Below are 57,671 nucleotides of genomic sequence, written 5' to 3' on the forward strand. Positions count from 1 at the left end.
TCTTTATGATTTACCGTGCGCGTTCTGTTCAAATGAAAACCATTGGTAAATTAACATTAGCACCAGCCTTCTTCAATATCAATGAGCCTGTACTCTTTGGTATGCCGATTGTCTTAAACCCAATCTTGGCTTTCCCATTCTTGATTGCCCCTCTCGTTTCAGGATTTGGAACTTATGCAGCTATTGCGCTGGGAATTATCCCACCGTTTAATGGTATCTTCGTCCCATGGACAACACCGCCAATCCTTTCAGGTTTGATTGTCGGAGGTTGGCAAGGTGCAGCATGGCAAGCCTTGATGATTTTTGTGACAGGTGCCATATACTGGCCATTTGCTAAAAAATATGATGCGATTCTTGTACAACAAGAAAAAGAAGCATATGAAGCAGAGCAAGCTGAACAAGCATAATAGTGAGATGAGATTAAGCATTGACTTAATCTCTCTTCTATAAATGTAAACTCATCAAGAGCTGGGAGAGTTTACATTTATAGAGGGGAACTGAGCGTCTAAAAAAGGGGAGGATGTTAAGAACTGAAGTATACGCAAGTTCAAACCTTGTAAAAGATTTAAAGTTAAATCAACAGAATTAGAGGAAAGAGAGAAGAAAAATGACTTTAAGAAAAGATTTCCTATGGGGCGGTGCAGTTGCTGCTCATCAACTTGAAGGCGGCTGGAATGCAGGAGGCAAAGGGGTTTCTGTGGCCGACGTTATGACTGCTGGAGCAAATGGTGTTGAGCGCCGGATTACAGATGGTGTCTTACCCGGTGAAAATTATCCAAACCATGAAGCCATTGACTTCTACCATCGCTATAAAGATGATGTCAGACTTTTTGCAGAGTTAGGTGTGAACTGTTTCCGTACATCCATTGCTTGGACACGTATTTTTCCAAATGGAGATGAAAGTGAGCCTAATGAAGAAGGTCTTCAATTTTACGATGATTTATTTGATGAATGTTTGAAAAACGGTATTGAGCCAGTCATCACGCTTTCCCACTTTGAAATGCCTTATCACTTGGTTACCGAGTATGGTGGCTGGCGTAATCGCCGCTTGATTGACTTTTTTGTAAGATTTGCTGAAGTAGTAATGACCCGCTATAAAGATAAAGTTAAATACTGGATGACATTTAACGAGATAAATAATCAAGCAAATTTTGATCTGGATTTTGCACCATTCACTAACTCTGGTTTGAAGTTCGTGGAAGGCGAGAACCGTGAAAAGATTATGTACCAAGCAGCCCACTATGAATTAGTGGCTTCTGCTAAAGTTGTAGATCTAGGACATAAGATTAACCCTGATTTCCAAATTGGTTGCATGATTGCGATGTGTCCTATTTATCCTGCAACATGTAAACCCGAAGATATGATGGCAGCACAGGTTGCCATGCAACGGCGTTTATGGTTTACCGATGTCCATGCGCGTGGACACTATCCAAGCTATATGCTCAAATATTTTGAACGTAAAGCCTTTGATTTGGACATTACTCCGGAAGATATTGAAGATTTATCCAAAGGCGAAGTAGATTATATCGGCTTTAGTTATTATATGAGTTTTGCTATTAAAGATCAGGCTGAAAAGATTGATCCAAGTCTTAAGCTAAATTATATGCCAAGTACAGCTGAAAAAATGGAGAATCAAGAGAATCTGGGAGCGCCAACCTTTGATTATATCGAAAACCGAGATTTGGTAAAAAATCAATATGTCGAAGCATCAGAATGGGGTTGGCAAATTGATCCATTAGGTCTGCGTTATAGCATGAATTGGTTCAATGAGCGTTATGAAAAACCACTCTTTATTGTAGAAAATGGTTTTGGTGCTGTGGATAAAGTAGAAGAAGATGGCAGTATTCATGATCCATACCGTGTGGAATATCTAAAAGCACACATTGAAGCGATGAAAGATGCTGTCGAGTACGATGGCGTAGACTTAATGGGTTATACACCATGGGGCTTTATTGATCTTGTTTCTGCAGGAACTGGAGAGATGAAAAAACGCTATGGTTTTATCTATGTAGATAAAGACAATGAAGGAAATGGCAGCTTGGAACGCTCGAAGAAAGATTCCTTTGAGTGGTACAGTCAAGTCATAGCCTCAAATGGAGAAAAATTATAATGGAACATACAAAACTAAAAGCTTTCCCCGATAACTTTTTATGGGGCTCGGCCTCGGCAGCTTATCAGGTTGAAGGTGCGCATGACGAAGACGGAAAAGGTCCATCAGTTTGGGATAATTTTGTCCGCATACCAGGAAAAACTTTTAAGGAGACAACAGGAGACATTGCTGTTGATCACTACCATCGCTACAAAGAAGATGTAGCACTTATGGCTGAAATGGGGTTAAAATCCTATCGTTTTTCAATTGCTTGGACACGTATTTTTCCTGAAGGTCGGGGCGAAATTAATCAACAAGGCTTACAATTTTATATGGATTTGGTTGATGAATTGATTGCTAATCATATCGAACCGGTAGTTACGCTCTATCACTGGGATTTACCGCAAGCTCTTGAAGAAGAATATCAAGGTTGGGAAAATCGCCAGATTATTGAGGATTTTGTGCATTATGCGCAAACACTATTTACAGCTTTTAAAGGAAAAGTGAAGTATTGGGTATCCTTGAATGAACAAAACATCTTTACACAACATGGTTGGATATTGGCAACGCACCCACCTGGAAAGGTAGATATGAAGCTGTTCTATCAAGTCAATCACCATGCAAATTTGGCTAATGCAGCTGTAATCAATGCTTTTCATGAAATGGATATGCCCGGTCAAATCGGTCCTTCCTTTGCTTATACACCAAACTACGCGCTCGATTCTAATCCCCTTAATATCTTGGCAGCTGAAAATGCAGAAGAAATGTTTGCTCATTTTTGGATGGATGTCTATTGCTATGGCGAATATCCTATTGTGGCTTTGAATTATCTTAAAGAAAATGATCTGATGTTTGAAACCGAGGAGGGTGATTTTGAACTCTTAAAATCAGCCCGACCAGACTTTTTAGGGATTAATTATTATCAAACTGCTGCCAATGCTTGGAATCCGCGCGAAGGTGGAGTCACACTTGGTAAAATGAATACTACCGGAGTTAAGGGCTCAGGAGGCGACCAAGGCATTCCGGGCTTGTACAAACGTGTAACTAATCCTGCTGTTGAACGTACAAACTGGGATTGGGAAATTGATCCAATGGGATTGCGTATCGCCTTACGTCGAATTACCAGTCGCTACCGCATACCTGTGATGATTACAGAAAATGGTTTAGGAGAGTATGACAAGCTTGAGGCAGGGCAAATTCATGATGATTACCGCATTAGATATCTGGAAAGTCATGTTAAAGCTATAAAAGAAGCCTTAACCGATGGTGTTCAAGTGATTGGCTATCATACATGGTCTTACACTGACTTACTCAGTTGGTTGAACGGTTATCAGAAACGCTATGGCTTTGTCTATGTGGATCAGGACGAAAGTATGGAAGGTAGTCTCAAGCGAATACCCAAGGATTCTTACTATTGGTATCAAGCGCTCATTAAAGAGAATGGGGACAGTATCTAAAGTCATACTCTGTCATTATGAAAACACTTGCAAAAAATCAATGAAAGCGGTATACTTAAGACTATAAAAAGAAAAAGAAGGAAAAATAATTATGGCTGATAAAATAATCGCTTTAGCTTGCGCAGCAGGCATGTCAACATCACTTTTAGTTTCTAAAATGCAAAAAGCAGCAGCAGATAAAGGATTGGACTACGAAATTTTCGCAAAATCAACAGCAGATATCGATAACATGCTTGCTGCTACCCCTAAACCTGATGTCCTTCTCTTAGGACCTCAAGTAGGCTTCATGAAAGCAGAGGTACAAAAGAAAGCACAAGCTGCTGATGTACCAATGGATGTGATCAAAATGCAAGACTACGGTATGATGCGTGGCGATAAAGTCCTTGAAGCAGCAGAAGCTTTAATGAAGTAAAAGAACTCAAGACGACGAAATAAAAGGGGATGTAATGAACGAAGAAAGAATGGAAATTGTGATGGGAATCATCATGCATGGTGGAAATGCCAAAGGCTTAGCCTTTCAAGCAATCCAACAAGCAAAAGAAGGAGATTTTGAAGCAGCAGAAAAATCACTTCAGGAGTCGAACCAAGAGTTGCTCCAAGCCCATGATGTTCAAACAGATATGCTGACAAAAGAAGCACAAGGTATTCATACAGAAATCGATCTCTATATGGTACATGCGCAAGACCATCTGATGAACTCAATTACCTTCAAAGATTTGGCTACAGAAATTATTAGCCAGGAAAAACGTATTCAAGCTTTAGAAAAAGCGGCAAATTAATATCGATAACACTTTGAGAAAAAAGAAAAGTTCTAAGAGAAATTGCTTAGGGCTTTTTCTTAACCCTTGAGGGGTGAAATTTGAGAAGCTGTAAAAGTTCTTGCTTTTATCCTTAAATTTCGATATAATGATTAATGTTGTGGCGGCATAGCCAAGTGGTAAGGCATGGCTCTGCAAAAGCTTGATCGTCGGTTCAAATCCGTCTGCCGCCTTTCGCAATAGATTGTATAATATAAAAAACTGCTGAATTCAGCAGTTTTTTTGTTTTTACCTGAAACAATTTAAAATTAGGGCTTACAATTATAAATGTGATCGGCAATAAAGCAAAACTTGGTCGCCATCTTCAAGCAGAAAAATTAGCTTTATAGAGGTTGGTTTTCCAATCTGGAATAAATGAAAATTCGGTCATATAATTAAATCAGGCTTCAAAATGGCAAGTCTATAAGAGACGGTTGGTTCGATTCCAACTTGAAGTCATTCCTAAAAAATGCAGCTGTATGTTAGGTAGAACAATCGGTAAGTCGACGGGTTTATTAGAATTGTATAAAAAAAGGAGGAAAATAAACTGGGACAACAAGAAACAGCAAAACAAATCTGGGACTATCTTACGTCACGCGGATGGACAAAACAGTCAGTATCTGCTCTCCTAGGTAATATGCAGAGTGAGAGCGGTATTATTGCCGATCGCTGGGAAAGTGATAGAGTTGGTAATATGAATGGTGGTTATGGCCTTGTTCAATGGACACCAGCGACAAAATATATTGACTGGGCAAAATCAAAAGGTTTAGCTTATCAAGATGTTTTCTCTCAATGCAAGCGTATTGAGTGGGAAGTTGCAAACAATCAACAGTTTTATCACCCAAGTATGACTTTTGCACAATTTACTAAGAGTACGGCATCTCCTGAAACATTGGCGGATATTTTTATTCGATATTATGAACGGCCGTTAAATCCAAATCAACCTGCTCGAGGTACACAGGCACGTTATTGGTATAACCTTTTCCAAGGTTCAACTTCAAGTAATCGTAGAAAAGTAGTTGATTGGTTCAATACACATCGTAATCAAATCACCTACTCCATGACAGGCTCTCGTATTGGTACAGATGGAACAGCAGACTGTTCAGGTAGTATTGTTATAGCCCTTAAAGAAGCGACAGGAGTTGCTTATGATTATGTTTATAATACCGTAACCTTAGGTGGTTATCTCTCAAAATGTGGCTATACGAGAATTCTAACAGGAAATATGTCAGGTTCTAATCTGAATCAAATGCAGGATGAAGATATTATTCTACTATCTGCTGGAAATTCAATGGCAGAATCAGGAGGCGCAGGAGGCCATACAGGTGTAATTACTGGAGGTGGCAAAATTATTACCTCGACTTGCTATTATACTAATGGTCAAGCTAATACAGCAATACAAGATTTACCAATTAATAGTACATATTTAAGTAGCAACAGTTTTAAGTACTATGAAGTATGGCGCAAAGCCGGTGAATCAGAAACAGATGAAGGAGAAGAAGACGAAATGATTTTATATAAAGTAAACGACAAAAATTCTAAAATGAATGGGTCAATCTGGATGTTCAATGGTGAACAACTCACACGCTTAGATGGTGTATCAGCAGCGAAATTTGCAAAAAACTTTAAAACTACAGATGTCAATCAAGCCGAAATGAGTTCATTTAAAAATATTGGATTCCGTACTGTAGGTGAATTTAAATATTAAAAATTATTCCAACCTTATGGGTTGGTTTTTTATCCCAAAATAATTAGTTTTATTGTTGACAAAACTAATTAAAAGTTTTATAATCAATTTTGTTAGTTTTACGAAAATAAAAACTAAGTAATTGAAGGAGATAAAAATGGAAAAAGAAATAAAAGCCAATAAAATAAAAAGTAAGGATTTTTTGAAACTCATTGCCAAGAGTAAACCAAAATACTCCTATTTTGCCATTGGGATGTTGTCAGGGATTGTGGGAGCGGTATTACAGCTCATTGTACCTCAAATGATACAGCCACTTATTTCAGGATTTGCACAAGGGATTAATTATGGTCTTTTAGGAAATGTAGTTCTTGTTTACATCCTTTCGGCCTTACTTGGTGCAATTGGTGCCTCAGTGCTTGGATTTTTTGGAGAAAATGTAGTAAAAAGATTACGTTTAACAGTGTGGAATAAGATGGTTCACCTGCCTGTAAAGTACTTTGATGAAGTCAAAACAGGAGAAATTGGAAGCCGCTTGGTCAATGATACAACCCAAGTGAAAGATCTTTTAGCTAATACTGTACCTCAAACCTTAACAAGCCTTTTGCTTCTTGTGGGTTCAATTTTTATGATGTTTCGTATGGATTGGCAGATGACTGTAGCAATGGTGATAGCTGTTCCTATTGCGACATTGATTATTATGCCCTTGGCCACTTTTGGCCAAAAATTTGGAATCCAGCGTCAAGATGCTCTTGCAGGATTTTCTGGCACAGCAAGTGAAGTGCTTAGCGAAATTCGTTTGGTCAAGTCTTCCAATGCGGAGGTACAAGCGACACATTCAGCTGAAAAAAACATCAATAAGCTTTATAAAATCGGGCTTCGTGAAGCAATTTTTGATGGTTCCATGCAACCAATTATGATGTTGTTAATGATGTCAACAATCTTTGGATTGCTGCTTTATGGAATTCATCGTGTTGCCGTAGGAGCAATGACGATGGCCACTTTGATGAGCTTCTTGATGTATCTTATGAACATGATTGGTTCTGTTCCTACTCTAGCGCTTTTCTTTACCGCAAGTTCTAAAGCCTCAGGAGCCACAGCCCGTCTGAATGAAGTTTTAGAAGAAGAACAAGAGCAGTTAAGTCTTGGAGAAAACCTAGATATTGAAGGCCAAGTTTTACGTGCAGAAAATATTAGTTTTTCATATGATGACTCTGAAGAAATATTGAAAAATATTACTTTCGAAGCGAAACCAAATACTATTGTTGCCTTTGCAGGTCCTTCTGGAGGCGGAAAATCAACTATTTTCTCTATTTTGGAACGCTTCTACAAACCAACAGGAGGAAAACTAACAATGGGGAATCATGATATTGAAAACTTAGCCCTCAAAGATTGGCGTAGCCAAATTGGGTTTGTTTCACAAGATTCAGCGATTATGGCAGGAACAATTCGTGACAACTTGACTTATGGTTTAGACGGTACATACAGTGATGCACAATTATGGGAAGTGCTAGACTTAGCCTTTGCACGCGGTTTTGTCGAAAATATGCCCGACAAATTGGATACACAAGTAGGGGAACGTGGAGTGAAGATATCAGGTGGGCAACGTCAGCGTTTAGCTATTGCACGTGCCTTCTTGCGTAATCCGAAAATTCTCATGCTCGATGAAGCCACAGCTAGTCTAGATTCAGAGTCAGAAGCAATGGTTCAAAAAGCTTTGGATAGCCTGATGAAAGGTAGAACAACATTAGTCATTGCTCATCGTTTATCCACAATTGTTGATGCAGATAACATTTACTTTATTGAAAAGGGAGCAATTACAGGAGCAGGTAAACACAGTGATCTTGTAAAATCACACCCACTTTATGCACAGTATGTTCAAGAACAACTGACCGTTGCATCATAAATAAAAAAGCTGCTTGCAAGCAGCTTTTTTATTATAAAGAACTTAGTTCTTAGCACCATATACGGAGTCAGCATCTAAGAGCTTGTCTTGACGGTGCATTTGATAAAATTCTTCTAAACCGGGAGTAACACTTGGAGCAACAGCATCAAAGGCTTTAGCTTGCTGGATAGCTTGGGTCGTTGGTGGCTCAGTGAGCTGGGGCAGCTCTGGTAAGAGAGGTTCATGGGACATCGCTGTGCCTGAGTAACTAAATGGCGGCACATTTCTGCCTTGATTCATATATCTGATGGTGTTGTTCAAAAGATAGACACGCATATTGTTTTCTTGTTCAATAGGCGCAGCTGGCACATAATATTTTCCACTCATATCTGGGCTTCCGACCCATACAGCGGTTGAAACACCTGTAGAGGTAGCAGCCATCCAAGCATCAGGAGCACCTTGACTACGGGCCGGTTCTGTGGCAGTATCGGGGAAATTAGAGAGCCCGGACTTAGTGGCGAAAGCATTCGGCCATTGCGGCTGAGCAGCTAAAGGCTCGGAACCATTAGGTTGTGTAACATTTTGCATGAGATTAACAAGCGAACGAGCTGTTGAAGAACTCATGGCGCGTTGTGATTCAGGCTGAGTAAGTGGCAGTTCTTGACCATTTACCGTGACAGAAGCCACAGCAGTAGGGGTAACGCGAACGCCATCATTACCAATCGCAGAATATGCAGATGCAGACTGTAAAGGAGACAAATTATAGTCAATAGACATGGATTCTTGGTCATATTTGACAGAAGCAATACCAAGTGGCTGCATAATACTGTTTTTTTGCTCATTATTGGTCATGTTAAAGGTTTGCAGGGCTGCAGAGTTCAAAGAGTTACCAAGGGCAAAACCGACAGGAACAGGGCCATAATTATTCCCACCGTAATTCATCAGCGGTGTGCCATCAGCGTAAGTTGTAGCATTACCATTCAAGGTACTGTTTTCATTGATATAGCCATATTCAAGAGCGGGCGCATAATCGAGTAATGGTTTAATCGTTGAACCTGAAGAACGGCCAGAGGAAATTGGCAATTGTGGATTGTCCGAATTTGTATTTAAAGCTAAGATATGACCTGTTTGGGTATCAACCACAGATATTGCAGTTAAAGTACCTTCTGGCAGATTATTACGTGGAATATTTGAGACATCAGGTGCGGTATGATTTGCAACGCTCTCTAGATAATCCAAGTGTGCTTTCGTAGCATATGTTTTGACAACAACCTTAGTGTTTCTTGGTAAAGCAATCTGGCCAAGCTCTTTTTGTACTTGTGCAATATAGGCTTGATAAGCATGGGGGATGCCTTGTGTATAACTTGGCTTAAGTGCGAGTTCTTTTTTCACAGCTTCGGCGCTGTCTTTGTATTCTTGGTCAGAGATAATTTTGTTGGACTTCATCACCGAAAGAACAGTCAAGGCGCGTTGTTTCCCTGCGCCTTCAAAATCTTGAACATAGGTTGAAGGTGCTTGACCCAGCCCCGCTAAATAAGCAATTTGAGCAATATAGAGTGGTGTTTTCTCTGAGGTAATCATCGGTGTAGAGAAAAGATTGTTCCAAGCAGCCCCAGGGCCAATGGTTTCAGGTGTCAAACGCAAGGTGTCGAGATAACTGGTGAGAATTTCTTCTCGAGAATAGCGTTCAGCAAGGCTATGCGCATCAATCAATTCGACGATTTTGCGGGACAATGATTTATCGGCAGTAAAACCTCCATGCGCAAGATTTTTTGCTAATTGTTGATCAAGGGTTGAGCCACCACGTGCACCGTTTGCGAGATGTAATTTCGTAAGTACTTCTGATAAGACGGCATTAGTTACCCCTTTGATAGAATAACCTTTAGTTTTACGGGAATAGAAGTCACTATCCTCAACTGCGACTAAAGCTTTTGTGTATAGTTCAGGAATATTTTTATCTTTGCCTGAGAGCTGTGCTGGAATGTACTTATAGATATTTGAGGAATCCTGAAGTGCTTTTCCATTAATATCCGTAATAGTAAAGGATTGGGAGATGGCTTGTGGGGAAGGCTTAAGCTCGATCGTATGTGCTTGGTGTGATTCTTTATCCAGGAGATAGACGGCACCAACAGCACCAACAGCGCCTACAAACAAGAAGAGCAGAAAAAGAACGGCAAGGGTGCGGAGAATTATTTTTTTAGCCATTATTCATCTCCTTTCTTTTTAGCTTTAGTGTCCTCTTTTTTGGAGGCTTCTGTTTTTTCTTTGTCTTTTTTAGCAGAAACAGAAGAAGTTTTCTTTTCTTCAACTTTTTTCTGTGTTTGAACCGTAATTGTTTGACCTTTTAGAATACGAGTATACTGAGAGGGCTCAGGTTTTTGTTGAGTTACAATCGCTGTATCTTTGTCCTCATAGTTTGGCTCCACTTCAATTTTATAATCGATGCCTGCTTGTTTTCTTATGGCCGCAAGTGTTTGACCTTTGAGATTAGGCATTTCTATGCTTGAACTTTTTAACTGTTCTGATTTTTCGACTTTTTGTTGGAAATCTGTTAACTCTTTGATACGAGCTTCTACGGTTTCCTTCTGGCTGAGATAAGCATTTACCTTGTTAAATACAGGGAGAAAGTCTGCCATGAGTGAATTATTTGTAGAAATTTTATCAAATTGAAGTTGTGTGATAGCTGTGTAATTATTGGTATAGTTTACAAACTGTGTAAAGTTACTAAGGAGAGAGTTTGCATCATTGAGGGCTTGAACCGAAACAGAAATCGTCGATTTAGAAACAGCATTATTATCTTCAATATAAGATTGAATACTCTTCTCAGTCTGTTGTGCCAATTGGTTTGCATCTTGAATAAACTGAGACAACTGCTCAGCTTTTAAAGTTTTTGTTTCTGCTTGGAGCTGATCAATGGAACGATTAAGGCGGGCATTCTCATAAGTTTGAGCAAGTTGCGTCATTTGCTCATCGCTTGCGCCCAGCGCTTGTTGTAATTCGTCCTGATTTTGTGAAAACTGTTGTTCGGGAAGTTCGCCATTGACAATACTGTTGACGCGTTTTTCGTTCTCCTCTAACTTTTCCGCGAGTTCACTGGAAGCATTACTCAGATAGACGTCAAGCGCATTATTTTTTAATTTTTTGATATAGTCGTTATCCTCAGGTAGGATATTCGTTGCTTCGACAATCTCTTTTTGGGACATTGACTGGAAAACAGGATAATCACGAAAAAGTATCTGTCGACCAAGAATACCAGCTGTTATGATGATGATACTGAGCAAGGCCGCCAGTATAATCACAATCTTATTAAAAATCTTTTTCTTCATTAAAAACCTCATAAAAATTAAGCTTAACATAAGCTATTGAACTTCTCCATTATAACAACTTTCTTACTCCGAGGAAACCGAAAAATATGATAAAATTATTAGTATGAATATCGAGTCAAAGATCAAAGATTTAACGGAGTTATTAAATAAGTACGCTCACGAATACTATACCTTGGATATGCCATCGGTTGAAGATGCGGAGTATGATCGCCTTTATCGTGAGTTAGAAACTCTAGAACACGATAACCCACATTTGATACGCGCTGATTCACCGACCCATCGTACAGGCGATGTTGTGCTATCAGGATTTGAAAAATATACTCATGAATACAATCTCTACAGCCTAGCAGATGCTTTTTCACGTGAAGAGCTGGAAGACTTTGATGAACGTGTACGTAAAATCATTCCAAAGCCTGAATACATTTGTGAGTTAAAGATTGATGGTCTCTCACTTTCTCTTAAATATACAGCAGGTAAACTTGTCGTAGCTGCGACACGTGGAGATGGCAGTGTAGGGGAAAACATTACAGAAAATGTTAAACGCATCAAAGACGTCCCACTGGTATTAAAAGAACCTATTGACATTGTGGTGCGAGGTGAAGCTTATTTGCCACGCAAAAATTTCGTCAAACTCAATAAGGAACGCGAACTTGAAGGTAAACCTTCCTTTGCCAACCCGCGTAATGCAGCAGCCGGAACTTTACGACAGTTAGATACGAAAGAGGTGACCAAGCGTGGCTTGGCAACCTTCCTTTATCAAGAAGCGAGTCCTGCGACAAATGACACTCAAGAAGAAGTTTTGGAGTACTTAGAAAAGCTTGGACTTGTCGTCAACAAAGAACGTGTTTTTGCGCGAAATATTGATGAAGTCTGGGCCTTCATTGAGCGCGTGGCTTCTCTTCGGGATGACTTAGACTATGATATTGATGGTGTTGTCATCAAAGTTAATAATCTAGCTGAACAAGAAGAGTTAGGCTTTACAGTCAAGGCTCCACGTTGGGCCATCGCTTATAAATTTCCAGCTGAGCTGGCAGAAACGGAAATTCTGTCTGTGGATTGGACAGTAGGGCGTACAGGGGTCGTTACACCAACAGCAAATATGGTTCCTGTGACCTTAGCGCAGACGACAGTATCACGCGCCACACTGCATAATGTTGACTACATTAAGGAGAAGGATATCCGTCTTAAAGACAAAGTCATGATCTATAAGGCAGGGGATATCATTCCAGCAGTTCAACGTGTTTTGTTTGAGAAACGTCCAGCAGATTCTGTAGAAATGGCAATCCCTCAATATTGTCCGGAATGTTCATCTGAACTTTTGCATTTCGAAGATGAAGTAGCCTTACGCTGTATCAATCCGCTTTGTCCAGCACAAAATCGTGAAAAACTTATTCACTTTGCCAGTCGTGGTGCAATGAATATTTCTGGTTTGGGGCAATCGATAGTTACGCAACTTTTCAAAAATAACTTAATCAAAGATGTGGCAGATATCTATAAGTTGCAGCTTGACGAATTAGTGGCACTGGATAAGATTCAAGAAAAATCAGCAACCAAGTTATTAAATGCCATTGAAGCCTCAAAAGAAAACTCCGCAGAAAAGCTCCTTTTTGGCTTGGGTATTCGTCATGTAGGATCGAAAGCTGCCAAACTATTAATGGAGCGTTTTGGTAATCTTCGGGCCTTGTCGCAAGCAAGCTTAGAAGAAATTGCTGAAATTCCAAGCTTAGGTTCAGTTATTGCCAAAGCTGTAACCAGCTACTTTGCCACAGAAGGTGCGCAAGTCTTGCTTCAAGAATTGGCAGAAGCGGGAGTCAACTTCGACTATCTTGGTCTTAAGCCCAAGACAGACAGTGTGTTATCAGGGAAAACCGTTGTTTTAACAGGGAAATTAACAGCTATGACACGAACTGAGGTAAAAGAAAAATTAGAAGCTTTAGGTGCAAATGTCTCAGGCTCAGTTTCTAAAAAGACAGATTTAGTTATAGCTGGAGCAGATGCTGGGTCAAAACTGGCTAAAGCACAGGATTTGGGCATTGAAGTTTGGTCAGAAGAGGAGTTGCTGAAATTATGAAAGCAAGATTGATTTACAACCCAAGTAGTGGGCAAGAAATCATTAAAAAAAATGTCGCGGATATTTTGGATAAGTTAGAAAGTTTCGGCTATGAAGCCTCTGCTTTTCAGACAACACCAGAACCACAGTCTGCTCAAAAAGAAGCTGCACGTGCCACTGAAGCAGGGTTTGATCTTATTGTAGCAGCTGGCGGTGATGGCACTATCAACGAAATAGTAAGTGGAATGTCTCCATTTGATAAAAGGCCGAAGTTAGCCATTATCCCCACAGGGACAACTAATGATTTTGCGCGTGCACTTAAAATCCCACGCAATAAGCCCTTAGCAGCTGTTGAAATGATTGGGAAAAATCAGACTTTGAATATTGATGTGGGTCAAGTGAATGATGCCGAGTATTTTATCAATATTGCTGCTGGTGGAAGCTTAACAGAGCTGACTTATAGTGTACCAAGTCGTTTGAAAACAGCTTTTGGCTACTTGGCTTATCTTGCCAAAGGTGTTGATTTACTGCCCCAAATTCGTAAACGCAAAGTCAAGGTTACGCATGACGATGGCGTGTTTGAAGGTGAGATTTCCATGTTTTTTGCGGCCTTAACCAACTCTGTTGGAGGATTTGAAAAAATCGCACCAGATGCCAAACTAGATGATGGTCTGTTTACTCTTATCTTGGTGAAGACAGATAATTTATTCGAGTTACTGGCTTTGATTTCCATGGTGATTAAAGGTAGTCACGTGGATGATGTCAATATTGAATACCTAAAATCAAGCCAAATCAAAGTCGAGCCCCTCACAGATAAAAAAATGATGATTAATGTGGATGGCGAGTATGGAGGCGATGCACCAGTAACTTTCAGAAATCTCCATGGTCACATCGAAATTTTTGTCAACCTCGATGAAATCAATAATGACCATTATCTGGGAGATGAGGAAGAAGAAGATCTCGAAGCCGTTGCTCAGAAATTTGCTGAGGAAGCCGAACAACTCAAAGAAGAAGTAAAATAAATGCTAGAACATCTCTAAAGTTCTAAAATCGTAAAAATACCTCTATTGGCTAACAGCCAATAGAGGTATTTTTATAATGTGGATATTACTTTGAAATGAATAAGAAAAATATTACAATATAGTTAAATAAATGTAAAATAAATTACTTGAAGTTAACAAAAAAACTTGAAGAAGGAGCACCTATGTTGTATAATCCTTTAGCAGAGCAGAGCATTATTATTGCCCAATTGTAAGCTTGCCTTATCTTAAGGGGGTGAACCAATGATCCAAGAAAAGAAACGTAAACTGCGGAATATTGCACTCTTGCTCATTTTTGGTTTAATCGGAGGCACATTCGCCTTTACAGCATTCAACCAACAAGCCATCAATGACCGAGAATTCGAAAACCGTGCTGACGTTGGCGGACGTGTACATGACTATTTTGATGGTGATGAAAATAAAGATGTCTTTGTCGAAAACTTTGGTCAAAAACCTATCCTTGTAAGGCTTCAACTTTCTGAGTTCGGGGAGTTTCAAGAGCGTGGAAGTGATGTTTGGCAACCGATAATATCTGGAGAACGTGAAGATTTAGACAGCTGGACGACCTACATTCCAGAAGCAACCGATGTTTCACAGCGTAGAAATGACAGTCTTTCAGCTGCCTTTAATGAGCTATCTAACCTAACATTTGGTTATAGCCGTGGAGACGTAAGCCCACCATGGTACTTACCAACTTTTAATACAGCATATAATAGCCCTATCACCGCGGCAGCAGGACACGCCCGTGACCTGAGCTACCGAGGAGAGGATGGAGAACTCTATCAAAGAGCGACGCATCCCGGAGCCGGTACTGCTAATTTCTGGAGTCAAGGTGATACTTATACTAACACTGGCCAATGGCCGGGACAAACCATCACGCGTGAAACAGCGCAAAACCTGTATCAAGACCGGGCACCGATAACACTCCATCAGTGGAATGAACGTTATACTGCTTTTCGAGAGGGAAACTCTGATGGTGATGATTTACTTGGCAATTACTGGGTGATGGATGAAGCGAACGGATGGGCCTACTATGCACGAGCCCTTCAAGCAGGGGAAGCTACATCTTATCTCCTAGATGCCTCTCATATGACAGAGGTCGTCCATAACTTTCAAGGTTCTTATTATTATGGTGTGCATGTGAAGAGTGAGTTGATTGGTATGCCGCCACCTATGGAACAGGTGAATACTCTAAGCCCTGATATACCACGTTTTCAGGATGAACCAGCATACATTGGTTTTAGTGATGTATTAGGAGACTTCCTTCATCTTATCAGAGGAGGAGAAATTTTGGATCCTGATGCAAACATTCCTGACTCTGAACTTGATAGCCTCTTACCCTCATTAAGACCAGGTAATCGCTTCACAACAGCGGGGGAGCAATTCCTCTATCTTGGAGAAGTAGGAGACCATGAACATATGATTATCCGTAATCGCACAATTAAAGGCCCTTCATGGAATGAGCAACCTACGGTATTAGCGAGTTGGTATGCAGGGCTAAATCTTGACTTTAAAGAACGTGTTCAGCCAGTAGTCATACCTGCACGAGATGATGTACCAGTGACTGTGGCTCCGAATTATATTGAATGGGGAGGGATTGAAGGTTGGGCTCCGCGTAATCTTGAGGGTCCGGTAGCCCAAGATTTGACGCGTGTTAATCCACAGGGAATACCGCAAGCCTTTGCCTTATCTATGGCGGATGTGCTATACTTTTCAGCACAGAGTCCAGGAGGGGGTGGAAATGTACCATTCCGAACTTGGCAAAATCGTGTAGCTGGTGATGGGGAGTGGTGGTTTACACGTACAGGTGCTGAAAATGTACCCCAATGGCACCCTTGGCATGAGCTTGGGCCTACGGCTTGGGGGATACATAGGGAGACCACCGAGGATGGCATTCCTTTGGGAGCCCTTTTGCCTGGCCCGCGTGCCGAATCGGGGACTACCGGTGGTGTGCGCCCTGCTCTTATCGTTCAAGCTGGGGTTGTAAAAATGCGCTGAAAGATTAATAGTTTGAGCCTCATAACAAAGAAATAAAGCTGTGCATTTTGTACAGTTTTTTTGTGCATCTTAGATATTGTTTAAAGGAAGCGTTTGCATTAGAATGAAGATAGCTTAAATACAACAAGATGAAGGAGAAGCAATGACAACACTTAAATTAGACAAGGTTTATAAAAAATATCCGAATGCTACACAATATTCGGTGGAAGATTTTAATTTAGATGTCAAAGATAAAGAATTTATCGTCTTTGTTGGACCATCAGGTTGTGGGAAATCAACAACTTTGCGTATGATTGCAGGTCTAGAAGATATTACAGAAGGCGAATTTACTATCGATGGTAAACTGATGAATGACGTTGCACCTAAAGATCGTGATATAGCCATGGTTTTCCAAAACTATGCCCTATATCCTCATATGACGGTTTTTGACAATATGGCTTTTGGACTTAAACTGCGTAAGCATAAAAAAGATGATATCAAGCAACGTGTAGAAAATGCAGCGAAGATTCTTGGACTGACTGATCTACTTGATCGTAAACCTGCCGATATGTCTGGTGGACAACGTCAACGTGTAGCTATGGGACGTGCCATTGTTCGTGATGCTAAAGTTTTCCTTATGGATGAGCCTTTGTCAAACTTGGATGCCAAGCTTCGTGTTTCTATGCGTACAGAAATCGCTAAAATTCACCGTCGCATTGGAGCTACAACCATTTATGTCACTCATGACCAAACTGAAGCGATGACTCTCGCAGATCGTATTGTCATTATGAGTTCAACACCGAACGCGGACAAATCAGGTACTGTCGGACGCATTGAGCAGATCGGCACACCTCAAGAACTTTATAATGAACCAGCGACAAAATTCGTTGCTGGCTTCATCGGTAGCCCAGCGATGAACTTCTTAAGTCTCAAAATTGAAGGCAACAAACTCATCGGTGAAGGCATCAGCTTAACGCTTCCAGAAGGCCAACACAAGCTCCTTAAAGAAAAAGGTTATTCTTCAAAAGAAGTCATCATGGGGATACGTCCAGAAGATATCTCCGCCTCAATTCTTGCAGAGGAAGCTTATCCTGAAGCACAAATTGAAGCTGAAGTCACTGTCTCAGAACTTTTGGGTGCTGAAACAATGCTCTATCTGAAGGCAGGAGATGCAGAACTCGTGTCTCGTGTAGAAGCAAGAGACTTCCGTCAGCCTGGCGAAAAAATCACTGTCACACTTAATCTTAATAAAGCACATTTCTTTGATAAAGATACCGAAGTACGTATTAAGGAAGGTTAAATCAAATTTATTTACAAGAAGTAAAAGCTTAGAATGCCTAGAGATAGGCATTTTTCTTGTCAAATAAAAAAACGTTTTAGTTCTTGATAGTACGTATGAAAAATGCTATGATGAAAACAGTTTGTACGAGGAGAAAGATGAAAAAAATAACTATTAAAGATGTGGCAAAAGCTGCAGGTGTGTCCATTAGTGCTGTTTCTCGTGTCTTTAATGGCTACGAGGACATCAGTGAAGAAACTCAGAAAAAAGTTTTTGCTGCGGCTGAGAAACTAGAGTACACTCCTAATAGTGCAGCGCGACACTTATCCACCAAAAAAAAGAAAATCATTGCCCTCGTTTTGAATGAAATAAATGTAACACGCGGTGTTGCGATGCCTCTCGAAATATTAGGTGGAGTCATTGATAGTGTTGACCAAACCGATTATGAATTTATGTTTATTCCAACAGACCGTAAAAAGCAGGAAAAAAAGTCGCTCTTGCAGCTGGCTCGAGAATATGATCTTTCAGGAATCATCATCCAAGGCTTACGGACATCAGATCCTTATTATGAAGAATTGTCGGGCTTATCCTTGCCAATCGTAGGAATCGATCTGGCCCTGGATGATTTGAATATCGGATCGGTAGCTGTCGACAACTATGGGGCTTCGATTGAAGTGACAGAGCGCTTAATTCATGCGGGCTATAAGAAGATTCTTTTTGTAAATGGCTCTAAAGAAGCAGTCGTTTCGCAAACACGTGAAGCCGGATATCGAAAAGGCTTAGGGCAATGTGAGCCACATGTTCTTTATGCTGATTATCAAGAACAAAAAGCATTTGATTTAATTCGGGAATATCCTAATGTGGCACAATTTGACGCTATTTATGCAGCCAGTGATTTGATGGCAATTGGGATTATTAAAGCATTAATTCAACGCCAGATGATAAATGAGATTGCTGTTGTGGGTTTTGATGACATCACTTTGGCCTCATACATTACCCCAACTTTAAGTACGGTAAGACAGAATATTAGTGAAATTACAAAAAATGCCGTTTCGGATGTGATTGAGCAGATAGAAGAAGGACGCGTACGAAAACGACTGATTCCATATGAAATTATTGTGAGAGAAAGTGCACGATTTTAGTGAGTGCACTTTTTTGTGATATAAAATAAAAGTAAAAAAAATATCAGAAGCACTTGACAAATGATAACGATTACATTATACTATAACTAGCTAAAACGTTTTAGGAGATTGAAATGAAATTCTTACTAATGATTCAACGTCTTTTAGCCAGTATGATTGACCTCATCGTTGTCTATTTACCAGTCTTACTGATAAGCAGTAGCTTATTTCCAAGGCTGGGGAGTTTTAATCAACTTATAGCAGCTTTTCTCTTCATTGCTTACAATGCTCTAGCAGTGGCGAGTTTTGAGGGCAAAACCATTGGTAAATATTTTGCCAAGCTACGTGTAGAAGCTTTTTCAAAAAATTTAGCAGATGTCGCACAAAGGGAGGGAATTAAGATTTTATATTTAATACCACTCGCTGGTTGGTTCTTTATTGGTGTGAGTCTTGTCACCTATGGTTTAAGAGGTCAATTTTTGCACGACTGGCTCGGGAAAGGAAAGGTAATTATAGATGGTAGATAACTTATCCACTTGGTCTTTACTTTCACCCTTGGTCATGACAGTATTGGTAAGCTATGCTATTGCATGGTATTATCGTGAAAATTATGATCCGAAGTACTATTTAAGAGCTTATATAGTTTATACGATTGCGTTTTTAATAACGAGTCCGGTATGGCATATTCCTCTTATCCTGAGTTTAGGTATCATCCTTTTAGGAGCAGTCGTACTTATTTTCAGAAACCAACACTATTTTGATAAATAATTTTTTTAACTAAAACTAAAACGTTTTAGTGATAAGGAGTAATAAATAAATGAGCGCAAGAATGAGTTATGGAGATTGGACAATTAGTCAAGAAGGATTTGATGTCCGTTATCTTGGAAAAACAGAAAGTGTGATGAGCTTAGGGAACGGGTATATCGGCTCACGCGCGGCAGAAGAAGAATCTTATATCGGTCAAAGCAGAGATACATTTGTTTCAGGAACCTTCAACTATTTTGATGTAAATGAAGTCACTGAGTTGCCAAATGTCCCCGATGTTTGGGGCATGGATTTTCAAATTAATGGTCAGCCATTTTCTCTTTTGACAGGAAAAATTGAAACTTACAAAAAAACGCTTAACTTAAAAAGTGGACTCCTCACGCGAGAAGTGAGGTGGTCTAAAGACGATGTGTCCCTAAAAATGACTTTTAAACGTTTTATCTCCAAAAAACGGCGGCATATTATGGCTGCGCAAGTTCATATCGAAAATCTTGGTTCTCCTGTTTCCATTGGCATTAAAACAGGTATCAATGGCCAAGTCTCAAATGTGGGAAGTCAGCATTTTACGGAAGGTGAAAAGGGCCTCATTGATGGTAAGATTTTACAAATGTGTCCACAAACCACACACCGTAAACTGGATTTTGTTATTTCAGCTTGCCATGAGTTGAAAAAGGTTCAAGCCACATCCCGTCCGGAAATTGGGCGGCGCAGTTTCTCTATGAACTTTGATTTTAAATTTGCAGAAAATGAGCAGGTCACCTTAGAAAAGCGTGCTTCTGTTTATACCAGTATTGATAATGATATCAACGATTCCAGTATTCAAAACATGCGCCATGTGGCAGTAAGTGAACTTCAGGACTTGGAAAGTCAAAGTTTTGAAGAGCTGCTTGCTGAATCTACTCAGGCTTGGGCGGAGATCTGGCAAAAGCATCCTATAAAGATAAAATCTGAAGATCCACGTGACCAACTGGCGATTCGTTTTGCTAAATATCATTTACATAGCATGGTACCTGCCCACGATGAGAGAATGAATATCGGAGCTAAAGGCTTATCTGGCCAAGGTTATAAAGGCCATACCTTTTGGGATACAGAAGTTTTCATGTTGCCTTATTTTACTTTTACGCATCCAGAAATTGCCGAGAAATTGTTGACTTACCGTTATTTAGGATTAGCTGGTGCACACAAGAAGGCCATTGACAATGGCTATGAAGGTGCGCAGTATCCTTGGGAAGCCGCTTGGCCTACAGATGGTGAGGTGACACCGGTCTGGGGAGCAGCGGATATCGTAACAGGAAAGGCAATGAAAATCTTGTCTGGCTTTATTGAACAACATATCACCTCGGATGTAGCTTTTGGGGTAAAACAATATCTCGATGTCACAGGAAATCAAGCTTTCGCAAATGAAAAAGCTTATGAAATATTAGTAGATACTGCTAAATTCTGGGCTTCCAGATTAGAATTTGATACCTCTAGTGCTCAATATGTTATTACAAATGTTATGGGACCCGATGAATATAAAGAAGAAATTAACAATAATGCTTATACGAACTACACGGCACACTGGAACATTTCTTATGTTATTGATTTGATTGAACATTTGAAAGCTAAAAAACCAGAAGTGTACGCTAGATTAGATGAGAAATTTAACTTAGAGGCGCTACAGGCTGATCTTAAAGCGAAGGTTGATAAAATTTTCTTGCCTCAACCTACAAATGCTGGCATTATTCCGCAAGATGATAGCTATTTAAGCAAGCCTGAACTTGATTTGACCAAGTATAAATCAGCAGATGGCGTTGATGGCCTCTTCCATGACTATAATTTGCACCAAGTAAATGGTTTCCAAGTGACGAAACAAGCTGACGTATTGTTACTCATGCTGTTGTTTGAAGGATTGTTTGAAAAGGAATTAAAACTTAAAAACTTTGATTACTATGAGCCAAAAACGACACACGATAGCTCACTGTCGCTCTCGACGCACGCTATTTTATCTGCAGACTTAGGTAAGCTCAATCAATCCTATGACTTTTTTAAGCAAGCTATGAATATTGATATGGGAGAATACATGAAATCTTCTGATCCTGGCATTCATGCGGCATCTTTAGGAGGAATATGGCAAATGGTGGTATTTGGTTATGGTGGCGTACGTATGATTGAAGGTAAGCTCCGCATTGAACCCAATCTACCTCAAGCTTGGTCTCATTTATCGTATGGTTTCGACTACCAAGGACAAGCTATTTCTGTTGAAATTGGTAAAGGAAAAATGGTTCTGACAAAAGCAGAAGGTCCTGCTCTACAATTTATCCATAAAGATCAAATCATGAATCTTGAAGACACATTAACAATTACGCTATAAATTGGGCATTTCTGCCTCTAAAATAAAGGAGTTTTTCAAATGAAAAATTGGAAAAAAGTAACAATTTTCGGCACAGCAGCCTTGGCTGCTTTAACATTGGCGGCTTGTGGTCAGGGAACGTCCTCTGCAGAAGATGGTAAAAAGCTAACTATTGGTTATTGGAAAGGGTCTGATACCGAAAATGCAACCCTTGATAAAATGATTAAACAATTTGAAGAAGAAAATGATGTGGATGTTGTCCCTAAAGTTTATACAGATATCACCACACAGTTACCAACAGATCTGTCGGGCGGTACAGCACCGGATGCTTTCTATATTGACTCGGCGTTCTTTCCCTACTTACAGGAGCAAGGTGTGTTGAATGATCTGTCAGACGTTATTAATCAAGAGGATTTCTATCCAACGATTTCAAGTGCTTTTGAAGCAGATGGAAAGCCTTATGCTGCAGCAAAAGATGTTTCTACACTGGCAATTTATATTAATAAAGACATTTTTGAAAAAGCAGGGATTGATCAAGCCAGCATTCCAAAATCCTATGAAGAACTGGTCAAATGGGCACCTGAAGCTCAGGCTAAGATTGATGCAGCATATGGCAAAGGCAAGGTTTATCTGATTAACCAAAATGCTGATTTGGCACGTACATGGCCGTTCCAAATGGCAAGAGGAACGTCACCAATTACGGAGGAGGGTAAGTCTGATCTGGCTAATCCAGATTCGATAGCAGGTCTTAAAACGATTGTTGACTTGTTTAATGCGGGTGCAGCAGCAACACCACAACAGGTTGGTGCTGGCGATGAAGGTGCAGGCTTTGCGACAGGAAAATTTGCAATGACTCTGACCGGAAACTGGAATTATAAGGTTTATTTGGATGAATATAAAGACTTGAACTTTGATATCATCCCTAACCTGACATATCAAGGGAAGCCGATGACCATGCAATTTACTGTCGGGTGGGGCGAGTATAAGAATACTAAATCAAAAGACTTAGCAGATAAATGGATTAAGTTTGTAACCGGTAAGGAAGGAATGACAACATGGACAAATGGTGTGGGTACCTTAGCAACTCGTCCAGATGTAGCTGAAGGATCAGCATTCTTGAAAGAAAATCCGCGCTTGCAAGTTCATCAAGATTCGATTAAATTTGCGACATCATGGCAGTCCGGTACTAACTTAACAACCGTTCAGAATGCTTTTGGAAACTTTATACCAACAGCTTTTAAACAAGGTGCAACTGCAGATGATTTAAAAGCAGCAATGGAAAAAGCAGATAAAGAAGCCAACAGTAAAATTGGAAATTAATTAATATTTGGACAGTCAGTAAAAAATTTGAGAGTATCAGAGTTCTGGTACTTTCATAAGAGTTACTGACTGGAGGAAAAACTATGGAAAAACAAAAACGTACCAAGAGCCAGATTTCAGAAATGATTCAAGGCTATGGATTCATCACACCTGCATTGTTAATCATTTTAGTCTTCTTTGTTTTAGCGATTCTTTTCGCTGTATATTTATCCTTCAATGATGTTAATCTCATCATGCATACTTACGAGTGGAATGGATTTAGAAATTATCAAAATTTATTTCAAGACAAGCAGCTACTTCGTGCCTTGCAAAACACGGGTTTCTTTGCTCTTGTTGTTGTGCCTGTGCAAACGATTATCGCCTTAGTCATTGCTTACATTTTAGCTTCCAAGGGGATTAAAGCTAAGAAAATGTTTCGACTCATTTATTTCTTACCCACTTTGACTTCAAGTGCCGCTTTGACATTGATTTTCATGTTTGTCTTTAACCTTAATGGCCCAATCAATGGCTTTCTTGAAAGTATCCATTTGATTGATGGACCGATTAACTTTATCAATGATACAGACTGGACGTTGAAAGTAATTATGGTGATGAATATTTGGTCTACTGTGCCTTACTTTATGACCATCTACCTTGCTTCGTTGGTTGATTTACCAGATGCCATGTATGAAGCAGCTGAAATCGATGGGGCGAATGCTTTTCAAAAATTGCGTTATATCACGATTCCTTATTTGCGTCCGATTACAACCTTTGTTTTGCTCACAGGTATTATTGGGACATTCCAAATGTTTGACCAAGCCTATATCTTTTCTGGAGGAACGGGAGGACCTGAAAATTCAACCTTGACAGTCAGTCTCTTGATTTTCCAATATGCTTTTGGTCAACAAAATCAAATGGGGTATGCAGCGGTCATTGCGATTATGCTTGCGATAATCATCTTCGTAGTCTCACGCATTGCTGAAAAATTGAATGGAGGAAATGGGCATGAGAAAAACTAAAAAGCAAAAAGCCTTGAAAATCTTACTTTATACTATCCTGATCATCTATGCTTTTGTCACTTTCTATCCTTTCATGTGGGCAGTAGCAGCATCATTTAAACCCTTAGCCGAAATTACATCAGGAAATTTATCGCTCTGGTCTGATAACTTTACCTTGGAACAATACCGCTATCTCTTTGATCCTGTTTCAGGCTCTCTTTTCCCACAGTGGTTGATGAACTCTATTATTATTTCTGTCATTGGTACAACTGTGAATATTTTCTTAAATACAATGGCTGGTTATGCCTTAGCTCGTCTCCAGTTTCCTGGACGTCAACGCATTTATTATGGCATTTTAGCGATGATGATGGTTCCCACTCAGGTTCTTCTCATCCCCAACTATTTGATTATCCAAAACTTGGGCATGATGGATTCCTTTGCTGCATTGATTTTACCTATGGCAATCAACATTTCAAATATTTTTATGATGCGTCAATTTTTCTTAAACTTCCCTAAGGACGTTGAGGAAGCCGCACGTATTGATGGCTTATCACGGGTAGGAACCTTCTTTCGTATTGTGATGCCCTTGGCTAAACCATCCATTGCAACACAGGGTGTTTTCGTCTTCATGGGCTTTTGGAATAATTTCCTCTCGCCCATGCTTTATTTGAAAACACAGAGTAAATTTACGCTGACTGTAGGTCTTCAAATGTTGCAATCAGCTGACCAAGGAGGACAGATGTGGAACCGCGTGATGGCAGCTTCAATCCTCACGATCTTACCTATCATCGTTCTCTACATCATCTTTAACCGTTACTTCTTACAAGGTGTACGTATGGATGGAGAGAAATAAAAACGAGGATGAATAAATAATGAAAAATTTTGAATTACGACTTGAGGACATAGGCAACCATTCTTCAGGAAATATTGAAACTCTCTTTGCCCAAGCTAATGGTTTTATGGGGATACGTGCCAGTGAGCCAATAGCCACAGCACAAGCTACGCCGGGTGTATTTGTAAATGGATTTTATGAAAAACATGAAATTATTTATGGAGAAAATGCTTATGGTTATGCGAAACATCATGAGACAATGATAAAACTGTTTGATTTACGACGAATCGATATCGAAATAGATGGTGAAGCGCTGGAAGTTTTAAAAAATCAAGAGCGCTGTCTAGATATGCAAACAGGTTTACTTCATGAAACGTTTGTTTATGAAACAGTTTCAGGGAAACAAATTATGCTGAGTTTAGAATCCTTTGCAAGTCATGCAGATCGGCAAGTGTATGCCCAATACTGGACAATATCAGCACTGAATTTCTCTGGTCAAGCTAAGATTACGAAAAAGGCACGATTAATTCAGCCGCAAGCTGAGAAAGCATTTGACCCACGGGTGCGTGAAGCCAGCACACAAATGCACCAAGAAGGAAATTGCTACCAAACTTTAAATAGTCAGTTGAAAATTTATGTTAAGTTCGATGCTTTTGAAGGGACAATTGATTTGAGAGAAGGTCAGGATGTTAGCCTGACACAGCTTTACCAAATATCGAAGGCCAATCATTTTGAGACACATTCTTATGAAGCATTGAAAAAGCAACAAATTGATATTTTTAAGGCCTTCTGGGAGAGTTCCGATATCGAAATCAACGGGGATGATGTGCTGCAAAAAGGTATTCGAGTAAATCTTTTTCATCTGTTCAACTCTGCTGGTCGAGATGGAAAGACGAACTTTGGAGCGAAAGGTCTGACAGGTGAGGGATACGAAGGACATTATTTCTGGGATACTGAAATGTACTTATTACCTTTCTTTATTCACACGCAGCCAGAACTGGCTAAGCAACTCCTAACCTATCGTATACATATTTTACCTGCCGCACAAGCGCGAGCAGCAGAGCTTGATTTTAAAGGTGCTTTATATCCTTGGCGGACAATTTCAGGCCAAGAAACCTCAGCCTACTTTCCAGCAGGCACAGGACAAGTTCATATCAATGCAGACATTGCACATGCTTTTAGACTTTATCATAAAGTCACGGGTGATGATGCCTTTATGGAAAGAGCCAAATCAGTTATTTATGAAACGGCCAATTTTTGGTTATCTTACGGTTTCTTTTCAAAACGAGGTTTTGAGATTCACGAAGTCACTGGACCAGATGAGTATACAGCTTTGGTTAATAATAATTACTATACGAATAAAATGGCCCAACAAAACTTGAAATACGCTGCCGAACTTGCTCAACAATTTGGTGATAAAGATGAGAAGAGTAAATTATGGGCTGAAGCGGCTCAGAAAATGTATTTTGTACCTGTCAATGAAGCTGGTATTACGCCGCAAGATGAATCTTTCTTGACGAAAGAAGTCTGGCATTTTGAAGATACACCTTCAGAAAATTATCCCTTACTGCTTAATTATCATCCCATGAAAATTTATAAACATCAGGTTTTAAAGCAAGCGGATACTTTACTTGGGCATATGATTTTCGCCGGTGAAACAAAGCGTGAACAAATAGGGCGGGACTTTGATTATTATGAACCAATGACCACCCATGACAGTAGCTTGTCACGTGCGGTTTATGGTGTTGTCGCGAGTCATTTAGGACGTCATGATTTAGCTTATGAATTCTTTAAAGATGCGGCTACAATGGACCTGACTGACCTGCAAGGGAATGCCAGCCATGGTATTCACGCGGCCAATATGGGAGGCTCTTGGCTAGGATTAATCTACGGCTTTGCAGGTTTACATCTTACAGCTGATGGCTTTGCTGTCAAAAATAATCTCCCAAAGGAGATAAAAGGGCTTAGATTTAAGATTAAGTTCAAAGGACAAACTAAAATATTTGAAATTGGAGAAATTGAGCATGTTTAAAGCAGTTTTATTTGATCTTGACGGGGTGATTGCAGATACCGCAGAATACCATTATCAGGCGTGGCGAATTTTAGCAGAGGAACTAGGAATTGAGGGAGTCGATCGTACATTTAATGAGCAACTCAAAGGCGTTTCACGAGAGGATTCTTTGAGGAAAATATTATCTTTAGGAAACCGAGAAAATGATTTTTCTATGGAAGAATTTGCCACACTAACAAAACGGAAAAATGACAATTATTTACAGATGATTCAAAAAGTCAGTCCAGCAGACGTTTATCCAGGGATTTTAGAGTTGCTGCAAGAATTAAAGGACTGTGATATTAAAATTGCTTTGGCTTCAGCTTCTAAAAATGGTCCGATACTTTTGGAGCGTATGGCATTAACCCCTTATTTTGATTTTATAGCAAATCCAGAAAAGGTTGCAGCCTCAAAACCAGCACCAGATATTTTCCAAGCGGCAGCAGCAGGAGTTGGTATTTCTCTAGAAGAAGCCATTGGAATTGAAGATGCACAGGCAGGAATTACAGCTATTAAAGCTGCGGGAAGTTTACCTGTTGGAGTAGGGTGTGCGGAAGACTTGGGCTCCGACATTACTTTAGTGCCTCAGACGGACTGCCTAACTTTAAATTATTTGACAGAAATTTGGGAGAAAAATAAAGGTGCTTATTAAAAGTACCTTTTTATTATTATGTGTTGGCTTTTACCTATGAAAATGAGGCTAGGAAAGTTGTGGTTTACTTACAGTGAACACTCTTTTTGTCAAAAGTGTTTGACACTCATCACTCATGGAGCCTATAATTAAAAGTGCTAAAATAGAAGTAGTCAAAAATTTAAGCGTAAGAGCTCTTGGATTTTCAGGAATATTTCCACAGAAAAAACAAATGACACCGTTTTTTCTGATGAAAAACCAAATAAATGCTTTTACATAAGGACTTTATCATGAAAAAAACTATGGATGGGAATATGGCAGCCGCACATGTTGCGTATGCTTTCTCTGAAATTGCAATGATTTACCCCATTACGCCAAGTTCACCAATGGCTGATTATACAGATGCTTGGTCGATTTCGGGCCGCAAAAATATTTGGGGACAACCTGTTAAACTGAGCGAGATGCAATCAGAAGCAGGTGCTGCTGGAGCTTTGCATGGTGCCATAAAAGCTGGAGCTCTAGCAACAACATTTACCTCGTCTCAGGGGCTTTTACTGATGTTGCCCAATATGTATAAGATGGCAGGCGAACTTCTTCCTGGGGTTATCCACGTGGCAGCACGTGCTATTGCAACAGGTGCACTGAATATCTCAGGCGATCATTCGGATGTTATGGCAGCGCGTTCCACAGGTTTTGCCATGTTAGCAGCATCTAGCGTCCAAGAAGTTATGGACTTGTCAGCTGTATCCCACCTGACAACAATTGAAGCATCGGTGCCCTTTTTAAACTTCTTTGATGGTTTTCGCACCTCACATGAAATCCAAAAAATTGATGTTCTGGATTACGAAGACCTAGCAAAATTGATTAATCAAGAGAAATTAAGTGCTTTCCGTCAACGTGCGATGAATCCAGACCATCCAACTGTGTCAGGAACCAATCAGAATGCTGATATCTATTTCCAACAGCGTGAAACGGTCAATCCATATTATGAGGAACTTCCTCAACTCGTTCAAAAATACATGCGGGAAATAAATCACTTGCGTGGGACGGATTATGATCTGGTAGATTACTATGGAGCACCAGATGCCGAAGAAGTTATTGTAAGTATGGGATCTGTTGCCGGAACAGTTAAACAAACTGTTGATTACCTGAATCATCAAGGGCGCAAAGTGGGCTTTTTGAATATCCATCTTTACCGTCCATTTCCCTCAGAAAATTTTCTTGAAAAATTACCTAAAACGGTGACTTCACTTGCCGTACTTGACCGGACAAAAGAAGCAGGAAGTAATGCTGAGCCTCTTTTACTCGATATTAAAGATTTGCTGTTTGAGCAAAATATTTCTGTTATTGGTGGACGTTACGGTATAGGTGGTAAAGATACGCGACCAGAGCACATCGTGGCAGTTTTCGAGCAGCTAAAAAATAAATCTGTGAAGAAAAGCTTTACTATCGGTATAGATGATGATCAGACTCATCTTTCCTTACCGCTTGCAGGGAACTTGGATCTCACTTCAGCAGATACTTATCAAGCAAAATTCTGGGGCTTTGGTTCAGATGGGACCGTGGGTGCGAATAAAGCTGCTATTAAAATCATCGGTGACCATACGGACAAATATGTTCAAGGTGCCTTTGAGTACGATTCGAAAAAATCAGGTGGACTGACCGTAAGTCATTTGCGCTTTGGTGACAGTCCTATTCAGTCGGAGTATATGATTTCGCATCCTGACTTTGTAGCCTGCCATAATACAACTTATGTGCGCCAATATGATTTAACAAAAGGCTTGCGCCCTGGAGGGATTTTCCTCCTTAATACAAGCTGGACAGATGAACAACTTGATCGAAATTTACCTGCCCAGCTTAAAAAGTATATTGCGGAACATGCGATTCGTTTCTACACAATCGATGCTGCTAAGATTGCACAAACCACTGGTTTGGGGCGACGCATTAATACCATCATGCAAGTTGCTTTCTTTAAGTTGACCAACATTATGCCCTTTGATAAGGTCTATGCGATTCTTAAAGAGGATGCACAGAAGTATGCCCGTAAATCGCCAAAGATTGTAGAGCAAAATTTACAAGCTATGGAAGCAGCCCTGCATCATTTACATGAAGTAAAAGTACCTACCTCATGGGCTGACACAGAAGAAAAAGTTACCAAAGCCGCTCCGGCAGATACAGCACGTAAACGCTATGTTTTCAACTTTTTAGATAAGGTCAATGCCTTTGAAGGTGATCAATTAACTGTTCAGGATGTGGCTACCAATGTAGCAGCAGGAAGTAGTCCGCTAGGAATATCTGCTTTTGAAAAACGCGGCATTGCTTTGGAAGTTCCAGAATGGAACGGCGCTGCATGTACGCAATGTAATGAATGTTCTTTTGTCTGTCCACATGCTGCCATTCGTCCTTTCCTCGCAGATGAAGATGAATGGAATGTGGCGCCAGAAGGCTTCAGTGTGATGGATTACCGTGGCAAAGACGGTCTGAAGTACCGGATTCAAGTTTCCGTAGAGGATTGTACAGGCTGTGGACTCTGCGTGGAAGCTTGTCCGAAAAAAGGGCAAGCCCTAAAAATGGTACCTTATGAAAGTCAAAAAACTCAAGCCATCAACTGGGCTTTTGGGATGACACTTAAGCAAAAAGAAAATCCAGCACGCTCTGGTACAGTCGCTGCTACACAGTTTAACCAACCACTCTTTGAGTTTTCTGGTGCGTGTTCTGGCTGTGGGGAAACGCCTTATATCAAACTGCTTACACAGATGTTTGGTGATCGTATGATGATCTCCAATGCCACAGGATGTTCTTCTATTTATGGGGGGACACAGGCTGCCCCTTATGCCACAAATAATGTTGGGCAAGGTCCAGCATGGTCAAATTCGCTCTTTGAAGATAATGCTGAATACGGTTATGGCATGTGGTTTGCAAGTCAAACAAGACGGCAAAAACTTGCAGCACAAGTTAAGGTAGCCCTACCTGAAATGTCGGCTAACTTAGCACAGTTAGCTGAGGATTGGCTGGAGCACCTGGAAGATTCTGAAGGTACAAGAGCACGTGCTGAAAAGTTCAAAGCTGTGCTTAAAGAGGAAAAAGAAAATTCAGCTCTGCTACAAGAAATATATAATGAAAAAGACCAATTTGTAAAACCTACACAGTGGATTTTTGGTGGCGATGGCTGGGCCTATGATATTGGATTTGGTGGATTGGATCACGTTATTGCCAGCGGTGCAGATGTAAATATCCTCGTTATGGATAACGAAGTTTATGCCAATACAGGTGGACAGGTTTCCAAAGGTACACCGGCAAGTGCGATTGCGCAGTTTGCTTCTGGCGGAAAGGTTGCTGCGAAGAAAGATCTTGGCTTTATGGCTATGACTTACGGCAATGTTTATGTCGCTCAAATCGCAAGTGGTGCAAACATGATGCAAACAATCAAAGCCTTTGATGAAGCGGAAAAACATAAGGGCCCTTCTCTAATTATTGCCTATACACCATGTATTACACATGGAAACTATGAGGGAATGAGCAAGGTGCTTGATGAAGCAAAAGCTGCAGTAAACAGTGGATATTGGCAACTTTACCGCTACAATCCAGCACTTGAAGAAGTTGGAAAAAATCCTCTGACATTAGATTTTAAACGTCCAGATTTTGGACAAGTAGGAGAATTGTTGGTGAAACAGTCTCGCTTTGCCAATCTTATGAAGGTCAATGCAGAGCAAGCAGAATTGCTTTATGCAAAAGCTGCGGCAGATGCGAAGAAAAAATTCTTACGGTATGCCCGAATGTCAGGGGATTACGAAAAATTTATTGCTCGTGAAGCAAAAGCTTCGGATAAAAAAGCTGCGCAGCCAGTTCGTGAAAAAAGAGAAAGAAAAGAACGCCCAGTAGATCCTGAGCGTGAGGCAAGACGAGCTGCACGAAAAGCTGCACGTCAAGCAAAATAAAAAAGAGAAAAGCGGCAACTTAGTGTAAGTCGCTTTTTCTTTATGTGGGAGATAACATAAAGAAATGTATTTTTGGTATAATAGTAAAGAATAAGTCAGTGAGGAGGGCAGTATGTGAGTGATTTTAGTCAAATTTTTAATCTTGACTTCTGGCAAAAAATATTGGAGTTAAACCAATCGCCTTGGCGTGTGTTCATTTCAATCATCGATATCGCTATTGTAAGCTTTTTTCTTTATTTAGCTATGCGTTTTGTACAAGGCACAAAGCTGGTCAGCTTAGTACGTGGTGTTATTATTTTTGTTCTCATAAGAATAGTTGCTGGTTTGATCGGTTTGACCACTTTAGAGTGGCTACTCAATCAAGTAATTACCTATGGTGCGATTGCCGGTGTTATTATCTTTCAACCAGAAATACGTAGAGCTTTGGAAGGATTAGGTCGGACGACCAATCGGTTATCCGGTGGACGCAACCGGTCTATCAATAGCTATATTGAGGCATATGAAAAATCTTTTGCCTATATGTCTGAGCGTAAAATTGGAGCACTCATTGCTATTGAGCGAACACAAACTCTGAGTGAGTATGCTTCCACAGGGATAAGGTTAGATGCAGATATCTCCAGTGAATTAATCATCAATATCTTTATCCCGAATACGCCTTTACATGATGGGGCAGTGATTATTCAAGATGATAAAATTGCTGTAACCAGTGCCTACCTTCCTTTAACTGAGAAAACGGGAATATCCAAAGAGTTTGGGACACGACATCGTGCAGCTATAGGTTTATCAGAATCTTCAGATGCTTTAGTTCTTGTTGTTTCGGAAGAAACAGGAGGAATATCTATCGCTTATAATGGTGAGTTGTACGCGGATATTTCAAAAGAAGTGTTCCATGAAAAACTTATCGCTATTTTGGGACCAGAAGAAACAGGAGGCAAAAAATAATGAGAAATAATTTTTTCGCTTCAAAACTTTTTACAATCTTAGCTTCCATTTTCTTTGCAGTAATTTTATTCTTTAATGCAAGCTCTGCTGCGTTGAGAAATCAAGGTAACTCAACAACTGGAGAAGTTTATACGACAACTATTTCCAATGTACCAATTGAAATTAAGTATAATTCAGATGAATATTTTGCCAGTGGTTATAATAATACTGCTAATGTCTACCTGACAAGTTACAATCGCGTTCAGATTAATACAGAAGAAAACCCGGATTCTCGGAACTTTTATCTTGTGGTGGATTTATCCAATGCAAAAGAAGGAACAGTGACGATGCCCGTACGTATCCAACAACTTCCTAATGGCATAAATGCACAAATTGAACCTACAACCTTGACCGTTCGCTTAGAAAAGAAAGCCAGTGCTGAATTTAATGTAACACCCTTGATTGAACAAGCGCAGCTACCAGATGGTTTCAAAGTTAATGACATCAAGCTGAGTCAAGAAAAAGTCAAAGTAACAGCAGGGGAAACAAGCATCAAACAAATCCATGCCATCCAAGCGGCCTTACCAAGTGATGCATACTTAAATGATGATTACTCTGGTACGGTTACCTTGCATGCAGTTGATGCTGACGGAAAATTACTTCCCGCACAAATCAGTCCGGCGACAGTGCAAATGAAAGTGAGCGTAGAAAAGCCGTCAAAAACAGTCCCAGTTAATGTGAAGAAAACGGGAACACTTGACCAAAGTCTTTCAGACATGAAGACGTCTCTCTCTCAGAAGACAGTCACCATTTCAGGAGAACAAAGTGCTCTAGATAAGATTAATAGTGTTGATGCGACGGTAAACATATCTAATATTACGGAAAAAGAGACTGTAAATGTCGATATACAGGCAGATGGAGCAAGTGTGAAACCTAGTCAAGTAGAAGTAACAATGACTCCAGTAAAAAAATAAATAAGTAAAAAAAGAAAAGAGAAGAATAAAATGGGTAAATATTTTGGAACAGATGGCGTTCGTGGAGAGGCAAATGTAGAGTTAACGCCAGAAATGGCCTTTAAACTTGGGCGCTTTGGTGGCTATGTTCTTAGCCAACATGAAATCGGAACACCAAAAGTGTATGTAGCACGTGATCCACGTATTTCGGGTCAGATGCTTTCAACAAGCCTTATTTCAGGTCTGTTATCAGTAGGGATTGAGGTTTATGACTTGGGTGTTATTGCTACACCAGGAGTGGCTTATTTGGTCCGTAAAGAAGAAGCCTCTGCAGGGGTTATGATTTCTGCCAGCCATAATCCAGCCTTGGATAACGGAATTAAGTTCTTCGGAGCAGATGGTTTTAAACTTGACGATGATAAAGAGTTAGAAATCGAAGCTTTGATTGATGCTGAAGAAGATAAATTACCACGACCTTCTGCTGAAGGTTTGGGAATTTTACACGATTATAATGAAGCTGTACGTAAATATCAAGCATTTTTGAAAACAACAGCTGAAGGCGATTTTGAAGGTTACAAAATTGTACTCGATACAGCTAATGGTGCTTCATATACATCTGCGCGTGCTGTGTTTGCTGATTTAAATGCCGAACTCACAGTGATTGGTGAAAATCCAAATGGACTTAATATTAATGACGGTGTTGGTTCAACACACCCAGAGAAAACAGCAGATACGGTTGTAGAAACTGGAAGCGACATTGGTCTGGCTTTCGATGGTGATGCGGATCGTCTTATCGCAGTAGATGAAAATGGCAATATCGTTGATGGTGACAAAATTATGTTCATCGTTGGGAAGTATCTCCTTGAGCAAGGGAAATTAGCAAAAGATACCGTAGTTACAACTGTAATGTCTAATCTTGGTTTTCATTTAGCATTGGAAGAAGCAGGTATGAATTCCGTAGTAACGGCTGTAGGTGACCGCTATGTTGTGGAAGAAATGCGTAAAAATAATTACAATTTTGGCGGTGAACAGTCAGGTCATATGGTCTTCTTGGACTACAATACGACCGGTGATGGACAACTCTCAGCTATCCAACTTGTAAAAGTCATGCGTGAAACAGGTAAAAAATTATCAGAACTAGCAGCTGAAGTCACAATTTATCCTCAAAAACTTGTAAATGTTCGTGTAGCAAATAACGCTGCTAAAGAAGGGGCAATGGATATTCCAGCTATACGTGAAGTTATTACGGCCATGGAAGAAAAAATGAACGGCAAAGGCCGCATTCTTGTCCGCCCAAGTGGAACAGAACCACTTCTCCGTGTTATGGCTGAAGCACCAACAGATGAAGAAGTAAATGAAGTTGTTGACACAATAGTTGACGTAGTCAAAGAAGAAATTGGCGTAAAACTATAAAAGAAAAAGATTCGTAAGGAATCTTTTTTTGTTCCCAGACATACTGCATGAAAGAGGAAAGGAGTCAATGGCCAAAGACAAGACTCCTTTAGACTTTGCTAGAGTCACACAAGACTTAGCGAAAAACAATCACTTCCGTTTTCCGGGATTTAATTACTAATTTTCACGTGTTGAGTTGTGCTATAATAAGGCTATGAAATTAAAAGTTAATGAAGAAAAGATGCTCGCATTTGCAGAGCGTTTAGGTGGCCTTCTTCAGGCACAAGATATTATTGTTTTGACAGGAGAGCTTGGTGCAGGTAAAACAACCTTTGTGAAGGGTTTAGCTGTGGGCTTAGGAATTTCGCAGATGATTAAGAGCCCAACTTACACCATTGTACGAGAATACGAGGAAGGAAAGCTCCCTTTATATCATATGGATGTTTACCGTGCAGGAGATGATCCTGACAGCTTTGACCTTGACGATTATCTTTTTGGTGAAGGCATATCTGTTATTGAATGGGGCGAGCTACTGGGAGAAAGTCTACCTGAATCCTACTTAGAAGTGAAATTTGATAAATACGCAGACGGCTTTGCAACGGATGCTGAACGTGTCTTAGAACTTCTTCCACATGGACAACGCTATGAGGCACTACTAGGAGAATTATGAGCACAGAGTTACTGATTCGTGAAGCAACTCCTGAAGATAGCATAAAGCTTATTGCTTTTCTTAATCAGGTAGGAAAAGAAAGTCATTTTCTGACTTTAGATGAGGCGGGGATTCTTATGTCGCCCACGCAGATGCAAGATTACTTGACACAGATTCTTACGAAGGACAATAACGCTTATTTTCTAGCCTTTATTGGTCAAGAAATTGCTGGCGTTCTACATATTACGGCAGATTTTCACTATCGCATACGCCATATTGGGGATATTTTTATTGCTGTAAGTTCACAATTTCAAGGTTATGGTATTGCTTCTTTTTTATTTGAGGATGCCCTTGAATGGATTGAGGAGATGGACGTGATAAAGCGACTTGAATTAACTGTTCAAAAACGCAACAAAGCAGCTATCCATTTATATGAAAAGTTTGGTTTTGAGCTTGAAACAGTCCAAAAATATGGCGCACGCGATGAACATGGACAATTGATAGATGTGTATCAAATGGTCAAATTTTTCTAAGTGAAATAAGAGTGATCAGATAGGAAAAAAGAAGCCTATCTGGTTGCTTTTTTCATTTCCTGTTGTTTATTTGTAGAAATTTGATATAATTTTACTATGAAACTTTGGAAAAAATCGCTGTTGATGATCGTTGGGATCATCGCCTTAACGGCTGGAGCAGCCACTGTCTATGTTTCGACAGTTTTAGATAGCACAACAAAAGCATTTTCGAAAACCTATGCGGAAGTTGGAAGCACAGATGCGGGAAAAATTATCAAAGCGACTGAGCCATTAACAATTTTACTCATGGGTGTCGATACTGGAGGAGCTGACCGCGGAGGATCAACCAGCTGGGATGGTAACTCAGACTCACAGATCGTTATGACCCTTAATCCCAAAACGAATACAACAACGATGGTTTCTCTTGAGCGAGATGTCATGTCAAACATTTTGGATAATAAAGGTAATACTGTTTCGACACAGAAGATGAATGCCGCTTATCCGATGGGGTATAATGCAGGAGGGCTGGAAACAGGTGTCCAATATGCCATGAAGACAATCGGAGAACAGGCTGGTATTAATGTTGATAACTTCCTCATGATTAACTTTGATGGCTTGGTCAACTTGGTCAATGATGTGGGCGGTATTGATATTGACAATACAACTGGGCAGACTCTCTATATCTCTGACACAGAGCCGGAGTACACTGCGAAAGTTCCACCAGGTAAACAACACATTAATGGAGACCAAGCGCTGGTTTATTCGCGTGATCGCCATCACTTACCTAATGGAGACTATGGTCGTGCAGCACACCAGCGTGAAGTTATTTCAGCAGTTGTGACGAAGCTCTTGGCATTGAACAATATCACTCAATATCAAAAATTCTTGGACGATATTAGTGAAGACATCAAAACAAATATTCCAATCAATGGCTCAACTTTAACTTCTTTATTAGGTTATAGAGATTGTTTTAATAAAGTAGTTTCGATTCAATATCAAGGGATTGATTATATGAATCCAGGAGATGGTGGTTCTTATCAGCTGTTATCTACAAATACGACTTTAGCCGTTCAAAACGCTTTACGAAACTCTCTGAAAAAAGAGACAGGCAATAGTTTAAGTAATAATTTAATTACATACGAAACATTAACTGGTAATATACCTGATGCCTATTTCATGCCTTCAGCAACAGTAACAGAAAATGGCAAGTCAACTGTTTATGGTATTGATGTCAATGGTTCTTTTGTAAATCTTGACAGCAGCAATTCTGCTACCTATGTTGCGACAGATGGTAGCGCAGCGACAAGTGATAAGCCAACTTCATCGGATAAAACAAAATCTTCTGAAGAAAGTCAGGCTGATGCAACTACCCCAGATCCTTATGGGGCTTCTGTAGACGATGGCGCAGCATATGGAACAACTGACCCAGGAATGGGAGGTGCGAGTGCAGATGGTACAACCACTTATGTTGATCCTTATACAGGACAATAATTGCTTCAATTAGAAAAATATGATAGACTAGACAAGTAGTGTAAAAATCTACTTGTCTATTTTGGTCCGATAGCTCAGCTGGATAGAGCATTCGCCTTCTAAGCGAACGGTCGAGGGTTCGAATCCCCCTCGGATCATGGTGCCAAACCTCGCTCCGCCTTCGTGGCGGGGCATTTTTTGTTCTAAAAGTAAAGCTTAAAAGATGGCTTTTTAAATTAAAAAAATAAAGCACTTCATGGGAAGTGCTTTATTTTATACTATATATCGAAAGGCGTACTCCGCATTAGTTCAAAGTTAGCACGCGTAATCCAACTTTAAAATCTTTTTAAAAATTTCGACGGCAGCATCATAATCCTCATAAGGCAAATTATAGGCTTCAAGAAATTGATAAGTATTGATTTGCTCAACAACATCAAAGTGTGAGATGTAGTCAATCACACATTCTTTGAGCGACATCGTGCTAAAATCTTTCGTTCGGCTGTCTGATTTGTTTAATGCGTGTATCACTGGACTAATGTCAAATATTTAGACACAAAATGAGCTATATTTTCTTAAAATAGTTTTCTTCTTTCTGATTTGGAGTTAAACCATTGTTTGCGGAATGAGGATTATAGTTGTTATAAAACTGTTCGATGTATTCAAAGCAAGAGAGTTGAACTTCTTGAATGGAGTGATAAGTTCTTCTGTTTATTTCCCGTTGTTTGAGGTACTTGAAAAAGGCCTCAGTGACAGCATTATCATAAGGATATCCAGGTTTGGAGTAAGAAGCAAGCAATTGATGCTCATCTAATATTTTTCTAAAGGAAGCTGATTTAAATTGGCTACCTTGATCCGAATGAAAAATGATTGGTTCCTTAGGCTTCCTCTTATTTATAGCCATCCCTAATGTGTCACAGGCAAGTTTAGCATCAATCCTGTCACTTACTTTCCAAGCAATACATTTTCTAGAGTAGAGGTCAAGGATGGCGCAGAGATAAACATGCCGTCTATGTCCTATAGAAATATAAGTGAAATCAGTTGTCCATACTTGATTCGGGGACTTAGGATTAAATTCTTGTTTAAGGAGATTATCAGAAGAAAATGCAGGAGAGTGTTTTGATTTAACTCTAGGTTTAATCGTTGACATTTTAGGGAGTGTCATAGACTTGAGAAGTCTTAAGATACGCCCCTCAGAAATATTAACGCCATAATCACGCAGGAGAATGATTTTAAAAGCTCTCGTTCCAATTCTTTTCTTGGCTTTCATATAAATCTCAAGGAGTAATTTTCTCAAGCGTTGATTTTCTATTTCACGTTTTGAGGGCTTCTTGTTTATGAAGTTATAGTAGGTGGAACGATTGACATGTAAAACACGACAGAGCATAACTGTCGTGTGTTCAAATCGGAGTCTATAGACTGCTTTTAATCTCACTTGGAGTTTTGCATGAATATGGCACTTGCTTTTTTTAAGATAAGATTTTCTTCTTCGAGTTGGGCATTCCTTTTTTGTAATTCTTGAATCTGTTTAGCAGTCAAGACCGTATTATCTTCAAGACGAACTTGAGAGTACTGCTTGATCCATTTTGCAAGTGCAGAAGGGGAGACACCATAGTCTTTACAGAGTTCGGATTGAGTTTTACCTGTTTGGTAGAGATTAACGAGAGATTGCTTAAATTCCTCGTCGTAACGTTTAAAACCTGACATAAAAGTCCTTTCATTTTTGTGTCTTAATAGACAGATTATAACACACAATTTTCTGTCCACTTTTATAGTATAGCTCCATAGGGCTAAAGAAAGAGTTAAAATATCGCAAAGGAAAAGCAAGCAGGAAGAATTAGTCTTTGAGGAGGAACTGCTCAAGCTAGAAATAGAGCGACGCAAGCATGAAAGTAAGGAGAAACGTAGAATGCGGCGTAAGATGCAAAGAGAAAAAATGCTTGCCAACTTGCATCAAAATGATTAAGGAGAAAGACGATGAAAAAGTTATATGCGGTTTATAGAGGAGAAGCATTTTTAGATTGTGGAACAGCCAGTGAACTTGCAGCGCGTTTTGATACTAATCTAGAAAATGTCTATTCAAAAGTTAGTAAAGAACGCAAAGCAAGAAGTAGGGGCCAGTCTTTTTCAGACAATACCTTGCATTGGTATAGTTTTGATGATGGTAATGATGAGAACATCTGGCTTTCTTAACAAAAGATTCCTTTGGGTGACTCCAAAACGTATGTGGGCATTTTTGGCTTCTATATTGACATATAGCATTGTTGTGTAAAAGAGCTTCTAACCTAAATAATGCAAGGTTGGTCGCATTAAAGGGTTTTCAAAATAGAGTAGAAAGTTTGCAGAATAAGGGAAACTCTAAATTAGGTTAGACAAATCTATACTTGATTTTGCTATAATATAAACATGACTAGATATATGGCAACGATTGCTTATGATGGCACAAATTTTGCAGGTTTTCAAACCCAAAATAATCAACGGACTGTACAAGAAGAGATTGAAAAAGTTTTGACAAAATTAAATTCTCACCAGACTGTGATATTGCATGGCTCAGGACGTACAGATTCGGGAGTGCATGCGCATGCTCAACGTATTCATTTCGACTTGCAAGGGCAGCGAGATGAGGAACGTTTACGTTTCGCTTTGGACACGCAAACCCCATCAGATATTGCCTTTCGTGAAGTCATACAAGTTGAAGAGGATTTTCATGTTCGCTTTAACAAGCATGAAAAGATTTATGAGTATTTTCTGGAAAACAGTAAAGTTCGGAGTCCTTTTCACCGTTTGTATCGTGCACATTTTCGCTATCAACTTGATGAAGATTTGATGCGACAAGCTCTAGCAGATTTGGTTGGTACACATGACTTTACTGGCTTTACAGCAGCTGGTGCTACAGTTGAAGATAAGATACGAACGATAACTCAAGCTGAGATTGTAAAACTAGACGATGAAAACTATAAATTTATTTTTCGGGGCAATGGGTTTCTTTATAAACAAGTTCGTAATATGATGGGAACTGTGATCAAAATAGGAAATGGGCGGATGCCTGTCTCGCAAATTAAAAAGATTTTAGAAAGTAAAAATCGTGACCTAGCAGGTCCGACTGCTGCCCCAGAAGGGCTCTATCTCAAGGAGGTAATTTATTTTGACTAAAAATATTGTTGCTGTACATGACATTTCTTGCGTAGGTCGTTGTTCCTCAACAGTGGCGCTTCCGATTATTAGTGCTTATGGCATAGAGTGTCGACTATTGCCCACAGCGCTTTTATCAACACATACAGGTGGTTTTACCAACTTTACTTATCTTGACCTTACAGATGAAATGCGCAACATTATTCAAGCCTGGCAAGAATTAAATCTCCATATGGATGGAATTTATAGTGGCTTTATGGCTTCTGCGGAACAAATTGACGTGCTCAAAGACTTGATTGGCATATATAAAGATGCGAATAATCTGGCTATCATTGATCCAGTCATGGCTGATCATGGGGAACTATATAGTGTTTTCGATATGCACTTTGTAGAAAAAATGGGTGAACTTTTGCCTTATGCAGATGTTCTTTTGCCTAATATCACAGAAGCGTGCCTTTTAACAGGAACACCTTACCAAGAAGGTGTGCAGTCAGAAGCATTTATTGAAATGCTCATTGAAAAATTACAAGCACGTGGGGCAAAAAATGTTGTTTTGACGGGTGTTATGCTTGATGAAAAATATATTGGAGCCGCGGCTGCAAGAAGTACCGGACAGATTGACTATGTTTTGGCAGAAAAATTGCCAGGTGCATATCATGGCACTGGAGATATCTTCGGTTCTGTTTTATCTGCAGAGTTAACTAATGGTAAAACTTTAGCCGCAGCAACACGAGAAGCTGTTGACTATGTAGTTAAATCAATAAAAAATACACCAAAGTCTGCTGACAAACGTTATGGAGTAGAATTCGAGCAAACTTTGAAAAGTAAAAGAAAGCAGGAGCAATGAAGTACTCAACTAAAAAATTAACCCTGTTGGCTTTGTTAGCTGCCTTGACATTTGTCTTAGGCTATTTCACAAAAATACCTATTCCTGGTGGTTATTTTACCTTGCTTGATGCGGGTATTTTCACGACAGCCATGCTTCTTGGAAAACGTGAAGGTCTAATTGTTGGTGCACTAGCAGGATTTCTCAATGATTTTATTGCGGGATATGCGGCATACATGTTCTTTACCTTAGTCATTCATGGACTCCAAGGTTATTTAGGTGTTATAACAAAAAATAAAGCACTTAATTACGGGTTGGCTACCGTGATTATGGTCGGCGGTTATTTTATAGCAGATATGTTTATTGTTGGAAGTTTAGCCGTGGCATTACCCGACATGGCAATTAATGCCGTGCAAACCAGTGTCGGTTTTGTCGTTGCTTTGCTTCTTACAGAAATTCTTAAGAAATCAGGTGCTCTTCATGGACTTAAAACAAATTAAAGAAGAAACAAAAACAATTATTGAAGATGTTATTGCAAAAACAGAGATAAAAGCTGGACAGATTTTTGTCTTGGGCCTATCTAGTTCCGAAGTCAATGGCGGTACAATTGGTAAGAACTCCTCAGCTGAGATTGGCGAAGTAATTGTCGGAACGATTTATGAAGCACTCAAGGCGCGGGATATTTATTTAGCTGTCCAGGCTTGTGAACACCTTAACCGTGCTTTACTTATAGAGCAAGAATTGGCGGACAAAAAAGATTTGGAAATCGTTTCGGTTGTTCCACAGCTTCATGCAGGAGGGAGTGGACAAGTCGCAGCTTATAAGCTATTTAAGGCACCAGTAGAAGTGGAGCATATCACGGCATATGCTGGACTCGATATTGGCGATACAGCTATTGGAATGCACGTAAAGCATGTCCAAATCCCTGTGCGACCTGTCTTGAAAGAACTTGGCGGAGCGCATGTCACAGCTCTCAAATCACGCCCTAAGCTTATTGGTGGGGAACGTGCAAGTTATGAGTAAGTAAAAGTCTGGATAAGTGCCTCACTGGAAATTTTGCATATGAGTTGGTAATAAGGACAAAGTGTGAGAAAATGTATTTAACAATAAAGAGGGAGGTGCAGATGACATTTAAAGTCGAAGTAGATGACCTCAGAGGGAAACCAGTTGCTCGCGAGTCCTACTGATATTCACTAATTTCTAAAAGGAGGATAGATGTTCTTATCCTCTTTTTTGCTCCAGATAAAATCTAGGACCTTGACAAAAAAATCAAAATCATATAGAATAATATTCGGGCACCGCTTTTTGCGGTAAAGTCAGAAGCTCCCTTACAAAAGGGAGCTTATTTTTTTGTTTCGCTACCAACATTTGTGGCTAAAACCACTAAATGATGGATGGCAAGCTCTACGGAGCTTTGCCTAAGCGCCTCATTAGGAAAAATAAAAAAGCAACTATTTTTCCATTATATTTTCCCAGGCTTAATATAGAAAACAGAGGAGATTTCGCATTGGCAACTAAGTATATTTTCGTCACAGGTGGTGGTACATCATCAATGGGTAAGGGTATTGTTGCAGCGTCTTTGGGACGTTTGCTCAAAAACCGTGGCCTTAAAGTAACTGTACAAAAATTTGATCCGTATCTTAATATTGACCCAGGGACAATGAGCCCTTATCAACACGGTGAGGTTTTTGTTACAGATGATGGCGCTGAAACAGACCTTGACCTTGGGCACTATGAACGTTTTATTGATATCAATCTTAATAAATACTCAAATGTAACTTCAGGTAAAGTTTACTCTGAAATTTTACGTAAAGAGCGTAAAGGGGAGTACCTTGGAGCGACAGTTCAAATGGTGCCTCACGTTACAGATACATTAAAAGAAAAAATTAAGCGTGCAGCAACAATGACTGACGCTGATGTTATCATCACTGAGGTTGGTGGTACAGTAGGTGATATGGAATCCCTCCCATTCATTGAAGCCCTACGTCAAATGAAAGCCGAAGTTGGTTCAGATAATGTGATGTACATTCACACTGTGCCAATCCTCCACTTGCGTGCAGCTGGGGAGTTGAAAACGAAAATTGCACAAAATGCGACAAAAACATTGCGTGAATATGGTATCCAGGCCAATATGTTGGTGCTTCGTACAGAAGTTCCAATCACACGCGAAATGCGCGACAAAGTAGCCATGTATTGTGATGTTGATCCTGAAGCAGTTATCCAGTCTCTTGATGTGGAACATCTCTACCAAATTCCATTAAACTTGCAAGAGCAAAACATGGATCAAATCGTTTGTGATCATTTGAAACTTGACGCCCCTGCAGCTGATATGACCGAATGGGCAGCAATGGTTGACCATGTGATGAACCTTAAGAAAAAAGTCAAAATCGCTTTGGTTGGTAAATACGTAGAGTTGCCAGATGCCTATATCTCAGTGACAGAAGCCTTGAAACATGCGGGATATCCAGCAGATAGTGACATTGAATTGGACTGGGTGAATGCAAATGACTTAGATGATAGTAATGCTGCTGCACGTTTGAAAGATGCACATGGTATTATCGTCCCTGGTGGATTTGGTGAACGTGGTTCAGAAGGTAAGATTTCAGCTATCCGTTATGCCCGGGAAAATGATGTACCAATGTTGGGTATTTGTCTTGGTATGCAAATGACTTGCGTGGAGTTTGCACGCAATGTTTTAGGCATGAAAGGGGCACATTCTTACGAATTAAACCCAGAAACACCATATCCAATTATCGATATCATGCGTGACCAAGTTGATGTTGAAGACATGGGAGGAACCTTGCGCTTAGGACTCTACCCATCAAAACTAAAAGCAAACACTAAAGCACGTGCGGCATATAACGATGCGGATGTCGTTCAACGTCGTCACCGTCACCGCTATGAATTTAATAATAAATATCGTGAACAATTTGAAGCGGCAGGCTTTACATTCTCTGGTGTTTCCCCAGACAACCGTTTGGTCGAAATCGTTGAGTTAACCGATAAAAAATTCTTCGTTGCTTGTCAATATCACCCAGAATTACAATCACGTCCAAACCGTCCAGAAGAGCTTTATCAAGCCTTTGTTAAAGCTGCAGTGGAAAATATGTGAAAATAAAAATCCCTACTTAAGGTGGGGATTTTTTTAGTGCTTACTTTTTAATATTTTTTCCTATCATAATTTGATATACTGGATGCAATATTGAGAGGAGAAGCCATGTCAGAGTATCAACGTATGATTTCAGGGCAACTTTATAGAGCATCTAAGATTGAAAAAGAGTATGATCCACAACCAGGAAGAGTACTTGCCCAAAAGATAAATCAAACCAGCCTAATGGATCAAAAAGAAATTATTGCTTTAGAGAAACAATTGTTTGGGAGTACAGGAAAATCTATTTATGTGAATCCGCCACTTCAAGTCGATTATGGTTTTAACACACACATTGGTGAAAATTTTTATGCCAATGTGGATTGTATTTTTTTGGATGTTGCACCAATCACTATTGGAGACGATGTGATGTTTGGACCTCGCGTAAGCCTGATTACACCATTGCATCCTATCGATGCAGCTGTTCGGGTTCGAGGGCTTGAATATGCAAAACCAATCACTATTGGCGATCGTGTATGGCTCGGTGCAGGTGTTATTGTGAATCCAGGTGTTAGTATTGGTGAAGGAACGATTGTAGGGTCAGGAGCAGTAGTTACTAAGGATCTGCCCGCACATGTTATCGCTGTGGGAAATCCGGCACGTATTTTAAGAGAAATTAGTGAGACAGATCAAGAGTACTGGGAGCTACAAGAAAAGGATTATTATGACACAAAAAAAGCAGATTGAAAACCTGCTTTTTTTGATCGGTCTTTGAAAGAGAGATTAATGCTTTGGTTCCACAACTCCGACTTTACTAATGAGTAAAACAAAAAGTCCGAATACCAGTGAGACAACCAAAGTGCTAAACGGCTTGTCAGCTACCCCAGCGAGTGCGGTCATGATGTAACCTACAACTTCGCCGATAACGGCTGACCAGAAAAGAGTTACAAGTACTTTCATAATAATTCTTCTTTCGATTTTTCTTCAAAATAAAGTATAATACTATTAGAGCTAAAATTCAAGAATTATGCGAAAAAAGTATAAAAACAAAGGAGAAAGGGGCCAAATGTTTGCACAACTCAACACCAAAACAGAGTACAGTTTTTTAGATAGTGTTGTCCGAGTAGATGATTATCTGAATGTGGCAGAAAAAATGGGCTATAAACAGCTTGGCATTTGTGATGTCGGAAATTTACATGGTGCTTATCACTTTGCGATTGAAGCACAAAAGAGAAACATACAGCCCATTATTGGGGTTGAGCTTGTTTTTGAGCTGGACAGTTTACCTGTATCCTTTAGTTTTATTGCTAAAAATACTGAGGGGTATAAAAATCTTTTAAAAATCTCTTCCAGTCATAATTACGGTCGTCACCGTTTTTCTGATATTGAGAGTTTTTTAAATGATGTCGTTTTAGTGGTACCAGAGTCTTATGCGAATCTCTCAGCCCTTTCACAGATTCAAGCAGAAGTATATATTGGCATCTTGCCTACAGGTGTCGGAGGAACTTCGCTTCAGTTTCCGTACCTTCCTTTTCAGCCTGTGCGCTACTTGTCACAGGTCGATAATGAAAGCCTTGAAGTTCTACATGCGATTCGTGATTTAATACCTTACAATCAAGAGTTGACTTTGTCAAATGACCAACTTTTGCAGAGACCAGAAATTTACGAAAAATTATATGCTAAGAATTATCCTCAAGCCTTAGATAATCTTGAAAACTTAGTTGCAAATATTGCGTATGACTTTAGTGAGAAGTTAGGCTTGCCTCAGTTTGATAAACAAAGAAATGCAGCAGAGCTTCTTCGTGAAAGAGCAGAAGTCAATCTGCCTACAGGAGAAGACTATCGTGCACGTCTCAATCATGAACTATCGGTCATCCATCAAATGGGCTTCGATGACTATTTCCTTATCGTTGCCGACTTATTACGCTATGCAAGTGAAAACGACATCTATTGCGGCATGGGGCGTGGCTCTGCTGCTGGTTCATTGGTGGCTTATACCTTAGGTATCACTCATGTTGATCCGGTGGCAAATAATCTCTTCTTTGAACGTTTCCTTAATCCGGAACGTGTAGCAATGCCCGATATCGATATTGATATGCCTGATACCAAACGGTCCGAGTTGCTTGCTTATATGAAGCGGCGTTATGGTAGCGACCATGTGGCGCAGATCGTGACTTTCTCGACCTTAGGTAAACGACAAGCTTTACGTGATGTCGGAAAGGCTTTTGGGATGAACGAAGCTGAGCTTTCTTCTCTCACACGCATGTTGAGACAACGGTTTGGTTCGCTTCGTGATGAGTACGAGGAAAATCCTAAACTTAAGGCTGAAATATTACGCGACAGTCGATTGCAGAAGGTGTATGAGATAGCTACTCGTATTGAAGGCTTACCGCGTCAAACATCGACACACGCTTCGGGCGTGGTGTTAAGCCAAGAATCCTTGGTCAATTACGTGCCTCTAAAACCATCCGATGATTTGGCCTTGACACAATATGAGGCACCGGATGTTGAAGCAATTGGTCTGTTGAAAATCGACTTTTTGGGTTTACGAAATTTAACGATAATTGAGCGATTATGTGAATTAGTACAAAAACGAAAAAATGTTCACATCGATCCTTTGCACATAGATTTAGAAGATGACAAAACGTTAGCACTTTTCCGTGCTGGAAATACTCTAGGTATTTTTCAATTTGAGAATCCACAGATGAGACGTTTTTTGCGTAATTTAGCTCCAACAAAGTTTGAGGATATTGTTGATGCGACATCTATTTTCCGTCCAGGCCCTTCACAGTTTATTCCCCAATTCGTTGCCCGCCGACATGGACAGGAAAAAGTAGAAGTCATTGACGAGACACTGACAGAAATATTAGCGCCAACCTATGGTATTATGATTTATCAGGAACAGATCATGCAAGTTGCACAACGCTTTGCCGGTTTCTCTTTGGGTAAGGCTGACTTGCTCCGCCGTGCAATCTCAAAGAAAAAAGGAAAAGAATTTGAAGAACTCCAAGCCGAATTTTTAGCAGGAAGCTTAAAGTTGGGGCACACTGAAGCACAAGCGATGGAGATATATCGTCTGATTGAACGTTTTGCTAATTATGGTTTTAATCGTTCTCATGCCTATGCTTATGCTGCTCTAGCTTTTCAAATCGCTTATTTCAAGGCGAATTATCCCGATGAATTTTATGAGGTTCAGCTTCGAGACCGTAAAAGAGAGAGCATGATTCAAGATGCTTTGGGTAATGATTTTCAAATGGAGCAACCTTCCATCAATCGGATGCCTTATCATGACAGAGTAGAAAATGGTAAAATCGCCTTGGGCTTAGCAAATGTACGGAGCATTCCACGAGATATGGCATTTTGGATTGTTGAACATAGGCCCTTTAGTGATTTAGCAGATTTGGTGAAAAGTTTACCTCAAAATTTCCAGAAAGAAGATTATTTGCTACCACTTGTACAGATTGGAGCTTTTGATGACCAAGACATGAACAGAGGGAAGCTGGCTCAAAACTTATCAACTCTCATTGATTATAGTCAAAATATTCAACTGGATCTCTTCGGTGCATCTGCCTTAAAATTCTCTTTTCAAGATGCAGAAGATTATCTGCAATACGAGAAATACGAGTATGAAAAGCAGTTTTTAGGTGTAGGGATTACGCCACACCCCTTGCAAACTTTAGCACTTAAACTGAAAACAAATTTTACAGCACTGACTGATTTGCAAAAAAATAAGCGAGCGACTGTTTTAGTCGAGCTGCTTGCTGTGCGTACCCATCGTACAAAGACAGGAGAGACAATGGCTTTCCTATCAACAACTGACAGTAAGGAAAATTTTGACATTACACTTTTCCCAGAAAATTATCGGCGGTTTATGGCAAATCTCGAAAAAGGAAAATTTTATTTAATTTCTGGCAAAGTTTCTGAAAGAAATGATGCTTTACAGATGCTAGCTGATCGTGTCATCGAAGTAGAAGAGACAGACCGTAAACTTTGGTTGAATCTTGAAGATGCAAGTCATAATACGCATATTTCTCGAATTTTACGGGAGTTTCCTGGAGGAATACAAGTCATTTTGCATTTTGCTGACACAAAAAAAACCACACAGACTCAAGTCTATGTGGAAGAAAATGATTTACTTTTGAACAAGTTGAAAACCTATGTCTTAAACGCTGTTTATAAATAGCGTTTTTTCTTATGATCCCACATAACCATAGATGGAGAACCACATCAGCATTGCAGCACCAAGAACAAAAAGATGCCAGACCACGTGAGCGAAAGGGAATTTATAACGGTATATAATTGCTCCGACAGAGTAAATTACGCCTCCTCCGACGAGAAACCAGAAGCCATAGGCAGGCAGAAGCTGCCAGAGAGGGTAAATGGCAAAGAGGATGACCCATCCCATAACAATATAAAGGACAGTTGAACCTCTAGGCACGGTATTCCATCGTGGGAGGTAGATAGCTGTAACGACTATTCCCAAGATCGCACAAAGCCAAACAAGTGCTAACATTCCCCAGCCTAGCCAATTTCCTAATGTAACGAGGCAATAAGGGGTATAAGTTCCTGCGATGAGTAAAAAGATACCGCTATGATCAAAAACTTGAAAAACTTTTTGAGCGCGTGTAAAGTGTAGGCTGTGTGCCAAAGTTGAAAAGAGAAAAAGTAGTACAAGAGAGGCTCCATAAATTGAGAAAGCAACAATCTGTATCGGTGAATGATTGGCTACTCCTTTAAGTATGAGTAAAACAAGTCCTGTAATAGCAAGACCAGTTCCGACTCCGTGTGTGATGGCATTAAAGACCTGGTCGACAATTTGATAAGCGCGAGAAGCTGGCTTTTCCATTGATCTCCTTCTTTCCATAATAATTTCGCTTTCTAAAATCAAAATATTTATAAATTTGAAAAAGAGGATTAGCGAAATTGCAGTTCATTTGGTATAATATTAATATATATTAACATAGATTGTTTAGAAAAGAAATCGAAGTCTTTTTATTTTGATTTGGAGAAAATATGACAATTAAAATTGTGACAGATTCATCAATAACTATTGAACCAGAATTAGTAGAAGAACTTGATATTACTGTAGTTCCATTGTCGGTAACTATTGACGGGACAACTTACCTTGATTCAGACTTACCCTTGGACTCATTTATGGAAAAAATGAAGGCTTCTAAGGCATTGCCTAAAACAAGCCAACCTCCTGTAGGGGTCTTTGCAGAAAAATATGAAGAAATTGCCAGTGAAGAAGATGCGATTATTTCCATCCACATCACTGAAAGTTTAAGCGGTACAGTACAAGCAGCACGTCAAGGGGCAATGCTATCTGGCCGTGATGTAACAGTTCTTGATAGTGATTTTACGGACCAAGGTTTGAAATTCCAAGTAGTGGAAGCCGCACGATTGGCTAAAGAAGGTCTTGGAAAAGAAGAAATCTTGAAGAGAATTAATCACGTACGTGAAAATACAGAACTGTTTATTGGGATTTCGACGCTCGAAAACCTGGTTAAAGGCGGACGTATCAGTCGTACAACCGGAATCGTGGGAAGTCTCTTGCATGTACGTATCGTGATGGAACTAAAAAACCGTGAGCTAGGTGTAATGACACGAGGACGTGGGAATAAGACATTTACCAAATGGTTAGATGAAACGGTAGAACACATCGCAAACTCTGGACGTAAAATTCGTGAGATTGGCATTTCACATGTAGAAGGACTTGATTTTTCTAATAAAGCGAAGGAAGCTTTGCAAAAATTTGTTGAAAAACCAATTTCTATCCTCGATACTAACTCTACTATTGCTACTCATACAGGACCGGGTGCTTGGGCTGTAATGATTGATTATGAATAAAAAACTGAAAATTATTCTTGAACTTGCTGGCTTTTTGCTAGCAAGTTTACTTGTATTCTGTTTGCTTTCCTTGATGAGTACTCCAGCTGGCAACCGTTTAAAAGAAGAAGTACAGGATCAAGATAAAATCGTGAATTACGTGGCATTGGGAGACTCATTAACAGAAGGTGTTGGTGATGCAACAGGCCAAGGTGGCTTCGTCCCTCTTTTAGCAAAAGAGGTAGAAAACCAAACCACAGGAAAAGTAGAGTCACAAAACTTTGGTCATGCAGGTGATACAAGTACCCAAATCTATGGAAAAATGCAGGACAGAGAAATCCAAACTGCTATAAAAAATGCAGATTTTATCACTTTGACTGTTGGTGGGAATGATGTTATGAAAGTTATCCGAGATAATGCTGCTCGTCTTTCAAAACTTAAAGAAAAAGACTTTGAACAACCTGCGCGTAATTATCAAAATGAGCTGAAAAAAATCTTTGAGACTATTCGGCTAAATAATCCTAAGGCTCATGTCTATGTTTTAGGGATTTATAATCCTTTCTATATGAATTTTCCTAATATAACAGCCTTGCAAACAATCATTAATAATTGGAATATCGCAACAGAGGAGACGGTAAAAGAAGAAAAAAATACGAGTTTTATTGCCATTAACGATTTGCTTTACAAAGGAATCGGAGGGGAGAAAGGGATTTCTGAAAGTCAGTCTCAAATCAATGATCTCCTTTACACAGCAGATAGTTTCCACCCCAACAATATTGGCTATCAAATCATGGCTGATGCAGTATTTAAAGAATATCAGGTGATCAATGAAAAATAAAAAAACAATCTGGAAATGGCTCTTTCTTGCTCTATTAGCAATTAATCTTGGAACTTTTGCTTTTATTTCGAGTCGCGTATTTAATGTGCGGGACCAACAATCTTTGAGACAAGTAAGTAAGCCTAAAGAGACGACAGAAGTCGCTAAAATAACGACTAATCGGGACCAGTTAAACCAGCTTATTAATACTTATCTGCAAGATTTTCAGACTTCAGACATGAGTTATAAATTCTATCTATCAAATAGTCAAGCTGTTTTAGAAGCTTCTTACCAACTTTTTGGACAAAAAATTCCACTCTATATTTACTTTGAGCCTTTGGCTTTAAATGATGGTTCTGTTGCACTTCAGGTGAAGAGTGTTTCGGCAGGGTCGTTGAACTTACCAACAAGTGCTGTTCTTGCTTATGTGAAGTCAAGCATTAAGCTTCCAGCCTTTGTAGAAGTCTTACCAACGAAGGATCAAGTCATATTACATCTGCCACAACTTACTTTAGCAGATAATTTATATTTAAAAGCAAATCAGCTAGATTTAGTCAGTGGAAACTTTACTTTTAATTTGATGATTCAACCTTAAAATCAGCTAAAAACCGCAGAAAAACGCTGTTTAGGCTTGCAAAGGTTCACAACATTTGATAAAATGAAAAGTGCCTAATAAGAACAGGTAAAACAAAATATGGAGGACATTTTTAAAATGGCTAACAAACAAGATCTTATTGCTGAAGTTGCAGCAAAAGCTGGATTGACTAAAAAAGATGCTGAAAAAGCAGTTAACGCTTTCGGTGAATCAGTAACTGAATTCCTCGCAAAAGGAGAAAAAGTTCAACTTATCGGTTTCGGTACTTTCGAAACTCGTGAACGTGCAGCTCGCGAAGGACGCAACCCACAAACTGGTGCAGCTATCCAAATCGCAGCAACTACAGTTCCTGCATTTAAAGCTGGTAAAGCTTTGAAAGACGCTGTTAAATAATCTAGCGTAGAAATACTGATACCGTGGTTAACCATGGTATTTTTTATTGTCTTTGATTATAAAAATTTGTAGCTCTTGCATGTTTACTTGCAGTAAAACAGAATGAAGATAACAGTTGAGTATATAATGATTTTCAAGCTGTAAAAAGCGAGAAAAAAGTGATAGAATGTAAGGATGAAAAAATGCTTCCGCTGCTTAAGCTAAGGAAGCTGCTAAATGTTATTCAGAAATGGGGAAACTAAAATCATTTACTTTGATAATTCAGCCACTACCGCTATAAATCCAGAAGTTTTACGCACATATACAGATGTAGCCACTAAAATTATGGGAAATCCCTCGAGCTTGCACAGTTTAGGAACAACTGCAACACGTCTTTTGGAGGCTTCACGCCGTCAAATCGCGGATCTACTTCATGTTAATACAGAGGAAATTTACTTCACAAGTGGTGGAACAGAAGGCGATAACTGGGTCTTAAAAGGTGTGGCATATGAAAAAGAAAGATTTGGGAAGCACATCATTATCTCAGCCATAGAACATCCTGCAGTTAAAAATACTGCAGCATGGTTAGCTATGCAAGGATTTGAAATTGATGAAGCACCTGTTGATGAACGGGGATTTGTTAAAGTTTCAGAACTTGAGGCATTAATCCGCGAAGATACAATTTTGGTATCTGTCATGGCCGTAAATAACGAGATAGGCTCTATTCAACCGATCAAAGAAATCGCTAAACTCTTGGAAAATCGTCCTACCATTTCTTTCCACATTGATGCTGTCCAAGCCATTGGTAAAATAGCTGTTGAGGACTTTATGTTGGAACGTGTGGACTTTGCAACATTTTCAGCGCACAAATTCCACGGGCCACGTGGTGTCGGTTTTCTTTATATTAAATCAGGAAAACGCTTAGCCCCTCTTTTACATGGCGGTGGTCAGGAAAATAACAAGCGTTCGACGACTGAAAATGTTGCTGGTATCGCTGCTACAGCTAAGGCTCTTCGTCTTGCACTATCTGATTTTGATCATAAAGTTGAGAAAATTCGTCAAATGAAAGCAATCATCTTTGAGGAACTCTCTAAGCAAGAAAAAATTATCCTTTTTTCAGAAATGGATGACTTTGCTCCCAATATATTGACCTTTGGAATTCGTGGAGTTAGAGGAGAAGTTGTTGTTCATGCTTTTGAAAAACATGAGATTTTCATCTCAACAACATCTGCATGTTCTTCGAAGAAAAATGCTGCTGCCGGCACACTCATGGCTATGCATGTCAAACCTGATCTTGCAACCAGCGCTGTACGTGTTAGTCTGGACCATACAAATAATATGTTAGAGATTGAAGCCTTTCTTACAATCTTCCGCAATATTTATCAAGAAATGCTTAAAGTAGCGAATTGATAAAAGAATAAAAGCCCCGATTAAGTGTCGGAGCTTTTTTATCTGTTGTTTAAGTAAAGAGGTGGCTAAAATAAAACTATTGATGTTTCTCTTAAGTTAAGAGTTTAAGAATTAAAAATCATAGAGTTCTGTAGAGAGGTAGCGCTCGCCATTGTCAGCAGACAAGGTCAATACTTTCTTTCCTTTACCTAATTTTTTCGCAACTTCAAGAGCAGCCCAAATCGCTGCACCACTTGAAATCCCTACAAGGAAGCCCTGGCTAAAACCAATTTCGCGAGCAGTAGTAAAAGCTTCTTCCACAGGGACATCAATTACTCCATCATAAGAAGAAGTGTCCAAAGCTTTAGGGATAAAAGGAACACCAATTCCTTGAAGTTTATGGGGCTGTGGTTGCCCGCCTGTTAAGACAGGAGAACTTGCAGGTTCTACCGCATAACTTTTGAGCTTAGGATTCGCTTTTTTCAGTACATGAGAAACCCCAGAAATAGTTCCACCGGTTCCCGCACCAGCCACAAAAGCATCCAAACCTGTTTCACCAAAAACGTCCAGTATTTCTACAGCTGTTGTGGCTTCGTGAGCAGCTGGGTTAGCCGGGTTGTCAAACTGAAGTGGAAGGAACCATCCTTTTTCTTCTGCAAGATGCTCTGCTGTAGCAATAGCTTCATTCATTCCTCCAGCAGCTGGAGTTAAAATAAGTTCAGCACCGTAAGCTTGAATTAATTTACGGCGTTCAAGTGAGAAGGTTTCAGGCATGACAATCACAACTTTGTAGCCTAAAGCAGCTCCGACAAAAGCAAGTCCGATTCCAGTATTTCCAGAAGTTGGTTCAATAATAGTCCCACCTTCTTTTAGTAGTCCATCCCGCTCTGCTTGCCGAATCATATTGAGGGCAATACGGTCTTTTACTGATCCTCCAGGATTAAATGCCTCAAGTTTAACGTAAACCTCAGCACTGTCTTCAGGAAGATTGCGAAGCTTGATAATGGGTGTTTGCCCAATGAGTTCAGTAATGTTTTCATAAATTTTAGACATAGAGTTCTCCTTTTATCTTTGATGATCCTGCTTCTTATTATAAAACCTACTTTATCAGTTTTACATAAAAAAAGCGAATAAGCGCTATAAAAATATAATATCAAGGATTATATAGTTTTACATTAGATAATAAATAGTATATACTTAGAAATAATGAATATTTTATTTATGGAGTTTTTATAAGATGAATACAAAACACAAATTTTTATTTGGCGCAGCTGCTGTAGCCCTTACAAGTCTTGGGGCTGTGAAAGCACAAGCAATGTCAGTACAAGAGTTGGCTGAAGCAGCAACTCCAGTCGCAAACGAATATGGTCTTTACCCCTCTGTTATGATTGCCCAAGGTATTTTGGAAAGCAGTGCTGGACAAAGTGCACTAGCTGTAAATTATAATAATATTTTCGGTGTGAAATACACTTCAGGAAATCCAGTTTATTTGCCTACACAAGAATTTCTTGACGGACAAATGCATAATGTCGTGGAACCTTTCCAAGCTTATGCTTCAGTTGCAGAGGCTTGTGCTGCACAAGCACGTTTATTACGTGGCTCTTTCTTGTATTCAGGTGTTTGGCGTGAAAATACAAGCTCTTATCAAGATGCAACCGCTTGGTTGCAAGGACGCTATGCTACAGATCCAAATTATGCCTCAAAATTAAATGCTGTTATCGCGCAATATGGTTTAACAGCTTATGATGGCGGAGAAGTCGCTACAACTTCAACAACAAGCTATGTGACAACTACAACTTCTACAGATACAAGTTCATACGGTACACAAACTTATACTGTTCAAGAAGGTGATACAGTCTATGATATTGCAGCACACTATGGTGTATCAATGGATGCAATTCTTTCCCAAAATGGTCTCTCAGCTACAGATCACATCATGCAAGGTCAAGTTCTACAGATACCAACAGCTGGGACTAGTGCAACGACGACAACTTCAACTACAAGTGCTTCAACGATGGCAACAAGCACCGTTTCTAGTTCTTATACTGTTCAATCAGGTGATACTTTAACATCAATTGCCTCTGTTTATGGAAGAACAGCAGATGAACTTGCCGCAATGAACGGTATTACAGGAAATATCTATCCTGGCCAAACATTATCTGTATAATAAAAACATCTCTATATTAATATAGAGATGTTTTTTTGAGGGAAATTCTGAAAGCTTACTAAGCTGAATATAAAAAAGCCCAATGGGGCTTTTTATATTAGAAAAATGGATTATAAAGTTTTTCATTTCCAATCGTTGTGCTTGGACCGTGCCCTGGATAAACCGTATAATCGTCGGGAAGGCTAAAAAGTTCTGCCTCAATGGACTGTAGTAATTGTGTGTGATTCCCACTTGGAAGATCTGTTCTTCCAATCGCACCAGCAAAAAGTGCATCACCGGAAAAAATAAGCTCCTCTTCTTCGAAAACAAGACTAATTCCTCCAATAGAATGCCCGGGTGTGTGGCGTACGTGGAATTTTAGCCCAGAGAGATTATAAGGAGTATCACAGACATAATATTCATCTATATTAGTCTTACAAGTGACAGGAAAGGGGAGCATTAAAGCTGAAGCATTAAGCTCGGGGTTTTTGAGCCACTCTTTTTCATTTTCATGTAGATAAACTTGAGCATTAGGATAGGCTTGCTTGAGGGTATCAAGCCCCATGATATGGTCAAAATGTGCATGAGTCAAGAGAATAGCAGTTAAAGGCTTGTCAATCTCTTGAAGTTTTGCAATAATTTTTTCTGGTTGACTGCCAGGATCAATAAGTATACTAAAAGCAGAATTGCTCAGGATATAAGCATTTTCCTGAGCAATTTCACTAACGATTTTCTCGATTATCATAAATTAATTTCCTGTTACACTAAGGTCAGAACCTTGTTTTACGACATCGCTTGGCATTTGCCAGTCTGCAACAGATGTTGGATCAGGATATAAATCTGTCATCATTGCTTTGAAAACTTTAGCAGCGATATACATATTTTCGCCATAGACAGGTTGTAGTCTATTTTTATAACCGGTCCATACAGCCATAGAATATTGTGGTGTGTAACCAACAAAGTTTTCGTCTGGTGCCATTGAACCACCTTGGAGCTGAGCTTGCGTGATTCCAGCTGTTTCAAGAGCTTTAGGATATTCAGCATCATCGTAGTTGGAAGTTCCTGTTTTCCCTGCTTCAGGAAGGCCAGGAGTTTGTGCATAAAGACCTGTAGAAAGAGCAGGTATTGTGCCGTCATTTCCTTTGATAACATCTTTGAGGATATCAGTAATAAGATAAGCAGTTGAAGACTTCATCGCACGCGTGCGCTCTGGCTCATAAGTTTTTGTCGAGCCGTCAGGCATTACAATTTTCGAAACATAGTAAGGTTTTGTGTAGATACCATCGTTCGAAAAAGCAGCATAGGCAGCAGCCATACGTTCAGAACTTGCACCATATTGAGAATCTGTGCTGATTGAATTACTAGAAATACCATTTGAGAAGACCATATTTCCGGGCTCATAGATGGCTCTTCCTTCGCTATCGGTACCAGTTTGTACAGGGTACTTAAAGCCAAGTTTATTGGCAAAAGCAGTCGCATTATCTAATCCTACAGCAGCTAAAGTTTTAATAGCCGGGATATTACGTGAAAGAGCTAAAGCTTGTCGTACGGAGATGTTTCCTAGATACTGATTGTCCCAGTTGTTCAGTTGAATATTTTGAGCATCGGGATAGAAGTAAGGACCTGAGTCGGAAATGGTTTGGGCAGTGCTTGTATAAATGCCATTTTCAAAGGCAGGTGCGTAGTCGATGAGTGGCTTCATCGTTGAGCCCCAGTCACGAGTGGGTTCTGTAGCTTGATTTGAGCCAAAAGGAACGATTTCTTGCTTACGTCCACCGATTTGGGCAGCAACGCCACCTGTCTGTGTATCAATCAAAGTTGAAGCAACTTGAAGTTCGTCATCAGTGAATGGTACAGAATCATTGGTATTGACAATGTTGAATAGATTTTCCTGCGCTTTGCTGTCAAGCGTAGTATAAATCTTTAAGCCAGCATTTGGCGCATCTGTTCCTGTTTCTCGATTGGCTTGCTTGATGGCTTCATTGATGAAGTCATTGGCATATTCAGGAATGTTCACACCGCTCTTCAAGTCT

Annotated in this window: 49 protein-coding genes, 2 tRNA genes and 1 pseudogene (2 of these 52 only partly in view); 43 read left to right on the forward strand and 9 right to left on the reverse strand. The window is 39.7% G+C overall.

The features are described from left to right. The 8 genes from J0J36_RS01430 to J0J36_RS01465 form a co-directional block, all read left to right on the forward strand. Nucleotides 1-407, forward strand: partial view of a PTS sugar transporter subunit IIC gene (locus J0J36_RS01430; protein WP_019291333.1) — the 3' end only. Its footprint begins 934 nt before the window's first position; the window shows 407 of its 1,341 coding nt (coding positions 935-1,341); its start codon lies off the left edge, out of view; its stop codon occupies nucleotides 405-407. Between the two features lie 200 nt (nucleotides 408-607). After that, on the forward strand, nucleotides 608-2,110 hold the full coding sequence (locus J0J36_RS01435) for a 6-phospho-beta-glucosidase (protein WP_019291332.1): 1,503 nt from the start codon (nucleotides 608-610) through the stop codon (nucleotides 2,108-2,110). Further along, nucleotides 2,110-3,546 carry a glycoside hydrolase family 1 protein gene (locus J0J36_RS01440; RefSeq protein WP_019291331.1) on the forward strand — a complete coding sequence of 479 codons (1,437 nt, stop codon included), beginning with the start codon at nucleotides 2,110-2,112 and terminating at the stop codon, nucleotides 3,544-3,546. The genes J0J36_RS01435 and J0J36_RS01440 overlap by 1 nt, the downstream gene beginning before the upstream one ends. Nucleotides 3,547-3,637: 91 nt before the next feature. After that, the gene (locus tag J0J36_RS01445) at nucleotides 3,638-3,958 is read left to right on the forward strand and encodes a PTS sugar transporter subunit IIB (RefSeq protein WP_003133928.1); all 321 of its coding nucleotides are present in this window, start codon (nucleotides 3,638-3,640) and stop codon (nucleotides 3,956-3,958) included. Nucleotides 3,959-3,992: 34 nt separating this feature from the next. Beyond that, nucleotides 3,993-4,325 carry a PTS lactose/cellobiose transporter subunit IIA gene (locus J0J36_RS01450; RefSeq protein WP_019291330.1) on the forward strand — a complete coding sequence of 111 codons (333 nt, stop codon included), beginning with the start codon at nucleotides 3,993-3,995 and terminating at the stop codon, nucleotides 4,323-4,325. 141 nt (nucleotides 4,326-4,466) lie between these two features. Next, nucleotides 4,467-4,537, forward strand: a tRNA-Cys gene (locus J0J36_RS01455). A 380-nt stretch (nucleotides 4,538-4,917) separates the two neighbouring features. After that, on the forward strand, nucleotides 4,918-6,051 hold the full coding sequence (locus tag J0J36_RS01460; RefSeq protein ID WP_232621200.1) for a phage tail tip lysozyme: 1,134 nt from the start codon (nucleotides 4,918-4,920) through the stop codon (nucleotides 6,049-6,051). Between the two features lie 136 nt (nucleotides 6,052-6,187). Beyond that, complete coding sequence (locus tag J0J36_RS01465; protein ID WP_153924407.1) at nucleotides 6,188-7,933, forward strand: ABC transporter ATP-binding protein; 1,746 nt, start codon at nucleotides 6,188-6,190, stop codon at nucleotides 7,931-7,933. A gap of 42 nt (nucleotides 7,934-7,975) precedes the next feature. Here the strand turns inward: J0J36_RS01465 and J0J36_RS01470 are convergent, their stop codons facing one another. Then, the gene (locus J0J36_RS01470) at nucleotides 7,976-10,117 is read right to left on the reverse strand and encodes a transglycosylase domain-containing protein (protein ID WP_153924410.1); all 2,142 of its coding nucleotides are present in this window, start codon (nucleotides 10,115-10,117) and stop codon (nucleotides 7,976-7,978) included. Then, nucleotides 10,117-11,238 carry a PASTA domain-containing protein gene (locus J0J36_RS01475; RefSeq protein WP_019292905.1) on the reverse strand — a complete coding sequence of 374 codons (1,122 nt, stop codon included), beginning with the start codon at nucleotides 11,236-11,238 and terminating at the stop codon, nucleotides 10,117-10,119. Before J0J36_RS01475 ends, J0J36_RS01470 begins: the two co-directional genes overlap by 1 nt. 103 nt (nucleotides 11,239-11,341) lie before the next feature. On the opposite strand from J0J36_RS01475, the gene ligA reads away from it, so the two are divergent. The 21 genes from ligA to J0J36_RS01580 all read left to right on the forward strand — a co-directional run bounded on the left by ligA (nucleotide 11,342) and on the right by J0J36_RS01580 (nucleotide 37,605). Continuing rightward, entirely contained in the window at nucleotides 11,342-13,309 is a 1,968-nt protein-coding gene (gene ligA / locus J0J36_RS01480) for an NAD-dependent DNA ligase LigA (protein ID WP_019292904.1), read from the forward strand. Then, a complete protein-coding gene (locus J0J36_RS01485; protein ID WP_019292903.1) occupies nucleotides 13,306-14,310 on the forward strand; it encodes a diacylglycerol kinase in 1,005 nt (334 codons plus the stop codon). The genes ligA and J0J36_RS01485 overlap by 4 nt, the downstream gene beginning before the upstream one ends. Before the next feature lie 261 nt (nucleotides 14,311-14,571). Next, entirely contained in the window at nucleotides 14,572-16,326 is a 1,755-nt protein-coding gene (locus J0J36_RS01490; RefSeq protein WP_019292902.1) for a hypothetical protein, read from the forward strand. Nucleotides 16,327-16,468: 142 nt separating this feature from the next. After that, the gene (locus J0J36_RS01495; RefSeq protein WP_019292901.1) at nucleotides 16,469-17,605 is read left to right on the forward strand and encodes an ABC transporter ATP-binding protein; all 1,137 of its coding nucleotides are present in this window, start codon (nucleotides 16,469-16,471) and stop codon (nucleotides 17,603-17,605) included. Nucleotides 17,606-17,742: 137 nt separating this feature from the next. Next, nucleotides 17,743-18,726, forward strand: a complete 984-nt coding sequence (locus J0J36_RS01500) for a LacI family DNA-binding transcriptional regulator (RefSeq protein WP_019292900.1) — start codon at nucleotides 17,743-17,745, stop codon at nucleotides 18,724-18,726. Between the two features lie 113 nt (nucleotides 18,727-18,839). Further along, a complete protein-coding gene (locus tag J0J36_RS01505) occupies nucleotides 18,840-19,232 on the forward strand; it encodes an RDD family protein (protein ID WP_019292899.1) in 393 nt (130 codons plus the stop codon). A 34-nt stretch (nucleotides 19,233-19,266) separates the two neighbouring features. Further along, a complete protein-coding gene (locus J0J36_RS01510) occupies nucleotides 19,267-19,473 on the forward strand; it encodes a hypothetical protein (RefSeq protein ID WP_242520629.1) in 207 nt (68 codons plus the stop codon). A 49-nt stretch (nucleotides 19,474-19,522) separates the two neighbouring features. Further along, nucleotides 19,523-21,823, forward strand: coding sequence for a glycoside hydrolase family 65 protein (locus J0J36_RS01515; RefSeq protein WP_206886735.1), 2,301 nt, complete (start codon nucleotides 19,523-19,525; stop codon nucleotides 21,821-21,823). Between the two features lie 39 nt (nucleotides 21,824-21,862). After that, a complete protein-coding gene (locus J0J36_RS01520) occupies nucleotides 21,863-23,122 on the forward strand; it encodes an ABC transporter substrate-binding protein (RefSeq protein ID WP_019292896.1) in 1,260 nt (419 codons plus the stop codon). Between the two features lie 83 nt (nucleotides 23,123-23,205). Beyond that, on the forward strand, nucleotides 23,206-24,120 hold the full coding sequence (locus J0J36_RS01525) for a carbohydrate ABC transporter permease (RefSeq protein WP_019292895.1): 915 nt from the start codon (nucleotides 23,206-23,208) through the stop codon (nucleotides 24,118-24,120). Beyond that, the gene (locus J0J36_RS01530; protein WP_019292894.1) at nucleotides 24,107-24,952 is read left to right on the forward strand and encodes a carbohydrate ABC transporter permease; all 846 of its coding nucleotides are present in this window, start codon (nucleotides 24,107-24,109) and stop codon (nucleotides 24,950-24,952) included. The genes J0J36_RS01525 and J0J36_RS01530 overlap by 14 nt, the downstream gene beginning before the upstream one ends. Before the next feature lie 19 nt (nucleotides 24,953-24,971). Then, nucleotides 24,972-26,963, forward strand: coding sequence for a glycoside hydrolase family 65 protein (locus J0J36_RS01535; protein WP_019292893.1), 1,992 nt, complete (start codon nucleotides 24,972-24,974; stop codon nucleotides 26,961-26,963). Then, entirely contained in the window at nucleotides 26,956-27,633 is a 678-nt protein-coding gene (pgmB, locus tag J0J36_RS01540) for a beta-phosphoglucomutase (protein WP_019292892.1), read from the forward strand. The genes J0J36_RS01535 and pgmB overlap by 8 nt, the downstream gene beginning before the upstream one ends. A 269-nt stretch (nucleotides 27,634-27,902) precedes the next feature. Continuing rightward, nucleotides 27,903-31,550 carry a pyruvate:ferredoxin (flavodoxin) oxidoreductase gene (nifJ, locus tag J0J36_RS01545; protein ID WP_206886736.1) on the forward strand — a complete coding sequence of 1,216 codons (3,648 nt, stop codon included), beginning with the start codon at nucleotides 27,903-27,905 and terminating at the stop codon, nucleotides 31,548-31,550. 114 nt (nucleotides 31,551-31,664) lie between these two features. Beyond that, the gene (gene cdaA, locus J0J36_RS01550) at nucleotides 31,665-32,492 is read left to right on the forward strand and encodes a diadenylate cyclase CdaA (RefSeq protein WP_019292889.1); all 828 of its coding nucleotides are present in this window, start codon (nucleotides 31,665-31,667) and stop codon (nucleotides 32,490-32,492) included. Further along, a complete protein-coding gene (locus J0J36_RS01555) occupies nucleotides 32,492-33,445 on the forward strand; it encodes a YbbR-like domain-containing protein (protein ID WP_019293423.1) in 954 nt (317 codons plus the stop codon). The genes cdaA and J0J36_RS01555 overlap by 1 nt, the downstream gene beginning before the upstream one ends. 30 nt (nucleotides 33,446-33,475) lie before the next feature. Beyond that, entirely contained in the window at nucleotides 33,476-34,837 is a 1,362-nt protein-coding gene (glmM, locus tag J0J36_RS01560; RefSeq protein WP_019292887.1) for a phosphoglucosamine mutase, read from the forward strand. 193 nt (nucleotides 34,838-35,030) lie between these two features. Beyond that, the gene (gene tsaE, locus J0J36_RS01565; RefSeq protein WP_019292885.1) at nucleotides 35,031-35,486 is read left to right on the forward strand and encodes a tRNA (adenosine(37)-N6)-threonylcarbamoyltransferase complex ATPase subunit type 1 TsaE; all 456 of its coding nucleotides are present in this window, start codon (nucleotides 35,031-35,033) and stop codon (nucleotides 35,484-35,486) included. After that, complete coding sequence (locus tag J0J36_RS01570; protein ID WP_019292884.1) at nucleotides 35,483-35,998, forward strand: GNAT family N-acetyltransferase; 516 nt, start codon at nucleotides 35,483-35,485, stop codon at nucleotides 35,996-35,998. Before tsaE ends, J0J36_RS01570 begins: the two co-directional genes overlap by 4 nt. 96 nt (nucleotides 35,999-36,094) lie before the next feature. Further along, nucleotides 36,095-37,468: an LCP family protein gene (locus J0J36_RS01575; protein ID WP_046401076.1), complete on the forward strand. Its 1,374-nt coding sequence runs from the start codon at nucleotides 36,095-36,097 to the stop codon at nucleotides 37,466-37,468. Between the two features lie 63 nt (nucleotides 37,469-37,531). Then, a tRNA-Arg gene (locus J0J36_RS01580) sits at nucleotides 37,532-37,605 on the forward strand. 157 nt (nucleotides 37,606-37,762) lie between these two features. On the opposite strand, the gene J0J36_RS01585 is transcribed toward J0J36_RS01580, so the two are convergent. Next, nucleotides 37,763-37,975, reverse strand: a complete 213-nt coding sequence (locus J0J36_RS01585) for a hypothetical protein (protein WP_153924424.1) — start codon at nucleotides 37,973-37,975, stop codon at nucleotides 37,763-37,765. Between the two features lie 18 nt (nucleotides 37,976-37,993). After that, nucleotides 37,994-39,151: pseudogene (locus tag J0J36_RS01590) on the reverse strand (IS3 family transposase). 270 nt (nucleotides 39,152-39,421) lie between these two features. On the opposite strand from J0J36_RS01590, the gene J0J36_RS01595 reads away from it, so the two are divergent. The 7 genes from J0J36_RS01595 to J0J36_RS01625 all read left to right on the forward strand — a co-directional run bounded on the left by J0J36_RS01595 (nucleotide 39,422) and on the right by J0J36_RS01625 (nucleotide 45,237). After that, the gene (locus J0J36_RS01595; RefSeq protein ID WP_019292650.1) at nucleotides 39,422-39,637 is read left to right on the forward strand and encodes a hypothetical protein; all 216 of its coding nucleotides are present in this window, start codon (nucleotides 39,422-39,424) and stop codon (nucleotides 39,635-39,637) included. 213 nt (nucleotides 39,638-39,850) lie between these two features. Then, entirely contained in the window at nucleotides 39,851-40,597 is a 747-nt protein-coding gene (truA, locus tag J0J36_RS01600) for a tRNA pseudouridine(38-40) synthase TruA (protein ID WP_019335947.1), read from the forward strand. Continuing rightward, nucleotides 40,590-41,423: a pyridoxamine kinase gene (locus tag J0J36_RS01605; protein WP_019292648.1), complete on the forward strand. Its 834-nt coding sequence runs from the start codon at nucleotides 40,590-40,592 to the stop codon at nucleotides 41,421-41,423. The genes truA and J0J36_RS01605 overlap by 8 nt, the downstream gene beginning before the upstream one ends. Next, on the forward strand, nucleotides 41,420-41,902 hold the full coding sequence (locus J0J36_RS01610) for an ECF transporter S component (RefSeq protein WP_153924426.1): 483 nt from the start codon (nucleotides 41,420-41,422) through the stop codon (nucleotides 41,900-41,902). Before J0J36_RS01605 ends, J0J36_RS01610 begins: the two co-directional genes overlap by 4 nt. After that, nucleotides 41,883-42,425: a TIGR01440 family protein gene (locus J0J36_RS01615; protein ID WP_019292646.1), complete on the forward strand. Its 543-nt coding sequence runs from the start codon at nucleotides 41,883-41,885 to the stop codon at nucleotides 42,423-42,425. The genes J0J36_RS01610 and J0J36_RS01615 overlap by 20 nt, the downstream gene beginning before the upstream one ends. Before the next feature lie 484 nt (nucleotides 42,426-42,909). Then, complete coding sequence (locus J0J36_RS01620; RefSeq protein ID WP_017369405.1) at nucleotides 42,910-44,514, forward strand: CTP synthase; 1,605 nt, start codon at nucleotides 42,910-42,912, stop codon at nucleotides 44,512-44,514. Between the two features lie 105 nt (nucleotides 44,515-44,619). After that, nucleotides 44,620-45,237 (forward strand): sugar O-acetyltransferase, encoded by a 618-nt coding sequence (locus J0J36_RS01625; RefSeq protein WP_019292644.1) that lies wholly within the window; start codon nucleotides 44,620-44,622, stop codon nucleotides 45,235-45,237. 36 nt (nucleotides 45,238-45,273) lie between these two features. Here J0J36_RS01625 and J0J36_RS01630 read toward each other — a convergent pair whose 3' ends face one another. Continuing rightward, complete coding sequence (locus J0J36_RS01630; protein WP_017369403.1) at nucleotides 45,274-45,450, reverse strand: DUF2929 family protein; 177 nt, start codon at nucleotides 45,448-45,450, stop codon at nucleotides 45,274-45,276. A gap of 106 nt (nucleotides 45,451-45,556) precedes the next feature. Between J0J36_RS01630 and J0J36_RS01635 the strand changes: the two genes are divergently transcribed. Then, nucleotides 45,557-48,673, forward strand: a complete 3,117-nt coding sequence (locus J0J36_RS01635) for a DNA polymerase III subunit alpha (RefSeq protein ID WP_019335946.1) — start codon at nucleotides 45,557-45,559, stop codon at nucleotides 48,671-48,673. A 9-nt stretch (nucleotides 48,674-48,682) separates the two neighbouring features. Here the strand turns inward: J0J36_RS01635 and J0J36_RS01640 are convergent, their stop codons facing one another. Beyond that, nucleotides 48,683-49,336: a hemolysin III family protein gene (locus tag J0J36_RS01640; protein ID WP_019292642.1), complete on the reverse strand. Its 654-nt coding sequence runs from the start codon at nucleotides 49,334-49,336 to the stop codon at nucleotides 48,683-48,685. 167 nt (nucleotides 49,337-49,503) lie between these two features. Here J0J36_RS01640 and J0J36_RS01645 point away from each other — a divergent pair, with 167 nt between their 5' ends. The 5 genes from J0J36_RS01645 (at nucleotide 49,504) to J0J36_RS01665 (ending at nucleotide 53,513) form a co-directional block, all read left to right on the forward strand. Further along, on the forward strand, nucleotides 49,504-50,340 hold the full coding sequence (locus tag J0J36_RS01645) for a DegV family protein (protein WP_019292641.1): 837 nt from the start codon (nucleotides 49,504-49,506) through the stop codon (nucleotides 50,338-50,340). Continuing rightward, on the forward strand, nucleotides 50,333-51,157 hold the full coding sequence (locus J0J36_RS01650) for an SGNH/GDSL hydrolase family protein (protein WP_206886737.1): 825 nt from the start codon (nucleotides 50,333-50,335) through the stop codon (nucleotides 51,155-51,157). The genes J0J36_RS01645 and J0J36_RS01650 overlap by 8 nt, the downstream gene beginning before the upstream one ends. Then, on the forward strand, nucleotides 51,147-51,731 hold the full coding sequence (locus J0J36_RS01655; RefSeq protein ID WP_019292639.1) for a YpmS family protein: 585 nt from the start codon (nucleotides 51,147-51,149) through the stop codon (nucleotides 51,729-51,731). The genes J0J36_RS01650 and J0J36_RS01655 overlap by 11 nt, the downstream gene beginning before the upstream one ends. Before the next feature lie 117 nt (nucleotides 51,732-51,848). Beyond that, entirely contained in the window at nucleotides 51,849-52,124 is a 276-nt protein-coding gene (locus J0J36_RS01660) for an HU family DNA-binding protein (protein WP_003133973.1), read from the forward strand. A gap of 243 nt (nucleotides 52,125-52,367) precedes the next feature. Further along, nucleotides 52,368-53,513 carry a cysteine desulfurase family protein gene (locus J0J36_RS01665; RefSeq protein ID WP_305067145.1) on the forward strand — a complete coding sequence of 382 codons (1,146 nt, stop codon included), beginning with the start codon at nucleotides 52,368-52,370 and terminating at the stop codon, nucleotides 53,511-53,513. A gap of 111 nt (nucleotides 53,514-53,624) precedes the next feature. On the opposite strand, the gene cysK is transcribed toward J0J36_RS01665, so the two are convergent. Then, nucleotides 53,625-54,545 (reverse strand): cysteine synthase A, encoded by a 921-nt coding sequence (gene cysK, locus J0J36_RS01670; RefSeq protein WP_019292637.1) that lies wholly within the window; start codon nucleotides 54,543-54,545, stop codon nucleotides 53,625-53,627. A gap of 184 nt (nucleotides 54,546-54,729) precedes the next feature. Here cysK and J0J36_RS01675 point away from each other — a divergent pair, with 184 nt between their 5' ends. Beyond that, nucleotides 54,730-55,659: a glucosaminidase domain-containing protein gene (locus J0J36_RS01675; protein WP_019292636.1), complete on the forward strand. Its 930-nt coding sequence runs from the start codon at nucleotides 54,730-54,732 to the stop codon at nucleotides 55,657-55,659. A gap of 97 nt (nucleotides 55,660-55,756) precedes the next feature. Here J0J36_RS01675 and J0J36_RS01680 read toward each other — a convergent pair whose 3' ends face one another. After that, nucleotides 55,757-56,383: an MBL fold metallo-hydrolase gene (locus tag J0J36_RS01680; protein WP_019292635.1), complete on the reverse strand. Its 627-nt coding sequence runs from the start codon at nucleotides 56,381-56,383 to the stop codon at nucleotides 55,757-55,759. 3 nt (nucleotides 56,384-56,386) lie between these two features. Continuing rightward, nucleotides 56,387-57,671 carry the 3' portion of a transglycosylase domain-containing protein gene (locus J0J36_RS01685; protein ID WP_019292634.1) on the reverse strand. 800 nt of this gene lie beyond the right edge of the window, so only the last 1,285 of its 2,085 coding nucleotides appear in the window; its start codon lies beyond the right edge, outside the window; the stop codon is at nucleotides 56,387-56,389.

This window comes from Lactococcus sp. LG1074 (assembly GCF_017309525.1).
In the GTDB taxonomy this organism is placed as follows: domain Bacteria; phylum Bacillota; class Bacilli; order Lactobacillales; family Streptococcaceae; genus Lactococcus; species Lactococcus petauri.

Coding starts and splice junctions, on each gene's coding strand:
- J0J36_RS01435 (WP_019291332.1), top strand. CDS start 608: ATGACTTTAAGAAAAGATTTCCTATGGGGCGGTGCAGTTGCTGCTCAT.
- J0J36_RS01440 (WP_019291331.1), top strand. CDS start 2,110: ATGGAACATACAAAACTAAAAGCTTTCCCCGATAACTTTTTATGGGGC.
- J0J36_RS01445 (WP_003133928.1), top strand. CDS start 3,638: ATGGCTGATAAAATAATCGCTTTAGCTTGCGCAGCAGGCATGTCAACA.
- J0J36_RS01450 (WP_019291330.1), top strand. CDS start 3,993: ATGAACGAAGAAAGAATGGAAATTGTGATGGGAATCATCATGCATGGT.
- J0J36_RS01465 (WP_153924407.1), top strand. CDS start 6,188: ATGGAAAAAGAAATAAAAGCCAATAAAATAAAAAGTAAGGATTTTTTG.
- J0J36_RS01470 (WP_153924410.1), bottom strand. CDS start 10,117: ATGGCTAAAAAAATAATTCTCCGCACCCTTGCCGTTCTTTTTCTGCTC.
- J0J36_RS01475 (WP_019292905.1), bottom strand. CDS start 11,238: ATGAAGAAAAAGATTTTTAATAAGATTGTGATTATACTGGCGGCCTTG.
- ligA (WP_019292904.1), top strand. CDS start 11,342: ATGAATATCGAGTCAAAGATCAAAGATTTAACGGAGTTATTAAATAAG.
- J0J36_RS01485 (WP_019292903.1), top strand. CDS start 13,306: ATGAAAGCAAGATTGATTTACAACCCAAGTAGTGGGCAAGAAATCATT.
- J0J36_RS01490 (WP_019292902.1), top strand. CDS start 14,572: ATGATCCAAGAAAAGAAACGTAAACTGCGGAATATTGCACTCTTGCTC.
- J0J36_RS01495 (WP_019292901.1), top strand. CDS start 16,469: ATGACAACACTTAAATTAGACAAGGTTTATAAAAAATATCCGAATGCT.
- J0J36_RS01500 (WP_019292900.1), top strand. CDS start 17,743: ATGAAAAAAATAACTATTAAAGATGTGGCAAAAGCTGCAGGTGTGTCC.
- J0J36_RS01505 (WP_019292899.1), top strand. CDS start 18,840: ATGAAATTCTTACTAATGATTCAACGTCTTTTAGCCAGTATGATTGAC.
- J0J36_RS01510 (WP_242520629.1), top strand. CDS start 19,267: ATGACAGTATTGGTAAGCTATGCTATTGCATGGTATTATCGTGAAAAT.
- J0J36_RS01515 (WP_206886735.1), top strand. CDS start 19,523: ATGAGCGCAAGAATGAGTTATGGAGATTGGACAATTAGTCAAGAAGGA.
- J0J36_RS01520 (WP_019292896.1), top strand. CDS start 21,863: ATGAAAAATTGGAAAAAAGTAACAATTTTCGGCACAGCAGCCTTGGCT.
- J0J36_RS01525 (WP_019292895.1), top strand. CDS start 23,206: ATGGAAAAACAAAAACGTACCAAGAGCCAGATTTCAGAAATGATTCAA.
- J0J36_RS01530 (WP_019292894.1), top strand. CDS start 24,107: ATGAGAAAAACTAAAAAGCAAAAAGCCTTGAAAATCTTACTTTATACT.
- J0J36_RS01535 (WP_019292893.1), top strand. CDS start 24,972: ATGAAAAATTTTGAATTACGACTTGAGGACATAGGCAACCATTCTTCA.
- pgmB (WP_019292892.1), top strand. CDS start 26,956: ATGTTTAAAGCAGTTTTATTTGATCTTGACGGGGTGATTGCAGATACC.
- nifJ (WP_206886736.1), top strand. CDS start 27,903: ATGAAAAAAACTATGGATGGGAATATGGCAGCCGCACATGTTGCGTAT.
- J0J36_RS01555 (WP_019293423.1), top strand. CDS start 32,492: ATGAGAAATAATTTTTTCGCTTCAAAACTTTTTACAATCTTAGCTTCC.
- glmM (WP_019292887.1), top strand. CDS start 33,476: ATGGGTAAATATTTTGGAACAGATGGCGTTCGTGGAGAGGCAAATGTA.
- tsaE (WP_019292885.1), top strand. CDS start 35,031: ATGAAATTAAAAGTTAATGAAGAAAAGATGCTCGCATTTGCAGAGCGT.
- J0J36_RS01570 (WP_019292884.1), top strand. CDS start 35,483: ATGAGCACAGAGTTACTGATTCGTGAAGCAACTCCTGAAGATAGCATA.
- J0J36_RS01575 (WP_046401076.1), top strand. CDS start 36,095: ATGAAACTTTGGAAAAAATCGCTGTTGATGATCGTTGGGATCATCGCC.
- J0J36_RS01595 (WP_019292650.1), top strand. CDS start 39,422: ATGAAAAAGTTATATGCGGTTTATAGAGGAGAAGCATTTTTAGATTGT.
- truA (WP_019335947.1), top strand. CDS start 39,851: ATGACTAGATATATGGCAACGATTGCTTATGATGGCACAAATTTTGCA.
- J0J36_RS01610 (WP_153924426.1), top strand. CDS start 41,420: ATGAAGTACTCAACTAAAAAATTAACCCTGTTGGCTTTGTTAGCTGCC.
- J0J36_RS01615 (WP_019292646.1), top strand. CDS start 41,883: ATGGACTTAAAACAAATTAAAGAAGAAACAAAAACAATTATTGAAGAT.
- J0J36_RS01625 (WP_019292644.1), top strand. CDS start 44,620: ATGTCAGAGTATCAACGTATGATTTCAGGGCAACTTTATAGAGCATCT.
- J0J36_RS01630 (WP_017369403.1), bottom strand. CDS start 45,450: ATGAAAGTACTTGTAACTCTTTTCTGGTCAGCCGTTATCGGCGAAGTT.
- J0J36_RS01635 (WP_019335946.1), top strand. CDS start 45,557: ATGTTTGCACAACTCAACACCAAAACAGAGTACAGTTTTTTAGATAGT.
- J0J36_RS01640 (WP_019292642.1), bottom strand. CDS start 49,336: ATGGAAAAGCCAGCTTCTCGCGCTTATCAAATTGTCGACCAGGTCTTT.
- J0J36_RS01645 (WP_019292641.1), top strand. CDS start 49,504: ATGACAATTAAAATTGTGACAGATTCATCAATAACTATTGAACCAGAA.
- J0J36_RS01650 (WP_206886737.1), top strand. CDS start 50,333: ATGAATAAAAAACTGAAAATTATTCTTGAACTTGCTGGCTTTTTGCTA.
- J0J36_RS01655 (WP_019292639.1), top strand. CDS start 51,147: ATGAAAAATAAAAAAACAATCTGGAAATGGCTCTTTCTTGCTCTATTA.
- J0J36_RS01660 (WP_003133973.1), top strand. CDS start 51,849: ATGGCTAACAAACAAGATCTTATTGCTGAAGTTGCAGCAAAAGCTGGA.
- cysK (WP_019292637.1), bottom strand. CDS start 54,545: ATGTCTAAAATTTATGAAAACATTACTGAACTCATTGGGCAAACACCC.
- J0J36_RS01675 (WP_019292636.1), top strand. CDS start 54,730: ATGAATACAAAACACAAATTTTTATTTGGCGCAGCTGCTGTAGCCCTT.
- J0J36_RS01680 (WP_019292635.1), bottom strand. CDS start 56,383: ATGATAATCGAGAAAATCGTTAGTGAAATTGCTCAGGAAAATGCTTAT.